Raw genomic sequence first — 57671 nt, 5'->3', positions numbered from 1 at the left:
ACGCCAGGGCCTCGGCATGGTGCCGTCGCTCGTCGGGCTGCGCCATCGCCGCAATGATGCGAGCGTTACTGAATTGCTCCGCCTCGGCGGCAACGGCATGCCCGCGTTTCCGCTGCTGGAGCCGGCCGAACGCGCCGCGCTGCTGGATTTCCTGATGCGCCGCAATCAGCCGCCCCCAGCCCCCACCGCGCGGCGGACCACGCGGTATTTTGCGGTCGGCTACAAGTTTGTCACCGATCACGAGGGGTACCCCGGCTCCAAGCCACCCTGGGGTCAGCTACAGTGTCTCGACCTCAACACCGGCCGCATCCTCTGGCGCAAGCCTCTCGGCGTTTATCCCGAACTGCTCGCGCAAGGCCTGCCCCCGACCGGCACGCAGAACTTCGGCGGTCCTACCGTGACGGCCGGCGGGCTCGTTTTCGTGGCCGGAACACGCGACGAAATGATCCGAGCGTTCGATGCCGACACCGGCGAAGAGCTCTGGTCGGCGCAACTGCCCTTCGGGGGCTACGCCCCGCCCACCGTATACGAGGCGGGCGGACGGCAGTTCGTTGTGATCGCCGCGACCGGCGGCGGCAAAATGAACACCAAAGAGGGCGACTCCTACGCAGCCTTTGCCTTGCCCGTGGATGCTATAGGCAACCAATAAAACACTCGTCGATTATTCTCGATTTTCAGCCTGCTTGAAGTTGGTTGCCGATAGCCCACGCCAGTGTCACCGCTGATTAGGAAACGGCAGTGTCGCGAACCGGAGAAAATACTACCCCGGTCGGCGGCAAACTTGAACTGAAGCAACAGTGGTTTAGGAAGCTGGCCGGGCCGCGCGCAGCCACAGGCCGAGTAGGTTGAAGAGCACGATCACGGCCCGAATCGCCTCCTCAGTAGCGTAAAACTCCCGGCGGAAAAAGTAGTCGGCCCGAGTTCCGCTTTGAGTTCGTCGATGCGTTGTTCGAGGGTGGCACGCTGGTTGTAGTCTCGCCAGATCACATCCGGGGCGGCGGCTGAACTGGTCACGAAGACCCGGTAGGTGTAACCGGGCAGGATAGGTTTACTCAGCGAGTCTGCGGGGCATCGGCATGACGCGGATGATCCGTCCTATCACGGCTACGAACCTGTGCTTTCTGAGGTTCAAGGTTTCCGTTTCACCCTTCGGGTCAGAGGTGCAGCGCGCCCTGTGCCCCCATTGCGTGTTGGTGACATAGGCGCATCGCGGTTTCGTTTCGGAATCCAGAAGACACCAGGATGCCTTCGGAACGTCGGCCGGTCGCACCAAATGGACAACTGCGATGTCCAAAGGCCCTAGATTCAATTCAGAGCGATGCTGCTCGAGTTCGTGACTAGCAAACCTGACTGCCCAAACCTGAGCGTCGGGTCGTCCGATTAACGGCATCGGATCGCTCTTCGTCCGCTTGCCTTGATAGTGACGCAGGCTGAACAGTGCCCGGTCGAGCCAAACCCCGACGCCGACCTGCTGCTTAAATACGAGGGGCATCGTCCAAGCGCATGTGACTTCGTGGGCCCATGCCAGTCCGCGATCAACGTTCCGGTCCAAAACGACTTGGCAGCTTACCAGCTGCTTTCCGCGGGAGGTTTCATTGTAAACCGGCTGCGCAAGGCCGAGCCCAACGGCCTTCTTAATCAATCTTCGTGCATGGGTATGACTTACTTGCGCGGCGCGCGCCAAAGCCCGGAGACTTGGCCACTGCATCCCATGTGATGCTTGATAGAGACGCATCTGCGTCAGTACTCGGGTGAGAGGGGCGGGTTTTGGCAGTGGAACCAGCATCCCGGTATGGAACCTAATGGAACCTATTTTATCAATGTTTACTTTAGGTCAGTATATCTCACCGCACAACGCCGAATACCCCGCTCGCATCTTTTCCTCTGTGATCCGTCGCTAAAAAGAAGAAAGTCTTCGCCGGCTTTCGGCGATGTGTGGTGATAAGACTGCAACCTATGCGCTTTGTAGTCATATCGGACACGCACGGTCTCCACGCTCACGTCAACGTTCCTCCCGGCGATGTGCTTGTTCATGCCGGAGACTTTACAGGGCACAGCACCCTTTCCGAAGTCCAAGACTTCCTATCGTGGTTTGGGTCACGGAGCGGCTTCGCAGCTAAAATACTGGTCCCCGGAAATCATGATCGGCTATTTGAGACTCATTGGGATCTAGTCAGTGCGCTTATTCCGAAGGAAATCACCTGTTTGAATGATCAAGGCTGCCAAGTGGGTGACCTTCACATCTGGGGATCGCCGGTATCTCCTCGATTCTTCAATTGGGCCTTCAATCGCGACAGAGGAACCGCGATCGCGAGACATTGGGAAATGATTCCCGATGCGACAGATGTGTTGATCACGCACTGTCCCGCGCACGGCATCCTCGATCGAACCTTTGACGGAGTCGCAGTAGGCTGTGTCGACCTGCGTAGGCGGATCGAGTCCTTGCGCCTAAAGGCCCATTTCTGTGGTCACATCCATGCCGGATATGGGCGCACGACTTTGCAGAACACAATTATGGTCAATGCGGCCATTTGTGATGACAGCTATCGCCCGGTGAGGGCACCTATGGTTGTCGATCTATGAGCTCGGATAATCAAATACTCTCGCGATCTCGGCCCCTGGAGGTCACATGGCCCTTGAAATTTGTAGTGGTCTACAAAGTTGCGGACGTCGCAGCCCCCCTTTCTCCTGCAGTCGCGGCACGCGATTATTACTACGGTCGCCCGGGCAATGCGGGCTCGATGCCAGTGGAATACACGCTCATGGGCTGGCTGGTGCTACCGCCGGCCATCGGGGAGCAGGTGCGTCTATTGCGGGTTTGCCGAAATGGGGTGATGACGCCTGGCGTTTTCACCTCGACCGAGGTGATCAAGATTCCTGGCGAGGGAGAATTCCACACGCGGAATTCGATCTATCGCTACGAAGAAATCGCAGTCGAACCAACGTAATACGGCTAATGGCTCCTTCCGGTCGTCATAAAACGCAATGAGCGGATCACGGACAAGGCGAAGGCCCTGGGCACAATTGCGGCGGCGAAAGACGTCCCGCGTCGTCGGATCAGCTCCTAAACGGACTGCTCGTGCGATGATCACGCGCGCCCTGTCGTTAATACACGACTTCCGAGCGATGGAAGATGCCATGGCCGCTGGGGTTTGTTGCCCCGTGGAGCGCATGATAGTCGAGCTATCGCTAGCTCCCCCCAACTTGCGTAGCCTAGCGAGTTCGGCCGGGATATCTTTCGCGTGGGCCTCAAAAAGCTACGCAATCATGAAACGACACGATCTGCTCCCCGTAAGCAAGTCGTGGTCGGCATGGCTACAGCGATACATTGCCGCAAAGCATGCTGCGCTGCTGGAACTCAGCTAATGCTCATATTTTCAGCATCGAGCTCTTTGTGGTTTGGTCAAGCCTACTACGGCGTTCTTGGTGACTGCGTGAGTCAGGCGATCGCGCACGGCGACCACACCGCTGATGGACGCGATGTTGACGCACTGCTTTGCTACTCTCGAGTATGGCGGGCACGTCAGCGGCGCCCCCTTCGCCGCCGTTCCAATTACTATTGGGCAATATCCAGCTGCACTTTCAGAGCCGTGTCCTTCCCCGAGGCCAGGCGCATTGCCTGGTCCACCTCGGACAGGGGAAAGACGCCGCTAAGGAGCCCGCGCAGGTCGATCCGCCGCGACATCACGAGGCGGATCGCCTCGTCGAAGACGTTCCCGTAGCACATGGAGCCGATGAGGTTGATCTCGCGCACCATGAGTTGATTGGCCGGAAGAGGGATGTCCTCGGTGCCCAGCGTGCCGATCTGGACAATCGTCCCGCCGGGGCGGCCCAGGTCGAACGCGTGGCGCAGCGCGAAGCGCGCACAATGCCCAGACGTTGCTCACTGGGTCGTCGATTCCGAAAGCATTGGCCGGATAGCTGGCGACCGGCGCAGTCGCGTCAAAGCCATCGGCCGCGGTATTGTGATGAGGAAACTCCCCTTGGAAAAGATTGGCCATCCAGCGCCTGGCCGGAGCTCGGAGCCCCAAGGGAAGGGATCGCCCTCGCGTCCGCTACGCGCGGCGAATTCCCATTCCGCTTCCGTGGGAAGCCGCTTGCCGGCCCACTTCGCGTAAGCCATCGCATCCTCATAGGCAATGTGCACGACCGGGTGGCGCTCACGACCCCGGAGCGTGCTGCCGGGCCCCTCCGGATGGCGCCAACACGCCCCCGGCACATAGCGCCACCATTGACCGGCATCATCGAGCGGCACCGGCCCGGACGGAGGGGTGAAAACCAGCGAGCCCGGCACCAGCAACCGCGGGTCCACCCCGGGAAAATCCTCCGGCCGGAGCGGGCGCTCGGCTAGCGTAAGATAACCGCTCGCGGCGACAAATCGCGCGAACTCCTCGTTGGTCACCTCCGTTGAGTCCATCCAGAACCCCTTCACCTGCACACGGCGCATAGGGCCGCCGTCTGCCGCCGCGTCCGTCGTCCCGCAGAGTTCCAGCGCCCCCCGTCCATGCCCATATTGAATTCGCCTCCGGGCTCCCACCGCATCGCTCCGTCGCCCGCGGCCGTCAGCCATGCCGCCGCCAGTCCAATCACCGTCGCGAAGCGGCCCGCGGCCCGCGGAATTATCGGCGACCTCGGGAATGGCATGCTGTCCAGCAGCGCGGCCCACCCTGGCGCTGCGCAAGCCGAGTTATGCTCCCCGCCGCGTCAGAAAATTTGCTTTTATCAATCAGGGTCTGGACGGAGATGCCGCCCTCCGCCCCGCGCAGGCCCCGCTCGCAAGCGGGGATCCGGCCAGGGCCGGTCGCCCTCTCGCGGGCGGGCCGGCGGCCCGGACAGGGCAAATATGGGGTTGAAGCCCGCCGGGCCTGGCCCTGTTTCAGACGTCTCCCCACCCCTCCTGCCATGCCGACTCTTCATTGGATCGATTACGCGATCATCGCCAGTTACCTGATCGCCTCGCTGGCCATCGGTCTCGCGATGACCCGGCGTGCCGGGCGCAGCACCGAAAACTACTTCCTCGGCGGACGCTCGATGCCGTGGTGGGTCGGGGGCATCTCGCTCGCGGCCACCAGCTTCGCCTCGGACACGCCCCTCGTCGTCACCGAGATGGTGCGCGACCGCGGCCTGCAGCGCCTCTGGTGGATGTTCGCGGGCGTCTTCGCGCTCGTCGTCGCCGTTTATCTCTTCGCCAGGCTCTGGCGGCGGCTGGAGATCGTGACCGACGCCGAGTTCTGTGAATTGCGCTACGACGGCCGCGCCGCGGCCGTGTTGCGCGTGGTGCGCGCTTTCATGAGCGGGGTGGTGGCCAACCTGATCACGATCGCTTGGGTCACGCTCGGCATGGCCAGCATCATCACCGTGACGATGCCGGTGGACAAGTGGACCGCCGTCGGCCTCGCGATGGGCATCACGCTGGTTTATACCATGTGCGGCGGCTTCTTCAGCGCGGTGCTCACCGACGTCCTGCAGTTCGGTGTAGCGGTGGTGGCCATGCTGGTCCTCGCGATCCTCGGTGTCGCCCAGGTCGGCGGGATGCAAGCGGTGCTCGACGCCGTGCGCAACGCGCCGGGTTACGGCGAGCGCACGATCTCCCTGCTGCCGCAGTTCGACCACGCGAACCTCGACCTCGCCTGCTTCGTCATCCTGATCGCGCTGTGGTGGACCGATTCCGGCGGCTACGTGACGCAGCGCATGAGCGCCTGCCGCAATGAGCGCGACGCCGCCAAGGCCATGCTGTTCTTCGCCCTCTGGCAAGCCATCCGCCCCTGGCTGTGGGCCGTGGTGGCGCTGGTCTCGATCGCGTTGTTTCCCGTCCTCACCGCACCCCACACGAGCACCCACGCCTACCCGCTGGTGATGAACCAGGTTCTCGGCATCGGTTTCCGGGGCCTGCTGATCACGGCGTTTGCCGCGGCCTTCATGTCAACGATCACCACGCAGCTCAACTGGGGCGCCTCCTACCTCGTGCGCGACGGCTACTGCCGGTTCCTGCGGCCGCGCGCGCCCGAGAGTGAGATCGTGCTGGTGTCCCGCATCGCCACCGTGGGGCTCGCCGTCACGGGCATCGCGCTGACCCCGCTGCTGACCACCATCACCCAAGCGTGGGAATTCCTCGCGCTGCTCACTGCCGGCAGCGGCGTGATCGGCGTCATCCGCTGGTTCTGGTGGCGCATCAATGCGTGGACCGAACTCTCCGCGCTCGCCACCGGCCTAGTCTGCGCCGTTGGCAACGTCCTGCTCGCCTGGCTCGCGCCCACCGTCGCGATCTTCGGCCTGGCGTGGGGCGAGTGGCGCTTCGAGCTGAAGCTCGCGCTCTTCACCGCCGTCGTGCTCGGTGTGAGTGCCCTCGTGACGGCGCTCACGCGCCCGGTCGCGCGCGAGCGCCTCGCTGCGTTCCACACCCTCGCCCGCCCGGGCGGCTGGTGGGGCCCGGTCGCCGGCGAGGCCGCGCCGGCGAACCGGCCCGACATCCTCACGTGGCGGACGGTCCTCGACATCACCGGCGGCGTGGCCCTCTGCCTGGGCACGACCGTCGGCATCGGCTACAGCGTTCTGCTCAAGCCGGTTCCGGCGGCGCTCGCCTTCTCGGCCGCCTTCGTCGGGGCGCTGAGCGTCCGCGCTTGGTTCCGCCGCCAGCCGGGCTGAGCCGCCATGATGCTGCCGTATCGGAATCCCGACCTGCCGCTCGGGGAACGAGTCGACGACCTCGTCGCGCGGCTCGATCCCGCGGAGAAGATCGGCCAGTTGCTGCATGACAGCCCGGCGATCCCCCGCCTGGGCGTGCCCGCCTACAATTGGTGGAACGAGGGCTGCCACGGGGTCGGGCGCAGCGGGCGCGCCACGGTGTTTCCGCAGAACATCGGGCTCGGCGCGACCTTCGACCGAGACCTCGTGCAGGCAGTCGGTGAGGCCATCGCGACGGAGGCGCGCGCCAAGCACCATGCCGCTGTCCGGGCGCGGGGCGACGGCAACTCCGGCTGGTACCAAGGCCTCACGTTCTGGACACCGAACATCAATCTCTACCGCGATCCGCGCTGGGGCCGCGGGCAGGAAACGTTCGGTGAGGATCCCTGCCTGACCGGCGAGCTCGGGGCCGCGCTGGTGCGCGGTCTCCAGGGCGACGATCCGCAGCATCTCAAGGTGGCCGCCTGCGCCAAGCATTTCGCCGTGCACAGCGGGCCGGAAGCACAGCGCCACGGCTTCGACGCGCGTGTCAGCATCCGCGACTTGCGAGAGAGCTACCTGCCGCATTTCGAACGTGTCGTGCGCGCCGGCGTCGAGGCCGTGATGGGCGCCTACAACCGCACCAACGGCGAACCGTGCTGCGCAAGCCCGGCGCTCCAGCGCATCCTGCGCGAGGAATGGGGCTTCGCCGGCCATTTTGTGTCCGACTGCGGCGCGGTCGACGACTTTCACCGCGGCCACGCCGTCACGCCCGGCTCCATCGAGTCCGCCGCGCTCGCGCTCCGGCACGGCACGGATCTCAACTGCGGCTGCACCTACAACGACCTGACCCTCGCCCTGCGCGCCGGTCTGGTCACCGAGCCGGATATCGACCGGGCGTTGCGCCGGGTGCTGCGCACGCGCTTCCGGCTCGGCCTGTTCGATCCGCTGGAACGGCAGCGGTTTGCGGACATCCCGGCGGAGGTCGTGGCGGGCGAGTCGCACCGCGCGCTCGCCTTCGAGGCCGCCGTACGCTCGCTCGTACTACTGAAGAACAACGGTGTCCTGCCGCTCGCGCCGTCGTTGGGCAGCGCCATGGTCGTCGGCCCCGGCGCGGCGAGCGTCGACGCCCTGCTCGGCAATTACTTCGGGCTCGGCCCGCGCCTCGTCACCCTCGTCGAGGGACTTGCCGAGCGCGCGCCGGCGGACCTGCGCCTCGGTTACAGCCTCGGCTGCTTCGCCGACGACGATCGGGTCCCACCCGGCCCGGGCGCCGTGTGGGAGTGCAGCCAGGCCGACGTTACCATCGCGGTCCTCGGTACGCTGCCGGCGCACGAGGGCGAGGAAGGCGACGCCTTCGGCTCCCCCCTGGCCGGCGACCGGGCTCGCATCGAGCTGCCGGCCAGCCAGCGCGCGTTCCTCGAGAAGCTTCGCACCAACGGCAAACCCACGATTCTCATCCTGATGGGCGGGGGCCCTATCGCCTGCCCGGAGGAGGCCGAATGGTGCGACGCTATCCTGCAGGCCTGGTACCCTGGCGCGGAGGGCGGCCGGGCGGTGGCGGCGGTATTGTTCGGCGACGCCGAGCCGGGCGGCCGGCTCCCGATCACGGTGCCGCGCGCGACGACGGACCTGCCGCCGTTTGAGGATTATGCAATGGCCGGACGCACGTACCGCTTCGCGACACAGGCGCCGCTGTTCCCCTTCGGCTACGGCATCGGCTACACGACCTGGGCGCTGGCCGGTGCGCACCTCGAGCGCGATGTGCGCGGTGAACCGCAAGCGCTGCACGTGGCCGCCCGCAACACCGGAGCGCGCCCGGGCCGCACGGTGGTGCAACTCTACTGCCGCCCGCCGGCTGGAGCGGGAGGACCCCTTGCCAGCCTCGTCGATTTCGCGACCGTCGAGTGCGCCCCGGGAGAGGCGCGGACCCTCGCCTTCTCGCTGCCGCCCGCGACTTGGACGCTGCATGACGACGACGGCCGGCTCCGTCGCGTGCCAGGAACGTGGGAACTGCTTGCGACCTTCGCGGCCCCTGTCACCCGCGCACTCGAGCTGGGCGTGCCCAAACCAGAGCAAATCCCATGTTCCATCTCCTAGCCTTTCTCCCGCCTCCGCCCGGGGCCGCGCTGGCCGTGCTGCTGGCTCTCGCCGGAGCCATGCGCCTTGCGGCGCAATCCTGGCCGGCCGTTCCCCCGGTGGATTACTCAACGCTTTCGCTCGCGCAGTTCGCCGATCACGAGCTCGAGGTGCCGTATCATCTGCGGCATTTTGCCCAGGTCGTCAATGCCGTCGTCGAATCGGGTCCGAACCGCGGGTTCCTGAACCTGCAGGTCTACCGCGAGCCGGTGGACAACCAGCCGCACAACGCGCGCATCATGGAGAACCAGCTCGCGCTGGCGTATTTTTACGCCGCCGACCGTCCCTGGAACCCCTACTGTGGTCATGCGGCCGTGCGCGTACGGCTCGAGGCGATGCTCGACCGTTGGGCGCGCATTCAGAACCAGCCGGGGTCCGCCGATGGCGACTTCGACGGCCTTTTCTCCGAATACAGCCCCACGAATTGGAGCCTGGCCCCGACATCTTTCGGCGTGATGCACGCTGCCGAGGCGCTTCATTTGCTGCGCACCTCCGGGCTGCCGTTCGATCCCATCGTCGCCGAATCCGCACGCGTCGCCTTGCGCCGCGGGCTCATGGCTATCTTCAAGTGCCCCGAGATGCGGCTGCATGCACGCGAATGAAGCAACCAGTTCAGCGGCTCCTTCCACGCCGCGCTGGTCTACCTCGAGCACTGGCCCGACGCCGAGTTTGAGACCGCATTTGATCGCGCACTGGAGGACTCCGCCGCCCAAGACCAGTCGCCTGCCGGCTTTTTCTACGAACAGGGCGGACCTGATTTCGGCTACAGCGCCGTGCACGAAAACAACCTGCGCATCGCGCTGCCGCGGCTGCGCCAGCGCATATCCCGCCTCGGCCTTGTCGCCGAGGAAGACCTCACGTGGAACGAATGGCTCGCTGCGACGATGGTGCTGCAACCCGAGACGACCCCGCGCGTGTTCCTCACGGCCGCCGGACTGAACACGCGCACTTCGCACGCCTTTCAGGCGTCGCGCTCACGCCCACTGGCCGAGTGGGTCGAGCCCTCGCGCAGCTTCGCGCTCACCGACACCGAGCACACGGCTGCGCTTGCCGCCCGCCGCACCGCCGTGCAAACGGAATTCGGCCGCTGGGGCGCGCTCTCGGTACCGAACGGTTACAGTTACATCCCCAGTTTCGTGTTCGACGCCGTTAAACCCTTGAATGTCTGGCACCCGACCGAAGCCCAACGCACGACGGCCGACGCCACGCTGCCGAGTCTCATCGCGGGCACGCGCACACGCCAGTTCCACGACGCGCTGCCGCTCACCGTCACGGCGCTGCAACGCCCCGGCTACTACGCCGTGGCCGCCACCGGACGCATCCGCGTGCCACGCCAGGCATACGGACTCGGGCTGCTCTCGCATCCGCGCTTCGGCGTGGCGGTGCAATCGGTCGCAGATCCGCTTGCCTCCGCGGCTTGGATTGGGGGGACCCGGCGCGCGGGCGTGACGTCCGGCGCCACTTACGAAACCTCAAACCTCACCGCGACCACCACCGTCGCCGGCCTCGTCCAGACGCCGGCCGTGGGCGCGCGCACGCTTCCGGAGGGCGACTGCACCATAACCTACCCACTGGAAAGCGCTGGCACGCGTCTCGGACAAAAGACGCTGACCTTCGGCGCCGACCGCATTGACGTCTCTGTTGAGCACAGTGGCGGTTTCCAGGAACTGCTGCCCCTAGCGCATGCAAGTGATGCTTCTGTCATTACGACCGCCAACCGCCTCGAGTTGCGCCGCCCCAACGGCAGCGGCTTCTTCCTCGAGGTTACCTCTTCAGGCGCGACGTTCACCGCTGGGGGCACGAGCGTGCTCACGACCGGACTCGTGCGACGCCTCGTCACCATCAACGCGACCGGTCAGCTCACCTATCGCCTGACGTTCAACGCCAGTTCCACCGGCGGCGGCACCCCTCCGCCGGTTCCCTCGCCGACACCGACACCAGCGCCCCCGGGGCCAGCGGTGGTGGTGGCGGAGCCCCGTCCTGGCCTTTCGTGATCGCCGTTGCCGCCTTGCTCGGGCTTCGCATTCGGGCGGCACAAAAATGAGGTGCGGCACAGGCCGCACCACCGCGTTCAGGTTATGCGGTGGACTTCGAGCGCAGCGCATCCCCCCACGGCCCGACCGGCGCCACTCCGGGCGCTCTTCACAGTTCAGGCAACGCAGCCCAGCGTCCGGGGCTCAGGGTTTCGGCTCGCGCGCGACGCTCAAGATAGCGTGGAAGGCCGGCTTCGGCTGGAGGCTGCGATCGAACAGGAGCGGGTGATTCGTGCGGCCCTTCACCGGCCAGTTGTTCAGCCAAGACTTGCCGTCGTGGAGGTGCCAGACGGTGACGCGATCCACGGCCGCGTGCTGCCGCCGGAAGATCCGGAACAACTCGGCGTACTGCTCGGCCTGGCGCTGGAGCATCTCCGGCGGCGCGACCGCCCAGCCGAGGTTGCTGTCGGTCGGGTTTTCGTGCTGGGTTGTGTCCGCGCCCCAGACCTTGCGCTCAACCAGGTCGACGTCGAGTTCGGTGATCATCACTTTCGCGCCGAGCGCATGGAAGGCGGCGATGGACTTCTCGATGTCGGCGAAGGCCATGCGATCGAGCTGGAGGTGCAACTGGATGCCGATGCCGTCCACGCGGACTCCCTGCGCCTGCAGTTCGCGGATGAGCCGGATGGTTTTCTCCCGCTTGAGAGAGTGCTCGCCGCCGTAGTCGTTGAAATACAACTCCGCGCCAGGATCGGCCTCGTGGGCGTACCCGAATGCCTTGGCGATGTAATCGTCGCCGATCATCTGCTGCCACTTGTTCGGGCGCAGGTATTCCTCCGGTTTGTCGGAAATGCCCTCGTTGACCACGTCCCAGCCCTTGACACGGCCGCGAAAGTGTCCGACGACCGCGTGAATGTGGTCTCGCAGGCGCCGGAGGAGCAGTTCGCGGGAGGCGGGCTGGTCGCCGTCGCGGAAAAACCAGTCCGGCGTCGCGTCGTGCCAGACCAGGGTGTGGCCTATCACCGCGAGCCCATTGGCCTGCGCAAAACCCACCAGAGTGTCGGCCTGCTCGAAGGTGAAGCGGCCCTCCTGCGGCTGGAGGTGTACCGGTTTGAAGTGGGTGCCCGGCGTAATCACGCCGAAATGCCGCACGATCAGCTCCCGTTCGGCCGCAGTCAGGCTGGACAGGCCGGCGACGGCCACGCCGACGACAAAGTCATCCGCAAAGGCCTGCTTCAAAGTCGAGGGCTCCAGCCGGCCGAAGCCGGTCGTCACGGCGAGCCAGCCGGCGAACAGCGGTATGAGCGGACGCATGGCTGTCAGGGTTGCGGTTCGCGCGCAAGCGACATAACGGCCTGGAAGGCCGGCTTGGGCTGGAGCGCTCGGTCGAAGAGCAGTGGATGGTTGATCCGGCCCTTCACCGGCCAGTTGTTTAGCCACGACTTCCCGTCGTGGAGGTTCCAGAAGGTCACCCGGTCGACGATGTCGCGGTGCTTGCGCAGGAGGGCGAACAGGCGCGCGTACTGGTCAGCCTGGCGCTGGAGCAGGTCCGGCGGGGCCACGGCCCAGCCGAGGTTCGATTCGGTGGGCTCCTCTCGCTGCGCAGTGTCAGCGCCCCAGACTTTGCGCTCGATCAGGTCGAGGTCGAGTTCGGTGATCATCACCTTGACCCCGAGTTCACGGAAGGCGGTGAGGGAGCGGTCGATCTCGTCGAAGGGAATGCGATCGAGCTGGAGATGCAGCTGCATGCCGATACCGTCCACCCGCAGGCCGCGCGCCTGGAGGTCGCGGATCAGGCGTATGGTGCGCTCGCGCTTGTGGGGGTATTCGTTGCCGTAGTCGTTGAAGTAGAGTTCCGCGCCGGGATCGGCCTCGTGTGCATACTCGAACGCCTTAGCGATGTAGTCGTCGCCGACGACCTGCTGCCACTTGTTGCGCCGCAGGTACTCGCGCTCGTCGCGCTCGTCCGCAATGCCCTCGTTGACGACGTCCCAGCCCTTGATCCGGCCCTTGAAGTGCCCGACAACGGCGTGGATGTGGGCACGCAGCCGCTGCAACGCCAGTTCGCGGGACGCGGGCTTGTCCCCGTCGAGAAAGAACCAGTCGGGGGTCACCTGATGCCAGGCCAGCGTATGGCCGATCATCGGCAGGCCGTGCTGCTCCGCGAACGAGACCAGCGCCTCGCCATCGCCAAAGGTGAACACACCCTCCTGTGGCTGCACGCGACCGGGTTTGAGCTGGTTTTCCGACGTGACGACATTGAATTCGCGCACGAGGAGCGCGCGCTCGGCCGCGTCGAAGCTTTCCATGCGACCGAGGGCGACGCCGACGAGGAAATCGTCCTCAAAGGCTTGCTTGAGGGTGGCCGGCGGTGCGGACCAGACGGGCGTGGCCAGCGCGCACGCGAGCGCGGTGAGGGCGGACAATCGGGCGGCGGTAATCATGGGGGATGGAGTTGAAGGAAGGGCGAAGCGGCAATCAGGGCAGCACGGCCGCGAGCCAAGCCTGGGCCATCAGCCGGTGGCCCAGCGGAGACGGGTGCACGCCATCGGCGGCAAGCTCGGCCGCGGTGTATTGCTGCTGCGCGGCGTCAAACATCGCCTGGTAGGGCACGAAGGCCGCGCCGAACTCCTGCGCAATCTGCCGCACCGCGGCGCCCCGCGCGCGCAACTCGGGCATCCAGCCGGCCTGGAAGTCGCCGCCGGGCAGCGCGAAGGGCTCGCCCAGCACCAGGCGGCAGTGCGGCCGCGCCGCCCGCGTGTCCGTCAACAGCATCCGGTAGAGCTCCGCGTAGCGCTCGACGCCCACGCCGTTGCCGAAGAGGTGCTCGTGCCAGGTGTCGTTGACGCCGACGAGGATGCTCACGAGGTCGGGTAGTAACGCGAGCGCGTCGCGCCGCCAGCGGCCCCGCAGGTCCACAATGCGGTCGCCGCTGATGCCCCGGTTGTAGAACTTCCAGCCCCCCGCCGCGGGATGGGCGAGCAGGTCGCCCGCCACGCGCCCGGCGTAGCCGGCGCCGAGCGCGGCGGGGTCGTTCGGACCCGGGCGCATGCGGTCGCGCAGGCAGTCGGTGATCGAATCGCCCTGAAAGAGGACGACGGCTGCGATCGGGAGCTGGGAGGAGGTCATGACGGAGGAAAGGATCCGGTTTGCCACAGGGCGCTGAACACCCGGCCCGTTTCACTGAGCGAACCGTCGGGGCGCAGCAGCCAGAACCCTTGCAGGCGCGCAGGGTCGGTCACCGAGGGCTTGGGCTGGGGCTGGTGGCGGTTGTCGGACTCGTTGCAATAGAGCGCCCACTGCACGACCCAGTGCACCTGCGCGGCGCGGGCCGCCGCCAGCAGTTCCCGCCAGCGGGCCGGGATGCGCTCCGGGCGCGCCATCTCGGGGATGCCGATCTCGCCGAGGCACACCGCCCCGGCGCCGAGCGGGCCCGCCGTGCGGGCGAAGCGGCGGATGGTGTCGATGGCACGGGTGAGCGTCGCGCCGTCATCCATGGCATCGTAACAACTGTACGAAACGAGGTCCAACTCGACGTGCGGGAGCACGTGCTCGGTGAGCGTGGGGATGCCGCGCCACTGGTCGGCCACGCGATTCACCTCGGCGGCGTGGAGCACGCGGAGGCGCGCCCCCGGATGCGCCGCGCGCATCGCGGTGACGGCGGCCTGCCGGGCCGCGAGCCGGCGGGCGTAACGCGCACACCGCTCGCGCCAGTCGGCCGGCGGATCATCCCACAGGACGCCGAGGCCGCGAAGCTGCCAGTCGCCCTCCCAGTTCTGCAGCACGAGCGTGAGCGGCAGGTCGCCGTGCTCGGCATACAGGAACGCCAGCAGTTCCTCCCATTCCGCGCGGATCCGCGCCTCCCGCGCGGGGCCGGGATCGGAGTTCCAGCCGCCTTCGGCCGGACTGTGCGTTTCGAGAAACATTGTTCGAAACGGCAGCGCAAAGACCTCACGCCAGTAGGGGGATGCGGCGAGGTCGCGGAGCGTCCGCATTTCCGGCCAGGCACTGTTCCACGGGTAGTCGCGGGCCGCGCGGTGCGGCTCGAACCAGAACTTCCCGACGCGCGTGCCGAGCGCGAGCATCCGCTCGGCGCCCTCGAGCAGGTTGGGCCGGTCGGTGAGGTGGTACTGCCCCTCGACGAGCGTGGTGCCGAGCCAGTCGCGATAGAACTCCGTCTCCGTCGCGAACGCGGCGGCGAGGGCTGGGACCAAGGGCAGGACGACGGCGGCGGCGCTCATGGTGAAAAACTCGCGTCGGGTGAGCAGGGGCGGGCGGGCCCGGCCGGCGACGGAACCGTGATGCGACGGGCGGAGCGCCCGCGCCGCGAGCAAGCGGTCACTGCTACCGATAAGCTGGGATTCAGTGGGCATCCCGGAATTGCAGCGCATGGAGGTGCGCGTAAAGCCCGCCGTGCGCCAGCAGGTCGGCGTGCGTGCCCGATTCCACAATGCGGCCGGCATCGAGCACGAGGATGCGGTCGGCGTTCTGCACCGTCGAAAGCCGGTGTGCGATGCTGAACACGGTGCGCCCGGCGCTGATGCGGGTCATGGCGTCCTGGATCGCCCGCTCCGAAACCGTGTCGAGCGCACTGGTCGCCTCGTCGAAGATCAAGATGCGCGGATCGACGAGCAGCGCGCGGGCGATGGCGATGCGCTGGCGCTGGCCGCCGGAGAGCTGCGCGCCGCGTTCGCCCACGAGGGTGCTGTAGCCGTCGGGCAGTTGGAGGATGAAGTCATGGGCGCTCGCCGCCTGCGCCGCCGCCACGATCGTGTCGCGCGGGGCAGCGGGCCGGCCGTAACGGAGGTTGTCCTCGATCGTGCCGGAAAAGAGCACGTTTTCCTGCGGCACGATGGCGATCAGGCGGCGGAGCGACGCGAGGGACAGTTCCCGCAGGTCCACACCGTCGATGAGAATCCGGCCGTGCGTCGGGTCGTAGAAACGCGCCAGCAGCGCCACCAGCGTTGACTTGCCGGAGCCGCTGGGTCCGACCAGCGCGATCGATTCGCCGGGCCGCGCGACCAGGCTCACGTCGGTCAGCGCCGCGCGCACCTCGCGGGACCCGCCGCCACGATAGTCGAAGCCGACGCGCTCGAAACGCACCTCGCCGCGCACCGGATCGAGCCCGCGCGCGCCGGGCGCGTCCTTCACCTCCGGCTGGAGATCCAGCAGGGCAAAGACATTTTCCAGGCCGGTGAAGGCCCGGTGGAAGATCGCCGCCAGATCGACGAACCGCACGAGCGGCGGAAACACGAGCGCCAGGTAGGCGTTGAAGGCGACGAGGGTGCCCGGTGCCATCGCTTCGTCCATCACGAGCCAGCCGCCGTAGCCGAGCACCACGGCCCCGCCGACCGCCGCGAGCGTGTCGGCCACGACCGAGAGCTTCGTGTTGCGCATCACGACGGCCGAGTAGTTGAAATAGTCGGCGTTGATCCCGCTCGCGAACTCCGCGACCTCGCCCGCCTCGCGGCCGAACGCCTTGATCACGCGCGGATTCGCGATCCGTTCATTCAGGAAGCCCACTACCTTGTCCCAGTGCTGCCGGTGCGTGCGGCTTTCCGCCTGCATGCGCTCGCGGTGGTGCAGGTAGTTGAGCACGAACAGCGGCAGCACCACGCAGGCGGCGAGCGCGAGGCGCCATTCCACCCAGAAGAGAAACACCAGCACGGCCAGCACGGTGACGGTGTCGGCCACCAGGTTGATGAGCAGGCCGTTCGTCAGGTTGTAGAGTTCGCCGGTGTCCTGGCAGATCTTCGCCACCGTCTCCCCCGTGCGCGCGCGATCGAAGTAGCGCAGCGAAACCGTCTGCAGGTGAGCGAAGACGCGGATGCGCAGGTCGCATACGAGGCGCATGGCCACGGTTTGCAGCAGGCGGTTGCGCACGAGCGTCAGGAGGGCGCGCGCCACGAGCAGCAGCACTGCGGCCACCAGCAGGACGAGCAGCAGCCGGCTGTCGCGGCGCGGCAGCGCCTCGTCGAGGAGCAGCTTGAACAGCCACGGTGCCGGCAGGGTGAAGGCCGTGCCGAGCACGATCAACCCGGCGCCGAGCGCGAGCCGGCCGGCAAACGGGCGGCATAGCGCCAGCGCGCGTGCCATGACCGGGTCGGACTGCGCCGCAGCACTCATGACGGTCAACGGGGGGGGCTCAACCCGAGGCACTGATGCCCTGCAGGTCCGCGCGGGCGGACTCGTAGCTGGTGGCGTAGGCCATGACCGCCGGATCGGGCGTGCGGCCGTGCCGGCGGCACCAGGCGGCATACAGCGCCGGCCACCAGTTCTCGTGCTGCGTCAGGCCGCGCTCGCGGTAGCTGCGCCAGTCGATCAACACGCGCGACCAACAGGCGTCGCCGTACTCGACCGCCTGTTTCGCGTCGCCGATCGCCTTCACATACCAGTCGCGGCCGATGCGCGCATGCAGGACCTCGTCCGCCCAGTCGTAGTCCTGGATCAGGGTCGCGAACGCATCTCCGGCCGCCTGGCCCACCTCCCACTCGAAGCGCTTGCCGGTCCGCGGCATCAGGCCCTGCTCGATGAAATACAGCACGGCATGCCGCTCCAGCGGCGGGAGCTGCGTGTTCAGGGCGAGCGACCACGTGAAGTTGATGCGCACCAGCTGCCGCCAGTCGATGCCCGCCTGCAGAAAGCCGATCTCGCCCATCATCGCATGGCGCGCCTCGTCCCAGAGCTGGCGCGTCATGTCCACGGTGTAGTCCCACGGCTTGCCCGTGGTTTCGCCGATGATGGACGCCATCATTTCCGGCACGTCGATTTCCCGCAGGCGCTTGTAGTAGAGCATGAGCGGCTTCGCGTGCACCGGCAGGGCCTCGTCGTAGAGGAACACCTCGGCGTGTACGCCCATGTTGTAGGGGTCGGGAAAGCGCTCGTCGCGCCGCGGCACGAAGCGATCGGGCGCGACCGGGCCGCCGGCGAACTGGCGGTGCAGCTCGCCCGGCGCCTCCGGCTGGCTGCCGTCCAACCCGCCGGCCTGGGCCAGCAACGCCTGCAGCAGGTCGACCCAGGGCTGGAGCGCGGCGCGGCCCGCCGCATCCAGCATGGCGGGCACCGCCCGGGCCCCGTAGGCGAGCATCTCGTCCACCTCGATCAGCGCGAAGCGGCAGAGGCGGAACGAGGGATGGTCGACGAGGCGGTTGGTTTCCTCGATATGGCGCGCGAGGGCCGCGCGCAGGGCGGGCAGCGCCTGCTCGTAGAGGCCGAGGAGCAGCGCCCCGGTGTCCGGGGCGGCGAGGATCTCGTCGAAGAACGCCTCCAGCGCGGGATGCGGCACCACATCGAGCCCCAGCGGCGGCTCGCGCATCTCGCCCACACGGTGGCGCCAGGCGGCGGCGTGCTCCGCGCAGTAGTGGGCGTGCAGGCTGAAGCCCATCTTGAGTTCATAGACCGGCTCCGCGGTGAGCCGGCCGATGAAGATGCCGTGGAGGCGCCGCCAGGCCCAGTGATGCCGCTTCAGGCGGGCCACGCACTCATCGATGGAGAAGCCGGGACGGGCCGCCTCGGCAAAGGAGGCGATGCCGGCCACCGGCGGCAAGTTGCGATAGGATTGGTAGGCGGGGTCGATCATGGGAAGGAGCCTCACTCCGGGGCGACGTAGCCCGTGCGCCCGCCGAGGGCGGTCCAGCGCACGTGCAGCCAGAGCCCGAGGCCGGTGCCGACGGCCGCCAGGCCGCTCCCGGCGAGGAACGTGTAGCGGTACTGGTTGCCCAGGCCGTCGAGCCAGGCGCCGAGGACGGGACCGAGCGACATGTTGAAGAGCGCGGCCAGCAAGCCCGCCGCGGCGGCGAACTGCGCGAACTTGGCGCGCGGGAACAGCATCTGCGGCAGCGCAGCCGCCCCGGTGAAATACGTGCCCGACAGCACCCCGTGCGCGAGGAAGGCCCACCCGAAGGTGGTGGCGTCCCGCATGATCCAGAATCCGGCGGCCATCGCGACGGCGTACAGGGCGGCCGCCCCGATGGCGACGCGCAGCGGATGCAGCTTGTCCGCCAGCCAGCCGAGCGGGAAGGCCAGCACGAACGAGCACAGGAAGGTGACCACCAGGTAGCGCCCGTAGGTCTCCATCGACATCGCGTAACTTTTCGCCGCGTAGATGCTGAACAGGTTGACCGGCACGAACGCGAGGTTGGCGAAGCCGAGGAACAGGAACACCAGCAGGTAGTACGGCCGCAGGAAGCAGTCGCGCCAGTAGTCGCGCAGGGCGCCGAACACCGGGTTGCGCCGCGGCTCGTCGGGCGGCGGCGGCGGATAGTCGCCCTCCTTCACCCGCAGGCACATCAGCGTCATGCCCGCGCCGTAGACGAGGCCGATGCTCGCCAGGATGATCGTGTAGTGCTCCTCCGCGTGGCCGATGATCTTGTAGTTGAACAGCACGCCGACCCCGAGGCTGACCGCGCGGAACAGCCCGTAGAAGCGCCCGAGCAGCTCGCGGGGCACGACGTCGTTGATCAGGCCGTTGAAGACCGAGTTGGAGACCACCACGCCGATCTCGAAAACCGTCCAACATAGGCCCATCATCAACAGGATGGTCAGGTTGACGTTCGCCGGGTCGCCACCGACGAACGCGTGCAGCCAGCGGCCGATCGGCGGGCTGTACGCCAACCCGATCATGGACAGGGTCACGAAGGGAGTCGGCACGAGCAGGAACGGGATGCGCCGCCCCCAGCGGCTGCGGCTGCGGTCGCTCCAATAGCTCACCGCCGGGCCGACGACGAGGATGATGGCCCACGGGATCGTGAGCAGGAAGACGCCGGTGATGAAGTCCGTCGCCTGATACTTCTTCAGCATCAGCTGCGTGACCGGCGCGGCGGAGCGCTCGCGCATCATGTAGCTGAAGTCGCCCAGCAGCAGCCAGGTGAACAGCAACACGATGCCCGCAAGAGAATACGTAAGGGTGCCGACCCTCCAGGTCTTCGGCGCGGCGGCGGGGTTGGGGTTGGGGTTGGGGTTCATCGGGGCGAAAGCGTCAGGCCTGCAGCGCGGCGGCGGCTTCGGTCAGAGCGAACTGTAGCGGCTCGCCGCGCAGGTGGCGCTCGAGCTCGTCGAGGGCGCTGCGCATCAGCAGCTCGAGGTCGCGGTGGCGGGCACCGGCGAGGTGGGGTGTCAGCACGACGTTCGGCAGGGCGCGGAGCGGCGAATCTGCCGGCGCCGGCTCGGGCTCGGTGACATCGAGCACGGCCGTGAGATCCGGGCGGGCGCGCAGCACCGCGACCAGCTCCGCCTCGCGCACGATTGCGCCCCGGGCGGTGTTGACGAACGTCGTGTGCGGTCCCATCCGGCGCAGCAGCTCGCCCGTGACCAAGCCCGTCGTCGCGGGCAGCTGTGGAGCGTGCACCGAGACCACGTGGCTGGCGGCGAACAACTCGGGCAGCGCCGCCAGCTCCACACCCACCCGGCACGCTTCGGCGGCGTCGATGGTCGGATCATAGACCAGGAGACGGAGCTCGTGGCGCTGCAAGCCGCGCACGACCTCGCGCCCGACCCGGCTGAGGCCGATGATGCCGACGGTGGCGCGGTGCACGCCAGAGGACGCGGTGTCGCCCAGCTGGGCCCACTCGGCGCGGGGTTCCCGCAGGTGGAACCACACCTGCTTGAGCGAGAGAATGATCATCGCCTCCGCGCATGTGGCAGTGGCGCGGGCGTTGGCCGCGACGGCCGTGGTAAGCTGGATGCCCCGCTGCCAGAACTCCGGCGTGACAAAGCCGCGCACAGAGCCGGCCGCGTAGCAGACGATCCGCAGCGCCGGCATCGTCGCGAGGAGCTCGGGTGTGAAGCGCGGCACGCCCCAGTTGCCGATCACCACCTCCACGTCGCCAAGCCGCGTCGCGTGCGGCCGCCAGTCCTCACCCTCCCGGAGCGTCACCACCACCTCGACCAGCGACTCCAGGCGGGCGCGGGTCCCCGGCGTGAGCAGCCACGGCTCCGTCTCGGGCCGGAACGTGAGCAGGGCGCGCGGGCGGCGGAGGACGGCGCTCATGGTTTCGGTGCGGCCGGGGCCGGGAACCGCGCCTGCGCGGCGCGCAGGCGCGCCTCCAGGTCCGCGCGCAGGATCGCGGCGGCGGGTGCGCTGGCCAGATTCGTCAGCTCGTGGGGATCGGCGCGCAGGTCGAATACCTGCGTCCAATCCGGGTGCCCGGGGTAGACGACCAGCTTCGCGCCCTCGGTGCGGATGGCCTGGAGGTCGAAGGTGACGTCCGGATACTCCGGATCCTGATAATTCTCGTAGAAGAAGTCCGTGCGCCAGTCGGCCGGGCGCGCGCCCTGGAGCAGCGGATCAAGGCTGCGCCCGTGCTGCGACCAGGTGACCGGCACGCCGGCGAGCTCGAGGATCGTCGCCGGCAGGTCGATGTTGAGCGCGGGCGCATCCACGATCGTGCCGGCGGCCACGGCGCGGGGATAACGCACGAGCAGCGGGATGCGGATGCTCTCCTCGTAGGCAGTGCGTTTGTCACCGAGGCCGTGCTCCCCGAGATAGTAGCCGTTGTCGCCCGCATAGATGATCAGCGTGTCCTCGGCCAGACCCTGCTGCTGGAGCGCGTCGAGGAGGCGGCCGATGTTGTCGTCCACGCCCTGCAGGCAGCGGAAGTAGTTCAGGCGGTCCTCGACGACCGGGTTCCACGGCCGGCTGCGATCGCCCCACGGGAACGGCGGGTAGGCCCGAAAACTGACCGGCTCCGCGATGCGGGCGTCGGCGTAGCGCGTGGCATGGCGGGGCGCCGGTGTGCGGTTGTCGTGCGGCGACTTGTAGCCGATGAACAGTGCGAACGGTTCGGCGCGGTGCCGTGCGATGTAGTCGAGGGCGCGCGTGGTCGTGACGTCGTCGACCCAGCCCTCGGTCTCGACCCAGCGGCCGTTGTCGAGAAAACGGCAGTTCGGGTAGATACCTTGGTCGATGAACGTGAAGACATCGTCGAAACCCGGGCGGTCCTCCTGCCGGCCCATGTGCCACTTCCCGAAATAGCCGGTGCGGTAGCCGGCGGCGCGGAGCGCGTGCGCCCAGGTGTCGGTCGACATGAACGGTGTCTTGTTGTCGCGGATCCCGTGGGCATACGTCTGCCGGCCCGTGAGCATTGAAGCCCGGCTCGGGGAGCAGAGCGAGTGGGTCACGAACGCGTTCCGGAATCGCGCGCCCTCGCCGGCGAGCCGGTCGAGGTGCGGGGTCTGGAAGAACGGGAACCGCGCCGCGGCGCCCTGCTCACGCTGCACGACGCCGAGCGCGTCGTGGCGCTGGTCGTCGGTAACGATCACGATGACGTTGGGCCGGCGCGCGACGGACGCAGCCGCCAAGATCGAGGTAGTCGCGGCGAGCGTTGCGAACAGGAGGACGGGGAGGTTCATGGCGCGGAAGGCGGCGGAGACTTGAAGACCTCGGCGACGGCGAGCGCAGCGGGCTTCAGGACATGGTCGAATTCAACGATCGAGGTGTTCGCAAGGCAGGGGAAAGCGTCGTGTCCCATCCAGATCAGGAAGCCCCCGCAGCGCGGGAACCGCGCCTTCTTCGCGCGGATGGCGAACGCGAGCCTCTCCGCCTGCTCCCGTCGCGTGTAGTCGGTGAATTCCTGCAAGGCAGCTGGCGGCCTGGCGTGGGCGAATTTGCCTTTCAGGCGGTCCCATTGCGTCCACCAGCCGGAGGCGTGACGCCAGTAGGCCGAGTCTGGCGGCCACGTGGCTTCGCCACCGGTGTATTTCCAGATCAATTCGGCCCGGCTGGCACCGCCAACGCCGGTCTCGCCGCGGAAAAGCGAGTCGTCGTCGGTCCAGTAGCGTTCCCAGTCCCCCTCCCCCGGGAATGCGTCCAGCCCCCAAGGGCCATGCACCTCGTGGTGCAGCCCCTGGCCGAACTCCTCCCGTGCGGAGTGAAAGCGCGGACCGTAGGGCGACGTGGGCAGGAAGCGGTGCGCGGGATCCTCTTGCCGGACGAGCTCGTCGAGCGCCGCGAGCAGGCGGTGCTGCAGGGTGAGTGGATTGCGACGCTGGCCGCCCTGCCAGGGCACCTCGATCTGCAGTTCGTTGCCGCCGCACCACTGCAGGAGGCTGGCGTGATGCTGCCGCTCGCGCAGGTAGTGCCGGGCCACCGCGGTGACCTGCGCCACGAAGGCGTCGTCCTCGGGCGGGTTGCTGTCCAGGCCCGACGACGACAGCGGAAACTCCTGCCACACGAGCAGGCCCGCGCGGTCGCACGCGGCGTAGAATTCGGGCGACTCGAGGTAGCCGCCGCCCCAGACCCGCAGCAGGTTGCAGCCGAGCTCGCGATAGATTCCCACCAGCCGCTCCACCTCCGCCACGGTCACGTCTTGGTAACACATCCGCACCGGCGTCCAGTTCACACCCTGCAGGAAGATGGGCCGACCGTTGACCAGGCAGAGCCACGGCAGGGCGGCCGCGGGGGCGCCGGCACAGGGCCGCCACTCGACGTGCTTGAAACCAACGTCGAGGTCCCACGCCTCCCCCACCACCCCACCCCGCCGCGCCTCGATCCGCAACGCATAGAGGGGCTGTGCGCCCTCGCCATTCGGCCACCAGAGTTTGGGCCGGGGTAAGTTGAGGACCAGGGTCCCGTCCGCCGGGCCCGTCGCCGTCGCGACCACCGTGGCGCCATCGCGCAGCGTCGCGACCAGTTCCCCGTCGCCTTCGCCGCGGATGACGACCTCGCCTTGCGCGAGGTCCGCGGTGGTCCGCGTCGAGACCCGCGGCCGCTCCACCCGGCCGTCCGGATGGCTTTCCAAGCGCAGGACACCGGCGGCCCCGATCGCGACGACGCGCACGCACCAGTCCCAGCCGTAGCTGTAGCGCGGCTTCATCTCGCGGGCGCGCGAGGTGTAGCCGAGCTGCCCCTGCCCTTCCGGCGGCAGGTCGAAGACCAGCGACAGTTCGTGTCCGCCCGGCGCCAGCCGGTCGCCCAGCGGCAGCCGCACCGGCAGTTGCGCGCCGCGAAACTCGCCGACGACCGCGCCGTCGAGCAACACCCAGCCCGCGTAGTCGAGGCACTCGGCGACCAGTTCGACGGGGGCGGCCGCGGTCGCGAACGTGAAACGTGTGGTGAACATCCACTGGCGGTGCTCGACCCACTCGATCGCCAGCGAGTTATGTCCGACATGCCAGTCGGGTATCACCCCGTCGCGGCGGAGATTCTCCTGCACACTGCCCGGCAGGCGCGCAGGATACGGCCCGTGGTCGGGCAGGAGAAACCCGCCGGTCTCGGCGGACTTCCGCAGTTTCCATGCGAACGGACGCCAGCCGGTCAGCGACCATTCATGGGCGGTGAGATCAAGAAGTGTGGTCATCGGTTAAAAGCGTTGCAGCAGGGTCAGCAGCGCGCGGTCGAGGGGCACGCCGTGCCAGTCTTCGTAGGCGACATCGGTCCGGGTCGAATCCAACACGCCGAACGAGCCACGAAAGTTCCACAGCGCCCAGCCGCATCCGAACTCACGCAGGACGTCGAGCTGGTCCTCTAGCCAGCGCAGGAAGACTGCGTGCGGCGTGCGGTGCCAGGCGCCGAGCTCCCCACAAAGCACCGGCACGCCTTGCGCCGAGAGCTCTCGCCAGGGGGCAAAACGCGCTCGCAGCGACTCGCGTGTCGCCTCGGCGCCGTCGGCGAGGCGCATCGGCCACGCCGGCGTGAGGCTGGGCTCGCTGGCCCACCAAGCCATGTGATGCGTAACCTCCGCCGGCCAGTAGCCGCGGCAGCACTGGATCGAGTCCGGCACGTCAGCCAGTTCGGAACAGGGGGTGGTGCCCGCGGCGCGCCCATCGAGCAGGATCGCCCGCGCCGGGGAGATGGCGCGGATCGCCCTTATGGCCGCCCGCATGACGGGCTCGTGCTCGGCCGGCGTGCAGTGAGCCGGCTCGTTCAGCAGGTTGAACTCGAGCCGTTCGGGCGCGATCCCCCGGTAGCGCCGGGCGAGCGTCTGCCAGTGTTGCTCGAAGCATCCGCGCGCCTCGGCGTCGCGCCAGAGATCGAAACGGTCCGGCCGGGGCGGTGGGTTGATGCAGAAGCCGGGGGCGTGATGCAGGGCGAGCGCCAGACGCAGGCCGCATCGTTCCGCCCATGTCACCGCCTCGTCGACGGGGGCCAGCGCCGCCTCGTTGATGCGGTCCGGATCGTCGGCCCCGGCCCACCACCGATAGCTGAGTGGGAGGCGGACGAAGTTGAATCCCCACTCCGCGATCCACGCGAAGTCCGTTTCCCGGAAGCGCCCGCGCGGCCCGCGGATCATGTCGGCCCAACGCAGGTCATCCGGCCCGAGGAACATCTCCGGCAGGTTGAAGCCACGGCGGCGAATGGGGGCGGTCGACATCGGTCAGTTCGGGCGGATGGTGACGGTGAGTGTCGCGCGGGTGACGGGTTCCTTCAGCGCCAGCCCGAGGCGCGTGGGCTTCCGACCGCCCGGGAGATCCTCGGTGAGCGTCTCCGCCCTCAACTGCCACGGCGCGGTCGACTCGACGAGCACGCGCAATGCGGCGTCGCCACTGCCCACCTGCAGGCGCCCCGGCCCGCGTTCGCGGTGCTGCTCGAACGTGATCAGGGCACCCTCGAAGGTCGAGGGTGTGGCGAACTCCACCGCGTCGAAGATCACGATCTCCGGCTTGGCGCCCCGCCGGAGCGTGAAGGTGCGCACGAGGGACTTGAGCGCCGGCACGGCGTAGGCGCCGGTCAGGTCGAGCACCACGACGTCTTCCGTCTCGGAGAAGGTCGCCGCAAGGACCTTGGAGGCGAACTCCCGCCCGGTCCGCTGCAACTCGCCTGCGACGACCGGCACGCTGTGGCCGTAGGAATTGAGCACCCGGGAATCGTAGCGCCGGTCGCTGAAGGTGCGCTGCGTGTATATCTCCAGGCCCGGGTCGACGAGCACGGCGCGCTCGCCGCGCGCAACGACGAACGAGCCGACGTCGTTGTGGTTGTGGTGTTCCTGATTGTGCCCGCCCTTGATGGCCGCCCCGAAATCCGGCGCGGCCCGGCCGGTGTAGACCTGCGCATCGGGGAACCAGTAGTGCGCCCGCCGCACCTGCGGCGCGGGCGCGGCCGGGAGACCCTCGGTCAACAGCGGGAGGAAGACCTTCATCGCCGACTCGTAGATCATCTGCGTCCGGAGATCGTTCACCGAAAGGTTCCACTGCTTCATGCCCAGCGGCTGGGGGTGGCCCTGCATCACGGCGAGCGCCCCGAACCACGTGGAGGGCCGCTCGGCCGGGTTCATGTCAGCGAAGGCCGGAAACACCCCAGGCAGGATCTGCAGGCCCCACGGGTAGGCCGCGACGCGGAGGGCGTGGTCGGAGGCCAGCGGACGCACCACGTTGCCGGTCGCCCGGCGCAGCGTCTCAGACAGCATCGTGAAGTGCCCGAAGCCGTAGTTCCAGTAGCCGATGCCCTCGCTGCAATAGCCATCGGGGGTGAAGCCCCCGAGATAGTACGGCAGGTTGAGCTCGGCCGCAGCGACCACGGCGGCGCGCTCAGCCCGCGACTCGAGCCGCGCAAGCGCGGTGCCAACGACGCCGGCGTGGCAGACGGAGTTCCAGTTGTTGTCGGTGCGGTCCCACCACATGCCGTCGGTGTCGGCGCTAGCCTCGCCGCGCGTGCGCGCCATAAAAGGCGCGATGACGCGGCGCCGCAGCTCGGCGTCGATCCGTGCCACGAGTTCGGGTCCGAGGGCCTCCGCGTGCCAGCCGACCACGGTGGCCAGGGACCAGCCCTTCATCGCCACCATCAGGTCGACCTCGGTCCAGCGCTCCTCGAAATTGTTGAGCTTCGGGTCGTGCGCCGGGAGCACCCACGTGCGTTCGTTGAGGATGGCCGTGATCTCCTCGCGGAGCGCGGCAACGAAGCGCCCGCGGGCCTCGAGCGCCTCGGCCCACGCGAAGAGGCTCATGCGGTGCAGCCGTCGCAGGTTGGCCTGCTGGAACTCGACCCGGTTGCCGTCGCGCGAATACCGCAGGTAAAGCTCGTCCAGGATCACCGGGCTGGGTTCGCGCAGCGCGTCGGCCGCGGCCTGGACGAGTTCGCGGGCCGGGATCGTGGTCGCGGCACGCTTCCAAGTCGCGCGGTCGGCCGCCGGGGCGCCCCAGCCCTGCGGGTGCGCGGGCAGCGCCGCCTCGATCTCGCGCAGGCGGGCGGGTGACGGAGCGGAGCGGGCGGCCGGCTCGGCGGGCATGGTCGCGAGGGGGACCAGAAGCAGTGTCAGCAGGGCGAAGAGGTGCATAGGTCAGTGAATGATGCCGAGCAAGGCGAGCGCCGTGACGGTGCCACGGCCGCCCTCGAGCGGGACGTCCAGGGTTTCGAGTTCGAATTCGTGCCGGCCGGGCGGCAGGTCGTCGGCCACGCACGTGGGGCGGTACCAGCCGTGGTCACCGCACCAAGCGGGACGTTCGCGCGCCGTGACCTGCCAGGCACCGCCATCCACGCGATAGCGCACCTCCGAGGACAGTCGCCCGAAGGAGAAGCCCAGGACCAGGCCGCGGCCCTCGAACGCGAGGCGGAGGCGCGCGCCCGGCACCGTGCTCAGGAGCACGCGGTCCACGCCGGCGCAGGCCGTCCAGCGCCGCAGCATCCAAGGGCCCGCCAGCTCCGGCCGGTCGAGCCCGGCCAGGGAAACCTTTTCCCAGCAACCCGCGTCGAGGGCCGGCGGCAGCGCGGCCGGGCGCGGGGTCGCGGGCGCCGCGCCGAGCGCGGCGGTGCAATGGGCGATGACGGCCTCGGCGTACAGCAGGCTGCCCCGCAGCTCCGGGTGAAGACCGTCCGGGAGCCAGTCGGACCAAGCGAGCCGGCCGCGCCGCACTTCCCGGAGCGCGTGCAAGCCGACCCAGATGGAATCGAGACCGTAGTGGTCGGCGAGCACCTCGAATTCCGCCACGCTGGCAGGCACACGACCGGCATCAAGGTCGGTCAGCATTTCCGGACAGAAAGTGTGGACGAGCACCACGTCGATCCCGGCCGCGAGGAGCTGGCGCAGCGTGCCCTCGCGCGTGCGGCGGCGGCGGGCCGGCGCGGTGCCGTGGTCGTTCACCGCATATTCAACGAACACGAGATCGCACCCGCGGGTGACGATCTCCGGTCCGACGCGGAAGGCCCCGAGATCGCTGCCCGTCGCGCCAATAGCGGCATTTTCCACGACGAGACGGACGCCCGGATGGCGGTCCGCCAGCCAGGCAGTAAAGGGCTCGGGCCAGCGCGTGCCGGTATGGGGCGCGGTGATCGAGCCGCCGAGGAAGCCCACCGTGAGGCGGCCCGCCTCGAGGACCGCTCGAGTGCGGGACCAGGGGCCGCGGTGGCGGCTGACTGGTCCAAGGTCGGGCTGCGTGCTCATCGGGTCACCGGCCGCCGCAGCGTGCGGCCGTCGTTCCAGGTAAATGACTGCACGAGGGTGGTCGTGGGGACACGGGCCTCACCGCGCTCGTTGGTCTCGATCATGCGGATCAGAATCCGCGCCGCGGTGGCCCCTACCTCCACCGAGTTGATCTGCAGCCCGCTCAACGTGTGAGTCGGGTGTTCCTTGTAAAAGAAGGCGATCCCTAATTCTTGCGGTACGCGGAGGCCGATCGAGCGGGCGAACGCGGGCAAGCGATCCTCCTCGGTCAACACAACGTCCGGGCGCTCGCGGCGTACCCACTCGGCGAAAAGCTCCTCATTCCAGCGATCCTCCGGCAGAATCAGCGGGGGAATCTCCTCCCAATCCGGACGCAGCCTCCGTTGTACGAGAAAAACGCCAAGCCGACTGTGGTGCGTGCGGACGTCCTGCGACGCGCGCAACACGAGGCCCGGCCGCCGGTATCCCCGACGTGATACCTCGTCCAACACGCGCTCGATGCCGAAGGCATGGTCGTCGACCACGCGGCTGAGAACCGGGCGGGGGAGCGAATAGTCCAGACTTAACGCGCTAAACTTCGCCCACTCTATGTCGAGGGGTGGAAAATCAACTGGCAGCGGGGCGATGAGCAGGCCCTGAACGTTTTGCGTCCACAGGATGCCGCTGAGTCGTGCCGCAGATATGCCGGGCTCACGCAACCAGACCGGCTCACACACATAGCCGCGCTCCGCGGCGGCCTGTCGCGCACCGGCGAAGCAGCCGGCCGAATAGTCGCTTTCCTTCCATTCATCGCGCCGGGGAAATGCGGTGAGAAAAGCAATCTTCGCCCGGAACGAGTCCTTGTGGCGCCGGTGGCGTTGCGCCATCAGCGCCGAGATCAGCGGATCAGGTCGGTAACCGAGGCGGCGGGCCGCAAGTCGGACCACTCGAATCGTCTCTGCCGACACTTCAGGACTGTTGCGTAACGCCAGCGACACGGCGGTCTGTGAAAGACCCGTCTGCCGCGCGACATCTTTTTGGGTGACCATGACCACGATTGGATGCGGTGGTCGTTGGGGGGCAAGCCGGGAGGCCGGGGTATTCAGACCGGCTGCGTGCGCACGTGATCGAGCAATTCGGCCAAGGGCGCCGTCGCCACGCCACAAACCACGTCACCGCCGCCGTAGTAAAGGTGATAGGTGCCGTTCAGCACCGCGTGGCCGCAGGGAAAGCAGACGCCGTTGTAGAGGCCCTTGGTCTCCCACTCCGCGGTCGGCTCGTATATCGCTCGCCGCGTGCGGTGGGTAACGCGGAAGGGGTCTTCGAGATCGAGCAGCAGCGCGCCGAGGCGGTAGTGCTTGTCGGGCCCGACGGCGTGATAGATCTGCAGCCAGCCGTGAGGGGTCTTGAGCGGGGGGTTGTTCGCGCCGACTTTGAGTTCCCAATCATATTCGGCCTTGGCCAGCAACCTGAGCTGCTTCCAGCCGAGCAGATCGACGTTTGCCGCGATCCAAATCGCGGGCTGAGCATTTGGAAAGCCCTGGCCGTGCCACTGCATCGGACGATGCAAGGTGACCCACTTGCCGCCCACCTGTTCTGGAAAGATGACGACATCGCGCTCGTCGAGCGACGGGTCGGTCAGGCGGCCGGCACGGATCCACTCCTTGAAATCGCGTGTGAGGAATAGGTGCGTCGACGTGAGATTTTGCCTCAATGCGGCGGGGAAATGCGGCGGAAACGCCAGGTGCGGTCGGCGCGCCAGCGCGGCGGGATCCCAGTAGCGCCCGGGCGGGAACGGGCGCGAGGCCACGGTGACGTAATACCAGTCGCCGATCTTAATGATGCGCGGATCCTCGAGGCAGCCGCCGTCCGGCGTGTTGGGCAGCGGGGAGGCGACCGGGTTGCCGGGGTCGCGCTGGAAATGGATGCCATCGCGGCTGCGGGCAAGGGCCAGATGCACGCGGTGGTCGGCGTCATCACCCGCGGCGCGGTAGAGGAGCAAGACCTCGCCCGCGACGTCGTCATACCAAGCGGCGGGGTTGGTGGCCACCAGGGACTCCCAAGCGAGCGTCGGATCGGGGCGAAGGATCGGGTTGGCCGGGTGACGGGAGAGCTGAAAATCGGCTAGATAGGACATGGCAGGGGGCGGAGTGGGAGAAAATGAGGGCGGAACACGACCCCGAAACGTGTTCCGCCCCTATTGAACCAACCTTGCTACCCTTAGAACTTGTAGTCGGTGCTGAGGCGGAACGTGCGGTACTCGCCGAATGTGAAACCTTCGGACACGTAGTTTTTGTCAAAGAGGTTTCCGACGTTGAGTCGCACGACGATGGTCCGCTTGTCGGCCAGCTTGAAATCCTTGGCGAGAGTCATCCAGTGCACCAGGTAGGGATCGCTGCGGCGCGTCAGGGAATTGAGGCCGTTGTTGAGATCCAGGATGGTGTCGTTCTTGTAGGTGAACCCGTAGCCGAGGCGCAGGCCGGCGACCTTGCTGTGCTGAAACGTGTAGTTCAGCGAGAAGGTGCCGGACTTTTCCGGAGCGCGGGGCAGCTCGCGACCGATCTTGAACTGCTCGTTGGCGGCCGCGCCGGTGATCTTGCCGTTGTAGTAGGCGTAACCCAAGCGGACATCGAAGGCCTTGGTCGGCTTGTAGGTGGCCTCGAACTCGAAACCCTTGCTCTCCTCACCCGGCGAGAGGACGCCATAGGTGCGCGGGGGCTGGAACGAGAAGTCGGTGAACTGGCGGCCGACGTTCGTGCGCTTCTGCGAGAAGACCGTCAGCGTCGTGCGCAGCTTGTCGCTCCACACCGACTTCACGCCGCCCTCAAGGCCCTTGGCCTCCTGCGGGGGCAGGAACTGGTTGTTTATGTCGAGCAGGAACTGCGGCGCGTAGCTGGTGCTGTAGTTGGCGAACAGCAGGTGCTTTTTCTCGCGGTCCACCATGAAGCCGAGGCCGAACTGGTAGATCGGGGTCGAGCCGAGCTCGATCTTCACCTTGCTCTGCTGGTTGTAGTTCTGGATCAGCTTGCCTCGGGCGTATCCGAGGAGCATCTGCACGCGGTCATCGTAAGCCGAGAGAACCTCGCTGATGCGGGTGTTGCTCCAGGTGCTGGTGAAGCGCTGCGGGCCGCGGAAGAGCCGCCACGGGTTATTGGGATCGGTCACAGTCGGGATCTCGTACGCATTGCCGCCGAGCGTGTTGGAGGGCTCGATGGAGTTAGTGACGTAGTTGTTCCTCGGGAACGGCGCGTAGTCCGAGGCCACCGTGTCGCGCGTGGCCAAGCCCGTGACCGGGTCATAGCCAATATTCAGCGTGAAGAGGTTGAGCGTCGCGCCATTTTGGTACGTGCGCCACTGCTTGAAGTAGTAGTCGTTGGTGTTCCACTCATAGCCGAGCACGGTGCGGGACTTGATCGGGCCGAATTCGTACTCGAAGAGCAGGTCGCCCTTGTAGCCGCTGATCTGGTTGCCGTCCTGGTCCTCCACGCCGAACCATGGCGTCGGGGTCACGCGAAATGGATCGCCCCCGCCCGGAGTCACCTGGTCGCGGTCGCGGCCGTTCTGCGAATAGACGCCGCGGAAGGTGATGTTTTCCGTGATGCGGGACGTGAGATCCGCGGTCCAGTTCGTCATCTTGTTGTTCGCATTTGCGTAGGGGCCGAAGGTGTAGTTGGTCGCCCGACCCAGGCCGCGCTTGTTCTTGTCGACCACTTCCTTGGTCTGGCCCGGCGGGACCCAGACGATCGGCTGTAGCGCACCGAAGTTGGTCTCGATATCGAGATACTCGTACTCGATGGTGAGTTCCGTGTTCGGGAAGACGCGCCAGAGCATCGAGGGGTTGATCGAGACGACGGTGTTGGAAAACCACTTCGTGTCGCGCTCGTTGTACGTGTAAGACATCGGGAGACGGAAGCCCAGCTTGCCGGGGATCAGAGTGTAATCGACGTCCGTCATGGCCCGCTGGAAGGCGTAGTTGCCCAAGACGGCCGTGACCGTGCCATGCGCGCCGGTGGAATTGCGCAGGCGCGGCCGCTTCGAGATGTAGTTGATGACGCCACCCGGGTCATTCTGCCCGTACAGGATTGAGTTCGGGCCGCGGATGATTTCCACGCGGTCGACGCCGGTCATGTCGTAGAGCCGGCCGCCGGGGGCGAAACCGTTGCGGCGGGGGAGCACAGTGAAGCCGCGCGAGGCGTACTGCTGGTTGCCGCCGGCGCCCTCGGAGGTCTGGTTGTTCTGCGCCGCCAGCCCGGGCACGATCTTGGTCAGATGGTCGCCGTTGAGGACCATCAGGTCCTTCATCAATTCGGCGCTGAAGACCGAAATGGCCATCGGGGTCTGCTCGAGCGGCCTGGATACCAAGGTGCCCGAAGTCGATTCCGTGATATCGCCGCCTTCCGTGGCGGTGACCACGAAGGGGGAGAGCGTGACCACCTCGTCTTCTGCGGCTTCGCTCGGACTGGGCGCGGTCTGCGCCAGTAAGGTTCCGGCGGAAAAAGCGGACAACAGGCCCGCGACAACATACCTGGCTAATGATTTCATGTGGGTTAGGGGGTAAGGGGTAAGGGACCAGCCGCGCGTGGCGCGGCACTTCAGACTTCGCCCCCTAGGTAGCCGTGAAGCCCCGGCCAGCAATCCCTGCATGGCTAATATCGATTAGACCCAGAGGGACACACGCTCTGGCCCTTCACCGCCCGGCACTGGGCGCACCGGCCACCCTTGAGCCGCGACCGGGCAAGCCGCAAAATCCGCACCAGCGCTCCGCGCTGCCAGACCTCACCTACGGTGACACCGATGAGTTCCGAAACTCTCAGCCGGTTTCCAAGCCAAGCACGAGATGCCCGCGATTGCGGGAACTCTCGGCCGCCAGCACTGGCTCCAGCCGCATCTGATCGAGTTCGCTCGGGCAATCGCATCTGTTCATGCCCCAGAGGTGCAAAACCGCCCGGGCTCCCGTCCGCATCCCGTCCTCCTTCCCCTCCCCCCGCCAGCTCGCACGCCCGATCTGGTGGGACACTGCAAAAGCAGGATAGAGCCAGCCGATTGCGCTGCACACCTCAACTCAATTGAACGCCCCTTTGGGCAACACGCCCTCAAGACACAATCTCTTTAGATTTCCCCTATTTCACACGCCCGTGCCATTCCCCGCCCGGCAGCACTGTTTTCCAATGGAGACTTAATTGATCTCTCCATTCGAGGAGATGCGCAAGCGACGCGGTGTCGTTTCTTGGCTTTTATGCAGATGAAATAAGGGCCTTCAGGACTACATTCAACACGGGCAGACTGCGAGGGCGCGAGGCGCCCGGCAGACTTCGCGACCGTATCTGAGCGCAAAGGTCTTTCAGCCTAGATATCTCGCCCGAGGCATCAGGCATACTGCTTAAATATCTGGATTAAAGGTTTGTCTCTCTGACCCCATGGACACGTCTGCAATTTACATTACTTAAATCGTCCAAGTCCCGACTCGCCGCTTATCCCCCGATTTTTAATGGTCGGTCAGAACCCTGATTTAAGCCGGGCATTTTCAGCTCTCGCAAAGTGCTCACCCCAGTGAGATAGCGAAAGCGCTTAAATTAACAAGGCTGGGTTCTTTTTGAATTAAATTGGCGGCGCGGAGGGGGATCGAACCCCGCGGGCTATCATCCGCCGGCACCTTGCGCGGCCGCGCCGTAACCAGAGACCGTCAGCCTATCTGGCCTCTTCAACCACTCAATCCTGCATCGCACCCGCCAACACGTCTGAAGCGCCCGTGGAGGACGCGATGAGCAGAACTTACGGATAACCCACCTTGTCCCGATCATCGATCAGCAGCACGCGTTGGCGGATCAGCTGCTCCAGCACCACCTTCACCTGCTCCTTGGTGAGATCGTTGCCGTCGAAGGTTGCGATGACATGCTCCAGCGTCGAACGCTTCCGCGGCCGCACGGTTCCCTGCCGGATCTGCTCGATCAGTTTTTCCAACCGCACGACCGGCGCATCGCGCCGCACGGGAATCGGCAGATAGAGCGAGGGGAAAACGACATGCCGCGTGACGTCCATGCCGCGCGAAGCCAGATGACGGAGCAGTGGCTCGAAATCCTCGGCCTGGGAAACGATGTGGAACTGCGCCTGGGGGTGCTCCTTCACAGCCAGACCGAGCTGGTAGGCCAGGGCCAGGTCGAAGGCACTCCGCCCGGCCACGCCCACCTCGACGAGCTCGATCTGCCCGTTCAAGCGGTGAATCTGCCGCACCAGCGCCAAGTCGAGACGCTGCTGCCGTGTGCCGATCAGCAGCACCACCCGCACGGGCTTGCCCTCTATGCCGGCAAAATCCACGTCCGGCACGTTTTCAAAATCCACCAGGACGATATGCTCGAAGGGGATCATGGTTGGCGGCTGGGCTGGCTCCGGGAATCAGCGGCCCGCCTTGGGCTGAACGTCGAGGGTGAGCCAGACCGGGCGGTGATCGCTCGCATCCACGGTGCCGGGGCCGTCGTGGATGGTGGCGCGGTTGCCGACAACATGTGATTTCAAACCGGGGGAAACCATCAGGTAGTCGATGCGGCTGTATTGGTCCTCGCGCCTGAAGAAATGCGTCCAGAGATGTCCGCGCGAATCGGCGGCGCGCACCAGCTCGCCCACGACCAGGTCGCCGCGTTTCTGCAGCGCGCGCACCGGGCGGGTGCTGCGGGTGTCGTTCCAATCGCCGACCACGAGGAACTTCGCCTGGGCCGGATCGGGGAAACGGGTCAGCACCAGATCGCGCACAGCCTCGGCCTCCAGCGACCGTTGGAGGAGGGATTCCGGATCGTCCTTCCGCTCGGTGTATTTGCTCTTCAGGTGGACCACGAAAATCGAAACGTCGCCCTGGTCGGTGGCAATGATCACCTCCAGCGCGCCCCGCCGGACCTTGGCCGGCTGGTCGAAATAGGTGAAGGGCACGTCCGCGTGGGGCTTTACCTCCTTGAAGGGCACCTTCGACAACACCGCCACATGGCGGTTAGCGTCAGGACCGTCGAGCACAACGGTGTGCGGGTAATCCTGTCCGGCCGCTTTCAACTCCCGCTGAAATTCGTCCAGGTAGGACTTGGTTCCCATCTCCTGCACGGCGAGCACGTCGGGGGCGATGGCGCCGATCACCTGGGTGAGCGCGACGCGCTCATTCTCGGGTTTCGGATAGGACTCACGGTAGACGCCGTCCACCATGCGGTTCGCAAGCGTGTAGTTTTCGACGTTGTAGGTGGCGACCTTGAGGGCCGCCTGCGCGACGGCGCAGAGGAGGAGAAACAGGACCGGGAGGCGGAGCGTATTCATAAGATCAGGTGCCGAGGGCCCGCTCGCGTTCCACGAGCGTGGGGTGCGAGTAATAGACGGCGCTGTAGAGCGGGTGCGGCGTGAGGTTGGAAAGATTCCTCTGCGAGAGCTTGCGCAGCGCCCCCGAGAGCGGGGCGGCCCCGCCCATGGCATCGCGAGCAAAGGCGTCGGCCTCGTATTCGTGCTTGCGCGACACCCAGTTGCCGATGGGCGAGAACCAGAAGGTCGCCAGTCCGCCCAGCAGGCCGAAAAGCAGGAATGTCGCCGCCGTCGCGCCGGCTGGCAGGCCGAGAGCGGTGTTGAACCACGGCGCCTGGCTCAGCCACGCGATGACCGCAAAGGCCCCGAGTTGCAGCAACGCCATCGTCACGAGCCGCTGCGGAATATGGCCGCGGCGGTAATGCCCGATCTCGTGCGCCAACACCGCCTCGAGTTCGGTCTGGGAGAGCTGGTTCATCAGCGTGTCGAAAAGCACGATGCGCCGAAAACGACCGAAACCCGTGAAGAAGGCGTTGGAATGGGCCGAGCGCTTCGAACCGTCCATCACCTCGATCGTCTTGGCGCGGAAACCGGTGCGATCCGACAGCGCCAGCAGGCGGGTGCGGGCATCACCCTCGGGGAGCGGCGTGAGTTTGTTGAAGAGTGGCAAAATGAGCTTCGGATAAAGCACGAGCATCAGCAGCTGGAAGCCGAACAGCAGCCCGAAGCCCCAGACCCACCAGAACGGTCCCATCTTGCCGACAAGGGCCAGCAATGCCCACGCGAGCGGAAACCCGATCAGGAGGCCGAGCAGCGTGGATTTGACCTGGTCGCTGATCCACAGCTTGAGCGTGCTCTGGTTGAACCCAAAACGCGCTTCCAGCCGGAACTGCGCCCACCAGGCCAGCGGCAGACCGGGCAGGCCGAGTAAAATCATCGTGGCCACGAGAAACAGCGAGCCGCTCCACGCGGCACCCGGTGCCATCGCGTCGAACTTCGCCCACAGCCAGGGCAACAATCCGCTGAACAGGACCACACCCAGCAAGACCGCGTCAAAGATCAGTTCGATCGAACCGAAACGGCTTTTCGCCAGCGTGTAGTCGGTGGACTTGGCGTAGGTCGTGGCATCCATCACCTCCCCCAGCGCCGGAGGCACCGCCCCGGCGTTGCGCCGCACTTCCGCGCGGTTGAGGGCCTCGAGCCCAAGCTGGGCGAGGAGCCTCGCGACGATCAGACCTATTACCGTCAGGGGCAGCCAATGCATGGCTTTAGTGGACTCCGATTGGGGGCCCGCGCCAGCCTAAACCGCTGGCTGCCAGTCGTCCGGCAAAGATTGATTGAAATGCCCCGCCCCGGGCGCACAGTGACAGCGTGGATTCTGACAAGACCGCCAAACTCAGTTTCGAGGCCGCGCTGGCCAAGCTCGAGACCATCGTTGACTCGATGGAATCGGGCGAAGTGCCGCTGGCCGAGCTCCTCGCCAAATACGAGGAGGGCTCCAAGCTCCTCAAGGTGTGCGAAAGCCGCCTGAAGGACGCCGAGCTGAAGATCGAGAAGCTTAAGAAGGCGAAGGACGGCAGCGCGACCTTCGAGGCCTTTGAATCCACCCGCGCGGAGTAACCGCCTGCGGCCCCCACCACGATGAGCAATTCCGCGTCCGTCCCCACCCTCCTTTCCCGCATCGCCGGCCCCGCCGACGTCAAAGCCCTCGCGCCCGAGCAACTTCCGCAGCTCGCGCAGGAAATCCGCGACGAACTCATCGAGGTCACCTCGCGCAACGGCGGCCATGTCGGTCCCAATCTCGGCGTGGTCGAGCTGACCATCGCGCTGCACCGCGTGTTCAACACACCCGACGACCAGTTTGTGTTCGACGTCGCCCACCAGGGCTACGTGCACAAGCTCCTCACCGGCCGCGGCGGCGACTTCTTCGCCAAGCTCCGCAAGACCGGCGGCGCCTCGGGCTTCCTCTACCGCAGCGAGAGCCCGCACGACGCCTTTGGCGCGGGCCACGCCGGCACCGCCCTCTCCGCCGCCCTCGGCATGGCCACGGCCCGCGACCTCCGCAACTCGCCCGAACACGTCATCGCCGTGTGCGGTGACGCCGCCTTCACCTGCGGCGTGACGCTCGAGGCGCTCAACAACGTCGTCGCTTCGACCAAGCGCCTCATCGTCATCCTCAACGACAACGAGTGGTCCATCGCCAAGAACGTCGGCGCCATCGCGAGCTACCTGAACAAGCTCAGCACCAACCCGACCTACAACAAGATGCACCACGACGTGGAGAGCTTCTTCAAGAGCTTCCCCGCCGGCGTGGAGATGAACCGGGTTTACAACAAGTGGAAGCGCGAGACGAAGGACTTCTTCGTCGAGTCCTCCCTCTTCGAGAAGTTCGGTCTGCGCTACCTCGGCCCCGTGGACGGCCACAACCTCGACGCGTTGGTCAAGAACCTGGAGTTTGCCAAGCACTGTGACGTGCCCGTGCTCATCCACGTGCAGACCAAGAAGGGCAAGGGCCTCGACGCCGCCCTCGCCCACCCCGAGAAATTCCACGGTGCCAGCCCCTTCGACCCCGAGACCGGCGAGAGCGTGAAGGCCATTCCCGGCACGCCGCCCAATTACCAGGACGTCTTCGGCTCGGCCCTCTCCCGCTTCGCCCGGGCCAACCCGAAGGTGCTCGGCATCACCGGCGCCATGCCCAGTGGCACCGGGCTCTCGCAGCTCGCCAGGGAAGTGCCTGCGCAGTTCTTCGACGTCGGCATCGCCGAGGAACATGCTGTGCTCTTCGCCGCCGGCCTCGCGACCAAGGGCTTCCGCCCGGTCTGCGCGATCTACTCGACCTTCCTCCAGCGCGCCTACGACATGGTCATCCACGACGTCGCGCTGCAGAACCTGCCCGTGACCTTCTGCATGGACCGTGCCGGCCTCTCGCCCAACGACGGCCCGACCCACCACGGCCTCTTCGACGTGAGCTACCTCCGCTGCGTGCCCAACGCCACGGTCATGCAGCCCAAGGACGAGGACGAACTCGTGGACATGCTGCACACGAGCCTGCACCTGCCCGGCCCCGGTTTCATCCGCTACCCGCGCGGCGCCGGCACCGGCGCGCCGGTCAAGCACGAGCCCGCCCTCATTCCGGTCGGGCACGCCGAGACGCTCAAGGTTGGCACCAACATCATCATCTGGGCCCTCGGCTCGATGGTGCCCGACGCCCTCAAGCTCGCCCAGCGTCTCGAGCGCGAGGAACACATCTCCGTCGGCGTCGTGAACGCCCGCTTCGTCAAGCCGCTCGACCGCACCCTCCTGCTCAGCCAGGCCGCCGTCGTCCCGCTCATCGTGACGATGGAGGACAACGTCCTTGCCGGCGGTTTCGGCAGCGCCGTCCTCGAGGCCCTGCAGGAAGCGCACTGCCCCACGCCCGTCGAGCGCATCGGCTGGCCCGACAAGTTCGTGGAGCACGGCAGCAGCGTGGAAATTCTCCGCGCCAACTACGGCCTCGCCCCCGACGACATCTTCGCCCGCGTCAGCGCCCGCTGGCGCAGCCTGCAGTCGGACCACCAGCCCACCGCCGACGTGCGCTAAACCGGCGGGCTTCTGTCTCCGCATCGTTTGCCCAAGCCTCTCCGTCCGGAGCGGCAAATTTTTGACACGGTTGGCCGGGAATAGGCTTGTGACAGTTCCGCCCCGAAAGCTAACTGTCAGACCGCCATGATCGTCACGACCGCCCAACTCTTCAAACACGCCTACGGCAAATATGCCGTCGGCGCCTACAACATCAACAACGCCGAGCAGGCCATGGGCCTGTTCCGCGGCGCCATCGAGTCCCAGGCGCCGTTCATCATCCAGATTTCCAAGGGCGCACGGGCTTACACCGACAAGCGCATGCTCGAGGCCATCATCCGCTCGGCCGGCGAGATTTTCCCGGAGGCCATCTTCGCGGTCCACCTCGACCACGGCGACGAGCAGACCTGCTACGAGTGCATCGATTCCGGCTTCTTCAGCTCCGTGATGATCGACGCCTCCCACGACCCCTTCGACAAGAACGTCGAGATCTCGAAGCGCGTTGTGGACCGCGCCCACGCCAAGGGCATCTCCGTCGAGGCCGAACTCGGCATGCTCGGCGGCGTCGAGGAGGACATCAAGGTCGAGGACGGCCACGCCACCCTCACCAACCCGGCCGAGGCCGAGGAATTCGTCAAGCGGACCGGTTGCGACTCCCTCGCCTGCGCCATCGGCACCTCGCACGGCGCCTTCAAGTTCAAGGGCAAGCAGAGCCTCCACTTCGACGTGCTCGAGAAGATCAAGGCCCGCATGCCCGGCTTCCCGCTCGTCATGCACGGTTCCTCCAGCGTTCCGCAGGACGAAGTCGCCCGCATCAACGCCGCCGGCGGCCAGATCAAGGACTCCATGGGCGTGGACGTGAACGAGTATCTCCCCGCCGCCAAGCTCGGCGTCACCAAGATCAACATCGACACCGACGGCCGCCTCGTCTGGACCCGTGTCCACCGCGAGTTCTTCCGCGACAAGCCCGCCGAGTTCGATTTCCGCCCCCCGGGCAAGATCTTCATCGCCGAATACGCGAAGTTCATCGCCTCGCGCAACAAGCTCCTCGGCAGCGCCGGCCAGCTGGCCGACCTCCGCCAGAGCCTCGGCAAGTAAGCCTTCACTGGAATCGCCTTAAGAAAAACGCCGCCCACACCGGGCGGCGTTTTTCTTTGGGCAGCAGGCCGGAAACTTCCGGCCGGTCGTTCTGCTACCAGCGCCCCCGAGCTTTTGGACTGTCATGGCGAAAGGGCGAAGTAAGCCGGTTGTCTGCGGTGGTTTCGGCGAATGACATGCTGGCCACCTTGCCACCACGCCCCGGCGCTGTGCGCCACCCCTCCATGATGGCGAAAATCCCCTCTCGAGAGGGGTGCCCGCAGGGCGGGGTGTGGCTAGGCATCGAATGCTCTCAACGCCCCCCGGTCTTGTCATGAGCAGGCGCGAAGCGACGAAGCCATCCCGCTGGATCGCTACGGCCCGCGATGCGGGCCGCGCGAGGACAATAGTCTAAAAGCGACGGACATTTGTTATTTGTCCGCCCGAACGGCGAAGTCCGGCTCAGGAATCGAAACCCAGGGCGTTGATCACGGCCTCGTAGGTGATCCGGCCGTTGCGGGTGTTGATGCCCTTGGCCAGGCCCTTGTGCTCCGCCAGCGCCCGCTCGACGCCCTTTTGCACCATGAGGGCCACGAAGGGTTCCGTCGCCTGCGTGAGCCCCATCGTCGAGGTGCGGCCGACCAACGCCGGCATATTGGGCACCGCGTAATGGATCACGCCGTTCTGCTTGTAGGTGGGGTTCTCGTGCGAGGTGGCGTGAATGGTCTCGATGCAACCGCCCTGATCAATGGCGATGTCCACGATCACGCTGCCCGGCTGCATCTGCGCGACCATCTTCCGGGACACCACGATCGGGGCCTTGGCCGCGGGAATCAGCACGGCGCCGATGAGCAGGTCGGCCTCAGCCACCTGCTGTTCGATGTTGGCGGGATTGGACACAAGCGTGACGACCTTGCCCCGGTATTCCTGGTCGATGACCTCGAGTTTGCGGGTGTCCAGATCCAGCACCGTCACGCGCGCGCCCATGCCGGCGGCCATGCGGACGGCGTGTGCGCCGGAGTTGCCCGCGCCCACGACGACCACATGGCCCGGCATGGTGCCGGGTATGCCGCCGAGCAGCATGCCCGAGCCGCCCAGCTGCGACTGAAGCAGATACGCCCCGATCTGGATCGAGAGACGGCCGGCCACCTGCGACATGGGCTTCAGCAGCGGAAACTGGCCGTCCGGGCCCTCGACGGTCTCGTAGGCCAGCCCCAGGATGTTTTTCCGGCAAAGCTCCCGCGCCAGCTCCGGGCAGGCGGCAAGATGCAGGTAGGTGAAGACTGTCTGCCCTTCCCGCATCAGCGTGAACTCGCTTTCCTGCGGCTCCTTTACTTTCAGGATGAGGTCAGCGGTCTTCCAGACCTTGGCGGCCGAGGAGACCACGGCGGCGCCAGCGGTCCGATATTGCTCGTCGGTGAAACCCGCGCTGATCCCCGCCCCCTTCTCGAGCACGACCTTGCCGCCGAGTGAAGTCACGCGGCGGCAAAGACTGGGCGTCATGGAGACGCGCGTTTCACCGATTTTGATTTCTTTGGGAACTCCGATAGTCATTTGTCGCTTATGACACAGGCTTCGCGACCGGAGGCAATGCCGGAAGCGGGTTAATCCCCCGCCCCAATCCGCCGCACCCTCCCGAACTCAGACCCGGATGCCGCGCACCCAATCGCGATTCGCCAGATGCCACTCGACGGTGCGGCGAAACCCTTCTTCGGCGGGGACGGTCGGCGACCAGTTGAGCAGGCGCTTCGCCTTGGCGATGTCGGCCCAGGTTTCCTTCATGTCCGCGGTGCTGGGCGGCTGGCCGGCTATCTTCGCCGCCTTTCCGAGCACCTTTTCGATGAAGCCGATGACCGTGAGCAGGGAGAGCGGGTTGCGGCCGCCGCCAAGATTGATCACTTCACAGCCCAGCGGCTTGAGCGCGAGCACGGTGCCTCGGGCGATGTCGTCCACAAAAGTGAAATCGCGCGCCTGCGAGCCGTCGCCGAAGAGCGTGATCGGCGTGCCCTCGTCGATCCACTTGATGAAACGGAACGGCGCCATGTCCGGCCGGCCGGCCGGGCCGAACACCGTGAAGTAGCGGAGCATCGTCACGTCGAGGCCGTGCTGCCGGTGATAGTCACGGGCGAGCAGCTCGGCCTGTTTCTTCGTCTCGGCGTAGGGCGACTGCGGCGCCTCGACCGGGGATTCCTCCGTGAAGGGCATCGGGCAACCGGCATAAAGCGACGAGCTCGAGGCGAGCACATGTTTCCTCACGCCGAACCGGCGCTGACACTCGAGCACGTTGCGTGCGCCCTCGATGTTGGTGCGACGGTAGAGTTCGGGCTCAGCCAGACTGGCCCGCACCCCGGCGCGGGCCGCGAGGTTGATCACCGCCTCAAAGCGGTGCGCGGTAAACACGCGCTCCAAGGCGGGCAGATTTTCGATGTCCCCCGGTTGCCAGACAAAGCCGGGCTGGGTGCGCAGGCGGGCCAGCCGCCACTCTTTCAGGCGGACGTCGTAATAGTCGTTGAGGTTGTCGAGGCCCACGACCGTGTGCCCCTCCGCGAGCAGCAATTCGCTGACTCTGGAGGCAATGAACCCCGCCGCACCGGTGACGAGAAAGGTCGCCATGAATCAGGCCTTCAGCGCAGAGAAATCCGCCCGCACCATCTGCCGGGCGACGTCAGTTCCAACGGTGGCGGGCTGCCAGCCGAGCTTCCGGCGCGCCAGCCGGGCGTCGCCCACGAGCGTCGTGGACTCGATGGGCCGGTAGAACTTCGGATCGACGCGCAGCACGATAGCGCCGGTGTCGGTGCGCCGCGCGATTTCCGCGCGCCCCTTGCCGGAGAATTTCAGCCTGAGGCCCAGCTCCGCGAAGGCGGCGGCGGCAAAGTCCCGCACGGCGGTCGCCCGGCCGGTGGCGAAGATGTAATCGCGGGCGGTCCCCGCCTGCAGCGACCGCCACATCACCTCGACGAATTCCGGGGCCCAGCCCCAGTCGCGCTTGGCGTCGAGGTTGCCGAGCACGATCTCCTTCTGCTGGCCGGCTGCGATGCGCGCGGCCCCGAGGGAAATCTTGCGGGTCACGAAATTCTCCCCGCGTCGCGGCGACTCGTGGTTGTAGGCGATGCCGTTGACGGCAAAGAGCCCGTAAGCCTGCCGGTAAACCCGGCACATCTGCGCGGCAAAAGCCTTGGCGCAGCCGTAGGGGTTCACCGGATTGACCGGGGTGGATTCGTCCTGCGGTGCCCGGTCGGGCGCACCGAACAGCTCGGAACTGGCCGCATGGTAGAACCGCACCGGCTGGGCGAGATCGCGCAGGATCTCCAGCAGCGCGAGCGTGGCCGTGGCGTTCTCCTCGCTGGTGACCTCCGGAATCTCGAAGCTCAGGCCCACGTGGCTCTGCCCGGCCAGGTGGTAAACCTCCCGCGGCGCAACCTTCTGCACGATGCGGCGCAACGACGTGTGGTCGGTGAGGTCGCTGTAGTGCAGCGTCAGCCGGTTCCGCCCGGCGCCGGCGCGCAGGTGCTCGATGCGCGACCGGTTGAACATGCTCGCGCGCCGCACGACCCCGTGGACGTTGTAGCCCTTCCCGAGCAGCAGCTCGGCCAGGTAGGATCCATCCTGGCCGGTGATGCCGAGGATAAGGGCGGTTTTTTGACGCGAAAGACGGGACATCGCCGCCAGCAAGACAAGTCGGCGCGCGAATTCAACCCCGCGTGTGCGGACTCACTTCCGGCGGGCGGCCAGCCACTTTTTCATGTCGGCCAGGGGACGGGTGGTCAGAACCTGCTCCTTCGTCAGCCAGCCCTTCCGGGCCGCGCCGACCCCGGTCTTGTAATAGTCCAGCTGCGCCGTGCGGTGGGCATCGGGATTGATGCTCGTGAGCAGACCCTTCTCCGCCGCCTTGCGCCAGTGCCGCCAGTCCATGTCGAGGCGCATCGGCGAGGCGTTGAGCTCGATGGCCACACCGTTCGCGATGGCCGCGTCCACGATCCGGTCCACCTCCACGTCGTAGCCTTCACGCTCCAGCAGCAGCCGCCCGGTGAGGTGTCCGAGCATCGTGACGTGCGGGTGCTCGATGGCCTTGATGATGCGCTGCGTCATCACCTCGCGCTCCTGCCGGAACGACGAATGCACCGACACGACGACGTAATCCAGTTGCGCGAGCATCGCGTCCGAAAAATCCAGCCGCCCGTCGGGCAGGATGTCGCACTCGGTGCCGCTGAAGACCCAGGTCTTGAACTTCTTCGACTCGTTCAGCCGCTTGATCTCGGCGATCTGCTGCTCCAGCCGCGCCTCGTCGAGGCCGCGCGCCTGAAAACTCGATTTCGAATGATCGGCGATGCCGAGGTATTCCATCCCCAGCGCCTCGGCCGCGGCGGTCATCTCCTCCAGCGTGTTGTGTCCGTCGGACGCCGTCGTGTGGTTGTGAAACACGCCGCGAATGTCGGCCTCGGTGACGAGTTCGGGCAGCTTCCTCTGCTCCGCGGCTTCAACTTCCCCGCGACCCTCGCGCAATTCCGGTGGAATAAACTCCAGCCCCAGGTGACGGAACAGGTCTGCCTCCGTCTTCGCCGCCAAACTCTTCGGGCCGGTGGCGCCCGCTTTCTTTGCCTCGGCCGTCGAGCCATGCTTGTCCTCCGCCGGAAACAGCCCCCACTCGCTCAGGCTAAGGCCGCGCTCCAGCGCGCGCTGCCGCATCTGGACGTTGTGGTCCTTCGAGCCGGTCAGGTGGTGCAGCGTGAAGACAAACTGCTCCGGCGGCACCAGCCGCAAGTCGGCCTGCAGGCCCGACTCCAGCCGCACGCTGGCCTTCAGGTCGCCGCGCGCGGTGACTTCCTTGACATGCGGCTGGCTGACAAACCACTCCACCACGGGCGACGGCTCGGTCGTGGCCACGAGAAAATCCAGGTCTCCCACCGTCTCCATGCGCCGCCGCAGGCTGCCGCAGGATTCCACCTGCTGCACCGCCGCCAACGCCCGCAAACCCGCCAGAATCGGCGCGCCCGCCTCCTGCGCCTCGAGCCAGAGATGCCGCCGTCCGTAGGCTTCGCGGTTGCGGATGCCGGACAAAATTTTCTCCTGCGACTTGTCACCAAATCCCTCCAAAGCGGCCACCTGCCCCGCCTCGCACGCCGCCTTGAGCTTCTCGATCGAATCGGCGCCCAGCTTGTCCTGCAACGCACGGATCTTCTTCGTGCCCAGACCGGGAATGGAAAGCAGGTCCACCAAGCCGGCCGGAACCGAGGCCTTAAGCTTTTCGTGGAACTCCAGCCTCCCCGTGCGATGCAGCTCCGTTATTTTCTGCGCCAACGCCTCACCGATGCCCTTGACCTCCTCCAGCGTGCCGGCCTCGACGCGCCGGGCAATTTCATCCTCGGTCATGCCTTCGAGCAGGCGCGCGCCCGACTGGTAGGCGCGGGTCTTGAACGGATTCTCGCCCTTCAGCTCCAGCAGCGTGGCGATGTCGGTCAGAACGGCGGCAATCTCGGTCTTGTTCATGCGGGAGTGTTAACCACTGAACACACGGAACACACGGAATGCCAATCAGAACAGCCTTACTCTGCTGAATGTGGCCCGTCCTTGCGCTCTTCCAGAAATTTCCGATCCAATGCATCCTTGTCGCGCCACCCCTGTTTGAATCGGAGCATCAGCTCGGCGTTGGCAAAGGGCACCGCAACGCCGTCAACTTCATGCCAGTCAACAAACCTTTCCGCTTCCTCATAGGCGATGCCGGTAGCTTCCGTCATCAAATCCACGGTGATAGTGTCGTTGACGCGCACCACGACCCACTCCGAAAGATCCTCATCCTCGGCCAGCTCCTTCACCGCCTTGTCCGGAAGTATTTCCAAAGCACGCCGCACCAGTCTCTGGTTAGCCATGTCCCGGGCGATAAGCAGGTCCAGGTCATCCGTGGCCCGGATGAAACCGAGACGGTTGATCGCCACCCCTCCAATGACGATATAGCGGGCACCCAGCCGGTTCAGTTCCCGGGCCAAGGCGGTCAGATCCCGGTCATCGGGCGGGCGGGTCAGCCCGGCTGGCGGATTTTCGTCTTCCATGCGTTAGCTTCTTCCCAAGTGCGGAAACGCAGGACGCCTGGCTTCACCGCGCGCAGGGGAGCTACCGCAGCCGCTCGGCGTTGATTTCTGCCGAACCGCTCCATCGGAGTCGCCTTGATGGAGCCGACCACGAGCATTTCGCCCTTCTTTGTCATGCTGGCACTATCGTCCAAACCACGACGCGGTCAAGAACCGGCCATGAATCAGGATAGCAACCGCGCCACCTCCGCCCGGTTGACTTTGCCGACCGCGTTCAGCGGCCAGTTCTCCACGGGCAGGTAACGCTTGGGCCGCTTGTAGGCGGACAGGCTGGATACGATGCTCCGTTGCACCTTCGCCAAATCCGGACAGGTGGATGCCGGATAGGCCGCCACCACCGCCTGCCCCCATTCCGGGTCCGGCACCCCGACCACAACCACGTCGGAAAACTCATCCGTTTCGCGCAAGGCCCTTTCCACCTCCGCCGGGTTCACCTTCTCGCCGCCGGTGATGATGACCGCATCGCTGCGGCCGAGCACGTGCAGGTGCCCTTGCGGATCAACGTGACCCAGGTCGCTGGTCTTGAACTCACCCGGGGTCCGCCACTCGGGATAGTAGCCGCGAAAGAGCGATTCACCGCCAATCGAAACCACCCCGTTCTCCGCGACGGCCACACGCGCATGCGGCAGCGGGGCTCCGCTGCTGCGCGCACCCGACAAAAAATCCTCGGGTCGCAGCGCCGTGACCATCGCCGCAGTCTCGGTCATGCCATAGCCGGGCGACAGGCGCAACCCGAGGGCGGCCGCTCGGTCCAGCAGACCCGGTGTCGCCGCCGCACCGCCCAGGAAAATAATCCTGTATTCCTTCAGCCACGCGACCGCCGCCGGATTGCGCAGCAGGCGTTCCAGCTGGGTCGGCACCAGCGAGATCACCCAACCGTCGGGCTTGGCGGGCAGCGGGAGCAGGTCGCCGCCCTCAAGCTGCTTCCAGTCCAGCGGCACATACTCGCCTCCGGTCAATGCGCAGCGCAGCCACGCCATGAGCCCGCTCACATGATGCAAGGGCAGGACGCCGACGGCATTCACCCGCTCGACTCCAAAGTGGCGGGTGAAACCCCGAACCGCCGCCGTGATTGTCTGCTCGTCGTGCCGCGCAAACTTGAGCTGACCGCCACTGCCGCCCGTCGGGATCATCAGCCAGCCTTCGGGTGTCTTGGTGAAGCGGTTTTCCATCGGCATCTGCCGCAGGGCTTCGATCCGCGCCGCCTCCCCGGCCCCCCCGTTGGGATCGCACAAAAACACCTCCGTAAAGCCCGCCACCCCCCGGGCAAACTCCTGCATGAACTTCCGCGGGTCAGACTCGCTCACGAAGAATCGGACCCGCTGGCGGGCGCGCCGCTCCTGGCCGGTGAACACCTGGATCAGTTCAGCGTGTTCCATAATTCCTCCGAATTCACTCCCGCCAGCCAACCCGCATCAAGCACCGGACCCAGCATGGGGCCGTCCCAGCGCCGGTCGCCGAACACCTCGCCCACCCCGAAACCCAGCGCGCGCTTCGTCAGCTCCGCACGCGTCAGCGCAAACCGCAGCACCGCCGCCCGGCCCAGCGCCGTCTCGATCGCACTCGAAAGCACGACATCGGCCTTGGTCGTCTCCACCCATGCCGCCAACTCATCCAGCGGCCCGGCCAGCGCCGGCTTGATCACAAACACGCCCCGCCAGCCCTCGGCTTGCCAACGCTTCGCCTCCACGAGCCGCGCGACCGACTCGTCCAATGCGAGCGTCACCGGAAAATCCCCGGCCAACCCGCGCAAGCCGTCTTCGTCGGCCGGGGCCAGGGGTTGTTCGACAAACTCCACCGGCCGGTCCGCGCAACGCGCGAGCCATTTCGTCGCCGTGCGCCGGTCCCATGCCCCGTTGGCGTCGAGCCGCAGCTTGGCGTAGCCCGGCAATTGCGCCAACACGTCGTCGAGCAAGGCCAGTTCATCGGCCGGGTCACCCACCCCGACCTTCCATTTGAAGCTCAGGTAGCCGCTCTCCAGCTTGGGCGGCATGGCGTCCAACACCGCCCGCCCCGCCGGCAACAGCGCCGTGACCGGCAGGCGTTTGGCTTGTTGCTGGGCGGGATCACCCAACCACGCCGCGGGGAAGGCACACGCCAAAGCAAACCGCAGGCACCCGAACCGCTCCGGCACAGTCTGTAGCGCCTCCGCAGTCACCTTGTCGCCCAATCCCCGGCAGACCTCCTCCGCCTCCGCGACCGTTTCGGTGCCAAACCACGGTATCGGCGCCACCTCCCCCCAGCCCACGCCCCCGCCCTCCGCCTGCAGCCGCACGATCATTCCCTCCCGCTCGGCCCACAAGCCGTGCGCCGTCCGCAACGGGAAGCGCAGCGGCAGACGGTAAGCGCGGTAACTGAAGCGATAAGACACGCTTCGACCCTTGGGGAAGCCGGCACTCATGGCAAATTTTCGTTGAGCTTTCCCGCAGCAGGAGTATCTCGTTCATGGCAACGATGCCCAAGCCTGTTGCCAAAAAATCCTCGCGCGACTCGGAGTATTACCTGCCCGCCGAGCGCTTCTTCCCCGCCAACCTGCCGAGCGCGCTCACCTTCGACGACGTCTCGCTCGCCACGCTCTACTCCGAGGTCCTGCCCAAGGACACCGACCTCGCCACCAGCCTCTCCGACGGGCTCGCGCTCCAGATCCCGATCATCTCGTCGGACATGGACACGGTCACCGAGTCGCGCATGGCCATCGCCATGGCGCTGAACGGCGGTCTCGGCCTCATCCATTACAACCTGCCCGCCAAGGAGCAGATCAAGGAGGTCGCCCGCGTGAAGCACCACGTCCACGGTCTCATCCAGGACCCGATGACCGTGAAACCCGGCGCCACCATCGCCGAGGTGCTGGAGATGATCGAGCTGCGCCGCTTCGACTTCCGCACCTTCCCCGTCGTGGACGAGGCCGGCAAGCTCGTGGGCCTGCTCCCGGGCAACGTCGTGCGCGAGCGCTACAAGGCCCTGCAGGTCGCCAACGTGATGACGCCGCGCAAGCAGCTCCTCACCGTCGAGGAGAAGAAAATCGCCAACGACCCCATCAAGGTCGCCGACCGTTTCTTCACCGAGAACGTCGGCATCCACAAGATTCTCGTGGTTGACGCCGCGGACCGCCTCCGCGGCCTCATCACCAGCTCCGACGTCGAGCGCATCACCTCCGAGGCCAAGTCCCGCCGCAAGCCCGCCCGCGACGCCAGCTTCCGCCTCGTCGTCGGCGCCGCCATCTCCCCCGTGCGCCGGCCCGACGGTTCGCTCGACCGCGACCGCATCATCGCCCATGTCGGCGAACTCGTGCAGGAATCGGTGGACGCCGTCGCCGTCTCCACCGCCCACGGCCACACCGCGGGCGTCGGCGACATGGTGAAACTCATCCGCGGCGAGTTCAAGGACCTCACCATCATCGCGGGCAACGTCACCAGCGGCGAAGGCGTGGAGTTCCTCGCCGGCTGCGGTGCCAACGCCATCAAGATCGGCCAGGGCCCCGGCTCCATCTGCACCACGCGCATCGTCGCCGGTGTCGGCATTCCGCAGCTCACCGCCCTCTTCGCCGCCGGCCGCGGCGCCGCCCGCAAGGGCGCCCGCCTCATCGCCGACGGCGGCATCACCAAGTCGGGCGACATCGTGAAGGCGCTCACGCTCTCCGACGCCGTCATCCTCGGCGGCCTGCTGGCCGGCTGCCGCGAGGCGCCGGGCGAGATCATGGAAATCTCGGGCAAGATCTACAAACAATACCGCGGCATGGGCTCCCACGCCGCCATGAAGGCCGGCTCGGCCGCCCGCTACGGTCACGACAAGAACGACACCGTCCGCAAGGTCGCCGCCGAGGGTATCGAGGCCCTCAAGGAGGTTTCCGGCTCCGTGGACGACGTGCTTAACGCCCTCATCGGCGGGGTGCAGAGCGGCATGGGCTATCTGGGCGCCAAAAACCTGCCCGAGTTGCGAAAAAAGGCCCGCTACATAAGGGTTTCACCCGCCGGTATGAAAGAGGCCGCTCCCCACGACGTCATCGAAGTCTCCAAGCGCAGCAGCAACTGATTCATTTTTCACGAAACAAAGACAACGGGCCACTTTCCTACCTTTACCCGTATGAAGCGTTGTCCCCCTCCCACCCGCTGGCTGGCGCTCCTGGTGCTGCCCCTCCTATTCACCTGGGCGCAGGCCACCACCGTCATCGCCCCGAGCTTCGACCGCCTGGTTGACGGCTCGGACTACATCGTGCGCGGCACGGTGAAGTCCATTGCGTCCGAGTGGCGCGACAACCCCGCCAAACCCGGTTCCCGCTACATTGGCAGCCGGGTCGAACTCGACGTGAGCGAGGTCATCAAGGGCAGCCCGCCCGCCCCGCTGGTGCTGGAGGTGGTGGGCGGCAAGGTGGGTGACGAGGAGCTGACGGTGGACGGCGCCCCGCGCTTCGTGGTCGGCCAGGAAACCGTGCTCTTCGTGAAGGGCAACGGCCGCCTGATCGTGCCGCTGGTCGGCATGATGCATGGCAAGTATGACGTGCGGAAGAACAAGAAGACCGGACGCGCCGAGATTCTCCGCAGCGACGGCCAGCCGCTGTTCCACGAGCAGGAGGTTGTCCTCCCGACCGCCTCCGCCAAGGCCTCGGCCCTCAACCAGACCAAAGCGCTGCCCTTGTCCCCCGACGAATTCGCCACCCGCATCCGCAAAAACCTCAGCTCCCGCAACCGTGAAACCCTGGAATAAGTTTCTGCCGTGGGTCGGGCTGGTTGCGCTCGGGCTGGCTTCCGCCACCGGACTCTACGCCTATAGTTTCTACACCAACCAGAACACGAAGCTGCCGGTCAAATGGCCGGCGGGCACCATTCCCCTCCGGATCATGCTGGGCGCATCGACGAACCTGAGTGACGGCTCCAGCTTCAACACCAGCGCCCGGACCGCCGCGCAGACTTGGAACAATTTTCTCGGCTCCACCCAGTTCCAGACAACCTTTGCGACCGGCACCGCAGGCGATGACAACGACGTCAACGAACTTGGCTTCGCCGCCAATGTCTTCGGCAAGGATTTCGAGGGCACGACTCTGGCCGTCACCACCGGTTTCAGCCGGGGCAACGAACGGATTGAGGCCGACATCATTTTCAACACGGCCTACACGTGGGACTCTTACCGTGGCAACGCCCGCTTCCAGGGCATCACCCTGACACCCGACATCCAGCGCGTTGCCCTGCACGAGCTCGGTCACGTCCTTGGCCTGGACCACCCGGACCAGGCGGAGCCGGCGCAGACCGTGACTGCGATCATGAACAGCCGCATCGGCAATCTCGACACCCTCGCTACCGACGACACCGAGGGCGCCCAGCAGCTCTACGGCCCGCCCGGCGCGCCCGCGAACGACAACTTCGCCAATGCCACGGTCATCACCCTCACCCAGGGCAACAGCACCACGCTCAAAGGCTACAACACCAACGCCACGCGTGAAACCGGTGACCCGCGCCAGGGCGACAACCCCGGCGGCCGGTCCGTGTGGTGGCGCTGGACGGCCCCGTCGAGCGGCAGTGTCACCCTCGACACCAAGGGCAGCTACTACGACACGACCCTCGGCGTTTACACCGGTTCGTCGCTGTCCGGTTTGACCAAGGTGGCCGACAACGACGACATCAACCCCGGCATCGTGCAGGCCAGCGACCTGACCTTCAACGCCACGGCCGGGACCACCTACCGGTTCTGCGTGGATGGATTCAACAACAGTGAACAAGACCCCACCGACACCGTGGGCGCCGACAACGGCGGCCTCACGCTAAACCTGAACTTCAATTCCGTCGGCGGCACCCTGCCCTCCATCACCACGCAACCGGCCAGTGCCACCGTCAATACCGGCGCCACCGTCTCCTTCTCCGTGGTTGCCACCGGCACGGCACCGCTGAGCTATCAGTGGCAGCTCGGCGGCGTGGCGATCACCGGCGCCACCAGCGACACCTACTCCATTTCCAGCGTCACCGCCAACCAGGCCGGTTCCTACTCCGTCCTCGTCTCCAATGCCGCCGGCTCGGTCACCAGCAATGCCGCCACGCTGACCGTGAACACGCCCGCTCCCCCGGTCACCCCGCCGAGCTCCGGTGGCGGCGGCGGTGGTGGTGGCGGCGCGCCGAGCCTGTGGTTTGTGGGCCTGTTGGCCGCGCTGGGTGCTGCGCGACTGTTCCGTCGCTGAGGAAAGTAGCCGCGCTGGAACGCAGCGACAGCGTGGTCAAACCGGCGGCCACGCTTTCGTTTCGCTGCCGCGAAACTCCGTTGCTACGCAACGCCAATTGTCCACCGCCTCCACTGCGGGAGTGACAATCCGCCCGCACCCGCCATAAAGCCGCCCCGGATGACCCAGCCGACCGCCCCCGCCTTTATCCCGCCGGAGATTGTCCGGCTGCTGCGTCATCCGCCTGCGGCAACCCTGCTCTGCGCCCTGGCGTCGCTCATCATCCAGTTGTTTCCCGAATGGCGGGCGGGATTGCTCTACGACCGCGCCGGCATCGCTGACGGCGAATTCTGGCGCATCTGGACCGGGCACCTCGTCCACTTCGGCTGGCCCCACTTTGTCGTGGATGCCGGTCTGCTGCTGATTGTGGGCTGGTTCTCCGAGAACCGGCACGCGTGGTTCACCCGGATCGCATTGGTGCTGATGCCCGCCTTCATTTCGGCCTGCATGTTCTGGCTCGAACCCGGCATGACCCGCTACGGCGGCCTGAGCGCCTTGAACCTGGGGCTGCTCGTTTACGTCGCCGCCGAAGGCTGGCGCCACGACCGCACCGAGTGGTTCTGGCCCGCGGTGATCGTCATCTACGTGGCCGAGCTCGCCTACGAATACTACCGCGGCGGCCAGGGCGGCGGGGCCATCCGCTTCGACGATCCCGGCATCCGCGTGGCCACCGGCGCCCACTTGGCCGCCGCCGGGTATGTGGTGCTGGCTCTGGGAGCGGGGCTGCTGATCACACGGGCAGGAAGTAACAAGGACCAAGGACCAAGTAACAAGTAACATTAGGGAAAACGCCAAATCCCGAAGCTCCAAACGCCAAAGAGCTCGACGCCAAACCGGTCAGAAACTCTGCGCTGCATCCGTGCCATCCGGCGCCAAAATCAGAGCAGCCAAATTGAAATGTAGCCGCGTTGGAGCGGAGCGACAACGTGGTCTTCGACCGGCCACGCTTTCGCCATCGGCTCAAGCGCAGCTACGCCTTTGTTGAAACCGGTTTCAGTTTTGCTGAGCTTGGGATTTATTCGGCGTTTGTGATCTGGCGTTTGGACTTTTCCTGCCACTCACAGCATCCGCTTGATCAACCGCCGCAGCACCGGCCGGATGTGCCGGGCCAGCGCGGGGTTCGCGTAACCGGCCCAGTCCACCGCGCTCGTCGTATCGAGCGGCGCCCTGATCGCCCCGCCGAGCGGAGCCTCGATCACGCAACCGGCCTCGCGCGCGACCAATGCGGTGCAAAGATCGTAGGGATGGCAGACCAGCGCCGACTTCACGTGCAGCTTCCCGAAAACCCGCGGACGCAGATCCGCCATGAAGCGGTCGTGCCCGGCGATCAATTCGGCCAGCTGCCCGCCGGAGCAGATGTATTGGTCGTCAAAAACCAAGGGTGAGTTGGCCCCGCCGCGGCCGTAGAGCTCCTGCCAGAGTCTTTCCTCCAACTCCCCCAGCAGCGCCTTGCCCTCGGGGAAGAATCGGCTGAGCGCCGCAAATCCGCCGCGACAATCCTTCGCGCGGCTCGGCGTCACCCGCAGTGGCTTGCGCTCACCGGTGAGCACGTTCACCGCCTGCGCCACCACGCCGCGGCCCTTCACCGCGCTCAGTTGGTCCGCCCGCCACTGCTTGCTGGTCGGCAGCTCCGTCATCGCGGCCACCACGATGTCGGCGAGCGTGGTCTTTCCGCCGCGCTGCGGAGCCAGCCCGGCAAGGCTCCACGCGCTGCGCTTGTCATACATCAGCCCGCGCGTGCCGTCGATCGGATCGAGGATGCACTTCCACCGGGTCTGCCCCACCGGCGTGCCCGCCGGGAAAGTCACCGCCTCGGCTTCGTCCAACCCTTCCATCACGAGCTCGACCGGCCATGTCTTGGGCCAGTGCCGCTCAAACCACTCCAGGATCGCCTGCTCGCCGATGCGGTCCACCTGGTAGATCGTGTCGGCGGCGGTCACCGCCACCACCTTCGCGAAACTCCGACCCTGCCGCTGCCACGCCGCGATGACGGATTCACGGATGTGATCCTGCAACCGGCAGAGCAGGTGGCGGGCGTGGTCGAGTTCACGGTTGGTCATGGCCTGAAAGTCCCCACTGAATCGGATTTCCGCCCGCCGTCAGGCTCCAAGTTGCCCGTCCCTTCCTCCCATGTGACTAAGTTTTCCGTTGCCGCTCTGCCCCCCCTGCTCTGACCTCAGTCCTCCGATTTCCGTCCTCAGTCCCTTGTCCCTTGTCCTTGGTCCCTTGTCCTTGGTCCCTCGTCCCTCGTCTTTCGTCCCCTTCTCCCTTCTCCCTCCTCCGTTCTCCCTCCCTCCCGGCCCATGCCTCTCTCCCCTTTCCGCAGCCAGCTCATCGCCGACGTCGGCATCTCCTTCGGTGACGAAGGCAAGGGCCGCCTCATCCCCGAGGTCATCGAGGAACTGCGCCCCACCCCTGCGTCAGTCTCCGTCGTGTTCAAGGTCAACGGCGGCTCCAACTCCGGCCACACTGCCGGCGGCCTGAAGCTCAACCTCCTCCCCGCGGGCGTCGTCGCCAAGTCCGTGCCGCACCTCGCCATCGGCGCCGGCGTCGTCGCCGATCCGCGCAAGTTCCTCTGGGAGGGCCGCCCGCTCGAGCCCAAGGGCTACGCCATCTTCTCCCGCCTCGTGATCGACGAGCGCACGCTCGTCTCCGACCTCAGCCACCGCCTGCTCGACCTCGCGTGGGAGGACTACCGCGTCAACGTCCTGAAGGAGGAACCCCGCGGCTCCACCGGCCGTGGCATCACGCCCGCCTATCAGGACGAGACCGGCCAGTGGCAGATCACCTACGCCGACTTTCTCGGCGGTCCGAATTTCTTCGCTAGAAAACTCGCCGCCCGCGCCGACCGCGCCTGCCGCACCATCCAGCACGTCTGTCAGGTCTCGCCCGCCGCGTGGGACGCCTTTTTCGAGAAACTCACCACCGCCGAGACCAAGGCCAATGCCGAGGCCATCGAGCTGGGCCTGTTCCCGAAGAGCGATTTCGACTTCACCCGCTTCAAGGGCGCCGCGCCGTTCACGCTGAACCTCGACGCCCTCACCGCCGCCTACTGGGAGGCCGGTCAGCAGCTCCGCGCCAACATCGGCGAGGTCCGCGAACTCGTGCTGCGCGAACTCGCCGCCGGCCACAGCATCGTCGGCGAGTTCGGCCAGTCCTACTGGCTCGACAAGCGCCACGGCTACTCGCCCAACGTCACCGCCTCGCACACCTTCACGCCCGAGTTCTTCGAGAGCGCCGGCATCCCCGTGCAGCCGATCCACACCTTCGGCGTCGCCAAGGCCTACGACACCAAGGTCGGCACCCACACCTTCCTCACGCAGATGCCCGACGACCTGCCGCTCTGCCAACGCCTCAAGAAGCTGGAGTTCGGCGTCACCACCGGCCGCCAGCGCATGGTCGGCTGGTATGACGCCGTCGAGAAGGGCGACGCCCTTCGCTATGGCGGCTACCAGGACCTGATGATCAACAAAATCGACGCCCTCTCCGGTGCCGACGAGCTGCTCATCTGCACCGCCTACGAGGACGCCACCGGCCGGCGCTACGGCCACGTCCCGCGCAACGAGGCCCTCCGCAAGACCCTCCGCCCCGTCTATGCCAAGCACGGCGGCTGGAGCGAGGACATCAGCGGCGTCCGCAAGTTTGCCGACCTGCCGCAGAACGCCCAGCGCTACACCGCCGCGATGGTGCGCAGCGTCCTCGACGTCGCCTACCCCGTCCAGTTGCCCGCCGTCCTTCCCAACCTCCGCTACCTCGGCGTCGGCCCCGAGCCCTCGCAGATCATCAAGGACGTCCCCGCCACTGCCGACCTGATCAAGCTGGTCTGAACCGGACTCATGCAGTTCGAATGGTGGGTCGCTGCTTGAGGCGACCTTGTTTGAGAGCGTGGCCGAGTTCGGCGCCAGCGCCAACCCTCCACCCGATTCAGTTCGAGCAGTTTTGCTCTTAACCGACCACGTTACTGCATGATCCAGTATCGGTGCCTGCAACAACTCACCCGCCGGTCGGCGCCGGCGGTGGCGTCCACTGTCCGAGCTGGTCGAACGGGCTCTTCACCCCCAGCCCCGGCTTCCGCATGCAGTGGAGATAAATCTGGGTGGTGCGGATATCGCTATGTCCCATGAGTTCCTGGACCGTGCGAATGTCTGTGCCCTGCTCCAGCAAATGAGTGGCGAAGCTGTGTCGCAGCACATGAGGCGTCACGCGCTTGTTGATTCCCGCCAAGCTGGCCGCCCGGCGTATGTCGTTCTGATAAGTGCTGTCCGTCACATGGTGACGGCGCGTCATGCCGCTCAGCGGATCGAGCGACGGCTGGCGCGCAGGAAACACCCACTGCCAGATCCATTGCACCCCGGCCTGCGGATATTTTCTGGCCAATCCCTCGGGCAACCACACGCCAGGCAACTTGTTCGCCCGATCCTCCTCATGCAGCAGCCGCAGCCGCTCCAGATGACGTTCAATCTGCGGCTTCAGCCTTTCGGGCAGCATGGTGACCCGGTCCTTGTCGCCCTTCCCGGCGAAAATCTGGATGCGTCCCCGGGCGAGATCGAGGTGATGGATGCGCAACCGCAAGAGTTCCATCAGCCTCAACCCGCCGCCATACATCACCTCCGCCATAAGCCGCGGCATGCCGCTCAGACCGGCAAAGAGCTGCCCACACTCCTCCTGGCTCAGCACGGTCGGTATCTTCTGCCCCCGCTTGGCCCGCTGGAACTCAAACTCCCCGAGACTCCGATGCAGGCCCTCCTGCATAAAGAAAACCAAGGCATTCAGCGCCTGTTTCTGTGTTGCCTGGCTGGCCCGCTCCCGGACGGCGAGGGCGGATAAAAACTCCGCCACATCCTTCCCCTCGGCCACGTAGGGGGTGCGCGGAGCCATAAATCCCGCAAAACGCACCGCCCACTCCCGGTAGGTCTCCTCCGTCCGCCATAAAAAGCCGCGCTCCCGGCTGGCCTTGATCAGATCGCGCTCCCACGGGGTTCGCCCCAGGTCGTCAGCTGCGGTCGGCGGATGATCTTTGCGCCAGGATTGCGGCCTGGGTTGCCGCGGCGGCGAAACGGGAGCCGGGCCGACGCCCTCGTCCCGGCCTGGTTCTGACGCTGGTGCGCGAAGGCCTGCCTGCGATTGGCTCGGCGACGGTGGCACCACACCCGCGCCCTCCTCGCCGGGCAGGCCAGCGCGCATGCCCTTGGGTGATTGTTCTCTGGCCTCCGCCATCCGTCCGCCGTCCTCTGTCTTGCGATTGGCGGCCGCCCTTTTCGCCGCCCGGTAAAACCAGCGCAGCGCCTCCCTGGCCTGCCCTGAGCCCGTCGAATGGGCCGGTCCCGGAGACTGCCGCTCCCGCCCTGAGAGATACCGTTTCATGGATTCGGCCGAGGCCGGTGACCGCTGAACTTTGCAGTGATGC

Annotated in this window: 45 protein-coding genes (2 of these 45 only partly in view); 15 read left to right on the top strand and 30 right to left on the bottom strand. The window is 66.4% G+C overall.

Annotation, left to right across the window (positions count from 1 at the left end; all coding sequences use genetic code 11):
- From ESB00_RS08410 to ESB00_RS08400, 3 genes are all read left to right on the top strand, one after another.
- Positions 1 to 649, top strand: partial view of an outer membrane protein assembly factor BamB family protein gene (locus ESB00_RS08410; protein WP_129047255.1) — the 3' end only. 1511 nt of this gene lie to the left of the window's left edge; 649 of the gene's 2160 nt are visible here — the last part of the coding sequence; its start codon lies off the left edge, out of view; it ends in the stop codon at positions 647 to 649.
- A gap of 1307 nt (positions 650 to 1956) precedes the next feature.
- Positions 1957 to 2583, top strand: coding sequence for a metallophosphatase domain-containing protein (locus ESB00_RS20185; RefSeq protein WP_129047254.1), 627 nt, complete (start codon positions 1957 to 1959; stop codon positions 2581 to 2583).
- A 53-nt stretch (positions 2584 to 2636) separates the two neighbouring features.
- Positions 2637 to 2948: a hypothetical protein gene (locus ESB00_RS08400; protein ID WP_129047253.1), complete on the top strand. Its 312-nt coding sequence runs from the start codon at positions 2637 to 2639 to the stop codon at positions 2946 to 2948.
- Positions 2949 to 3556: 608 nt separating this feature from the next.
- Here ESB00_RS08400 and ESB00_RS19855 read toward each other — a convergent pair.
- Both ESB00_RS19855 and ESB00_RS20180 read right to left on the bottom strand, forming a co-directional pair.
- Positions 3557 to 3796: an MDR/zinc-dependent alcohol dehydrogenase-like family protein gene (locus ESB00_RS19855; protein WP_425465754.1), complete on the bottom strand. Its 240-nt coding sequence runs from the start codon at positions 3794 to 3796 to the stop codon at positions 3557 to 3559.
- 87 nt (positions 3797 to 3883) lie between these two features.
- Positions 3884 to 4447, bottom strand: coding sequence for an SUMF1/EgtB/PvdO family nonheme iron enzyme (locus ESB00_RS20180; RefSeq protein ID WP_342791788.1), 564 nt, complete (start codon positions 4445 to 4447; stop codon positions 3884 to 3886).
- Positions 4448 to 4902: 455 nt separating this feature from the next.
- Here ESB00_RS20180 and ESB00_RS08385 point away from each other — a divergent pair, with 455 nt between their 5' ends.
- The 4 genes from ESB00_RS08385 (at position 4903) to ESB00_RS08370 (ending at position 10796) form a co-directional block, all read left to right on the top strand.
- Positions 4903 to 6645, top strand: a complete 1743-nt coding sequence (locus ESB00_RS08385) for a sodium:solute symporter family protein (RefSeq protein ID WP_164976100.1) — start codon at positions 4903 to 4905, stop codon at positions 6643 to 6645.
- Positions 6646 to 6780: 135 nt separating this feature from the next.
- Positions 6781 to 8763, top strand: coding sequence for a glycoside hydrolase family 3 C-terminal domain-containing protein (locus tag ESB00_RS08380; RefSeq protein WP_218938708.1), 1983 nt, complete (start codon positions 6781 to 6783; stop codon positions 8761 to 8763).
- On the top strand, positions 8748 to 9404 hold the full coding sequence (locus ESB00_RS08375; RefSeq protein WP_129047251.1) for a hypothetical protein: 657 nt from the start codon (positions 8748 to 8750) through the stop codon (positions 9402 to 9404). Before ESB00_RS08380 ends, ESB00_RS08375 begins: the two co-directional genes overlap by 16 nt.
- A 171-nt stretch (positions 9405 to 9575) precedes the next feature.
- Entirely contained in the window at positions 9576 to 10796 is a 1221-nt protein-coding gene (locus ESB00_RS08370) for a hypothetical protein (protein ID WP_129047250.1), read from the top strand.
- Positions 10797 to 10979: 183 nt separating this feature from the next.
- On the opposite strand, the gene ESB00_RS08365 is transcribed toward ESB00_RS08370, so the two are convergent.
- The 19 genes from ESB00_RS08365 to ESB00_RS08275 form a co-directional block, all read right to left on the bottom strand.
- On the bottom strand, positions 10980 to 12089 hold the full coding sequence (locus tag ESB00_RS08365) for an endo-1,4-beta-xylanase (protein WP_129047249.1): 1110 nt from the start codon (positions 12087 to 12089) through the stop codon (positions 10980 to 10982).
- A gap of 5 nt (positions 12090 to 12094) precedes the next feature.
- Positions 12095 to 13219 (bottom strand): endo-1,4-beta-xylanase, encoded by a 1125-nt coding sequence (locus ESB00_RS08360; RefSeq protein WP_129047248.1) that lies wholly within the window; start codon positions 13217 to 13219, stop codon positions 12095 to 12097.
- 34 nt (positions 13220 to 13253) lie between these two features.
- Positions 13254 to 13904 (bottom strand): SGNH/GDSL hydrolase family protein, encoded by a 651-nt coding sequence (locus ESB00_RS08355; RefSeq protein WP_129047247.1) that lies wholly within the window; start codon positions 13902 to 13904, stop codon positions 13254 to 13256.
- Positions 13901 to 15148: a hypothetical protein gene (locus tag ESB00_RS08350; RefSeq protein ID WP_129047246.1), complete on the bottom strand. Its 1248-nt coding sequence runs from the start codon at positions 15146 to 15148 to the stop codon at positions 13901 to 13903. Before ESB00_RS08350 ends, ESB00_RS08355 begins: the two co-directional genes overlap by 4 nt.
- Positions 15138 to 16901, bottom strand: coding sequence for an ABC transporter ATP-binding protein (locus ESB00_RS08345; protein ID WP_246026436.1), 1764 nt, complete (start codon positions 16899 to 16901; stop codon positions 15138 to 15140). The genes ESB00_RS08350 and ESB00_RS08345 overlap by 11 nt, the downstream gene beginning before the upstream one ends.
- A 19-nt stretch (positions 16902 to 16920) precedes the next feature.
- Positions 16921 to 18354, bottom strand: a complete 1434-nt coding sequence (locus tag ESB00_RS08340; protein ID WP_129047245.1) for a hypothetical protein — start codon at positions 18352 to 18354, stop codon at positions 16921 to 16923.
- Between the two features lie 11 nt (positions 18355 to 18365).
- Complete coding sequence (locus tag ESB00_RS08335) at positions 18366 to 19739, bottom strand: MFS transporter (protein WP_129047244.1); 1374 nt, start codon at positions 19737 to 19739, stop codon at positions 18366 to 18368.
- A 13-nt stretch (positions 19740 to 19752) separates the two neighbouring features.
- Entirely contained in the window at positions 19753 to 20763 is a 1011-nt protein-coding gene (locus ESB00_RS08330) for a hydroxyacid dehydrogenase (protein ID WP_129047243.1), read from the bottom strand.
- On the bottom strand, positions 20760 to 22124 hold the full coding sequence (locus ESB00_RS08325; RefSeq protein WP_129047242.1) for a sulfatase family protein: 1365 nt from the start codon (positions 22122 to 22124) through the stop codon (positions 20760 to 20762). Before ESB00_RS08325 ends, ESB00_RS08330 begins: the two co-directional genes overlap by 4 nt.
- Positions 22121 to 24070, bottom strand: a complete 1950-nt coding sequence (locus ESB00_RS08320) for a glycoside hydrolase family 2 protein (RefSeq protein WP_129047241.1) — start codon at positions 24068 to 24070, stop codon at positions 22121 to 22123. The genes ESB00_RS08325 and ESB00_RS08320 overlap by 4 nt, the downstream gene beginning before the upstream one ends.
- A 3-nt stretch (positions 24071 to 24073) precedes the next feature.
- A complete protein-coding gene (locus tag ESB00_RS08315; RefSeq protein ID WP_129047240.1) occupies positions 24074 to 25084 on the bottom strand; it encodes a glycoside hydrolase family 5 protein in 1011 nt (336 codons plus the stop codon).
- A gap of 3 nt (positions 25085 to 25087) precedes the next feature.
- On the bottom strand, positions 25088 to 26983 hold the full coding sequence (locus ESB00_RS08310) for a heparinase II/III family protein (protein WP_129047239.1): 1896 nt from the start codon (positions 26981 to 26983) through the stop codon (positions 25088 to 25090).
- Between the two features lie 3 nt (positions 26984 to 26986).
- On the bottom strand, positions 26987 to 28087 hold the full coding sequence (locus ESB00_RS08305) for an SGNH/GDSL hydrolase family protein (protein ID WP_129047238.1): 1101 nt from the start codon (positions 28085 to 28087) through the stop codon (positions 26987 to 26989).
- A complete protein-coding gene (locus ESB00_RS08300) occupies positions 28084 to 29115 on the bottom strand; it encodes a LacI family DNA-binding transcriptional regulator (protein ID WP_129047237.1) in 1032 nt (343 codons plus the stop codon). The genes ESB00_RS08305 and ESB00_RS08300 overlap by 4 nt, the downstream gene beginning before the upstream one ends.
- 53 nt (positions 29116 to 29168) lie before the next feature.
- Entirely contained in the window at positions 29169 to 30203 is a 1035-nt protein-coding gene (locus ESB00_RS08295; RefSeq protein ID WP_129047236.1) for a glycoside hydrolase family 130 protein, read from the bottom strand.
- A gap of 83 nt (positions 30204 to 30286) precedes the next feature.
- Positions 30287 to 32608, bottom strand: coding sequence for a TonB-dependent siderophore receptor (locus ESB00_RS08290; RefSeq protein WP_164976099.1), 2322 nt, complete (start codon positions 32606 to 32608; stop codon positions 30287 to 30289).
- Positions 32609 to 33838: 1230 nt separating this feature from the next.
- Entirely contained in the window at positions 33839 to 34432 is a 594-nt protein-coding gene (locus tag ESB00_RS08285; protein ID WP_129047234.1) for a PIN domain-containing protein, read from the bottom strand.
- A gap of 27 nt (positions 34433 to 34459) precedes the next feature.
- On the bottom strand, positions 34460 to 35359 hold the full coding sequence (locus tag ESB00_RS08280) for an endonuclease/exonuclease/phosphatase family protein (RefSeq protein WP_129047233.1): 900 nt from the start codon (positions 35357 to 35359) through the stop codon (positions 34460 to 34462).
- A gap of 4 nt (positions 35360 to 35363) precedes the next feature.
- Complete coding sequence (locus ESB00_RS08275) at positions 35364 to 36602, bottom strand: M48 family metallopeptidase (RefSeq protein WP_129047232.1); 1239 nt, start codon at positions 36600 to 36602, stop codon at positions 35364 to 35366.
- Positions 36603 to 36709: 107 nt separating this feature from the next.
- On the opposite strand from ESB00_RS08275, the gene xseB reads away from it, so the two are divergent.
- From xseB to ESB00_RS08260, 3 genes are all read left to right on the top strand, one after another.
- Positions 36710 to 36958 carry an exodeoxyribonuclease VII small subunit gene (xseB, locus tag ESB00_RS08270; RefSeq protein ID WP_246026435.1) on the top strand — a complete coding sequence of 83 codons (249 nt, stop codon included), beginning with the start codon at positions 36710 to 36712 and terminating at the stop codon, positions 36956 to 36958.
- A gap of 21 nt (positions 36959 to 36979) precedes the next feature.
- On the top strand, positions 36980 to 38917 hold the full coding sequence (gene dxs / locus ESB00_RS08265; RefSeq protein ID WP_129047231.1) for a 1-deoxy-D-xylulose-5-phosphate synthase: 1938 nt from the start codon (positions 36980 to 36982) through the stop codon (positions 38915 to 38917).
- Between the two features lie 126 nt (positions 38918 to 39043).
- Complete coding sequence (locus ESB00_RS08260) at positions 39044 to 39994, top strand: class II fructose-bisphosphate aldolase (protein ID WP_129047230.1); 951 nt, start codon at positions 39044 to 39046, stop codon at positions 39992 to 39994.
- A gap of 441 nt (positions 39995 to 40435) precedes the next feature.
- Here the strand turns inward: ESB00_RS08260 and ald are convergent, their stop codons facing one another.
- From ald to ESB00_RS08225, 7 genes are all read right to left on the bottom strand, one after another.
- Positions 40436 to 41527: an alanine dehydrogenase gene (gene ald / locus ESB00_RS08255; RefSeq protein ID WP_129047229.1), complete on the bottom strand. Its 1092-nt coding sequence runs from the start codon at positions 41525 to 41527 to the stop codon at positions 40436 to 40438.
- Positions 41528 to 41614: 87 nt separating this feature from the next.
- A complete protein-coding gene (locus tag ESB00_RS08250) occupies positions 41615 to 42586 on the bottom strand; it encodes an NAD-dependent epimerase/dehydratase family protein (protein ID WP_129047228.1) in 972 nt (323 codons plus the stop codon).
- 3 nt (positions 42587 to 42589) lie between these two features.
- Positions 42590 to 43633, bottom strand: coding sequence for a GDP-mannose 4,6-dehydratase (gmd, locus tag ESB00_RS08245; protein ID WP_129047227.1), 1044 nt, complete (start codon positions 43631 to 43633; stop codon positions 42590 to 42592).
- Positions 43634 to 43684: 51 nt separating this feature from the next.
- A complete protein-coding gene (polX, locus tag ESB00_RS08240) occupies positions 43685 to 45460 on the bottom strand; it encodes a DNA polymerase/3'-5' exonuclease PolX (RefSeq protein WP_129047226.1) in 1776 nt (591 codons plus the stop codon).
- 56 nt (positions 45461 to 45516) lie between these two features.
- A complete protein-coding gene (locus ESB00_RS08235; protein ID WP_129047225.1) occupies positions 45517 to 46020 on the bottom strand; it encodes a hypothetical protein in 504 nt (167 codons plus the stop codon).
- A gap of 203 nt (positions 46021 to 46223) precedes the next feature.
- The gene (locus ESB00_RS08230) at positions 46224 to 47414 is read right to left on the bottom strand and encodes an AMP-binding protein (protein ID WP_218938707.1); all 1191 of its coding nucleotides are present in this window, start codon (positions 47412 to 47414) and stop codon (positions 46224 to 46226) included.
- A gap of 5 nt (positions 47415 to 47419) precedes the next feature.
- The gene (locus tag ESB00_RS08225) at positions 47420 to 48460 is read right to left on the bottom strand and encodes an o-succinylbenzoate synthase (RefSeq protein ID WP_129047223.1); all 1041 of its coding nucleotides are present in this window, start codon (positions 48458 to 48460) and stop codon (positions 47420 to 47422) included.
- 53 nt (positions 48461 to 48513) lie between these two features.
- Here ESB00_RS08225 and guaB point away from each other — a divergent pair, with 53 nt between their 5' ends.
- From guaB to rrtA, 4 genes are all read left to right on the top strand, one after another.
- A complete protein-coding gene (gene guaB, locus ESB00_RS08220) occupies positions 48514 to 50091 on the top strand; it encodes an IMP dehydrogenase (RefSeq protein WP_129047222.1) in 1578 nt (525 codons plus the stop codon).
- Positions 50092 to 50142: 51 nt separating this feature from the next.
- Positions 50143 to 50763, top strand: coding sequence for a hypothetical protein (locus ESB00_RS08215; protein ID WP_129047221.1), 621 nt, complete (start codon positions 50143 to 50145; stop codon positions 50761 to 50763).
- The gene (locus ESB00_RS19850) at positions 50747 to 52225 is read left to right on the top strand and encodes a matrixin family metalloprotease (RefSeq protein WP_218938706.1); all 1479 of its coding nucleotides are present in this window, start codon (positions 50747 to 50749) and stop codon (positions 52223 to 52225) included. Before ESB00_RS08215 ends, ESB00_RS19850 begins: the two co-directional genes overlap by 17 nt.
- 159 nt (positions 52226 to 52384) lie before the next feature.
- Positions 52385 to 53041, top strand: coding sequence for a rhombosortase (gene rrtA, locus ESB00_RS08205; RefSeq protein WP_129047220.1), 657 nt, complete (start codon positions 52385 to 52387; stop codon positions 53039 to 53041).
- A gap of 281 nt (positions 53042 to 53322) precedes the next feature.
- Here rrtA and ESB00_RS08200 read toward each other — a convergent pair whose 3' ends face one another.
- The gene (locus ESB00_RS08200) at positions 53323 to 54324 is read right to left on the bottom strand and encodes an inositol monophosphatase (protein ID WP_129047219.1); all 1002 of its coding nucleotides are present in this window, start codon (positions 54322 to 54324) and stop codon (positions 53323 to 53325) included.
- 243 nt (positions 54325 to 54567) lie between these two features.
- Here ESB00_RS08200 and ESB00_RS08195 point away from each other — a divergent pair, with 243 nt between their 5' ends.
- Positions 54568 to 56091 carry an adenylosuccinate synthetase gene (locus ESB00_RS08195; protein WP_129047218.1) on the top strand — a complete coding sequence of 508 codons (1524 nt, stop codon included), beginning with the start codon at positions 54568 to 54570 and terminating at the stop codon, positions 56089 to 56091.
- A gap of 166 nt (positions 56092 to 56257) precedes the next feature.
- Here ESB00_RS08195 and ESB00_RS08190 read toward each other — a convergent pair whose 3' ends face one another.
- A protein-coding gene (locus ESB00_RS08190; protein ID WP_129047217.1) for an integron integrase crosses the window boundary here: on the bottom strand, positions 56258 to 57671 show its 3' portion. It continues 107 nt past the right edge of the window; only the last 1414 of its 1521 coding nucleotides appear in the window; the start codon falls outside the window, past its right edge — the gene reads right to left on this strand; the stop codon is at positions 56258 to 56260.

This window comes from Oleiharenicola lentus (genome assembly GCF_004118375.1).
Taxonomy (GTDB): domain Bacteria; phylum Verrucomicrobiota; class Verrucomicrobiia; order Opitutales; family Opitutaceae; genus Lacunisphaera; species Lacunisphaera lenta.
This window is presented reverse-complemented; position numbering and strand designations above follow the sequence as displayed.

Coding starts and splice junctions, on each gene's coding strand:
- ESB00_RS20185 (WP_129047254.1), top strand. CDS start 1,957: ATGCGCTTTGTAGTCATATCGGACACGCACGGTCTCCACGCTCACGTC.
- ESB00_RS20180 (WP_342791788.1), bottom strand. CDS start 4,447: ATGCGCCGTGTGCAGGTGAAGGGGTTCTGGATGGACTCAACGGAGGTG.
- ESB00_RS08385 (WP_164976100.1), top strand. CDS start 4,903: ATGCCGACTCTTCATTGGATCGATTACGCGATCATCGCCAGTTACCTG.
- ESB00_RS08375 (WP_129047251.1), top strand. CDS start 8,748: ATGTTCCATCTCCTAGCCTTTCTCCCGCCTCCGCCCGGGGCCGCGCTG.
- ESB00_RS08365 (WP_129047249.1), bottom strand. CDS start 12,089: ATGCGTCCGCTCATACCGCTGTTCGCCGGCTGGCTCGCCGTGACGACC.
- ESB00_RS08360 (WP_129047248.1), bottom strand. CDS start 13,219: ATGATTACCGCCGCCCGATTGTCCGCCCTCACCGCGCTCGCGTGCGCG.
- ESB00_RS08355 (WP_129047247.1), bottom strand. CDS start 13,904: ATGACCTCCTCCCAGCTCCCGATCGCAGCCGTCGTCCTCTTTCAGGGC.
- ESB00_RS08350 (WP_129047246.1), bottom strand. CDS start 15,148: ATGCCCACTGAATCCCAGCTTATCGGTAGCAGTGACCGCTTGCTCGCG.
- ESB00_RS08345 (WP_246026436.1), bottom strand. CDS start 16,901: ATGAGTGCTGCGGCGCAGTCCGACCCGGTCATGGCACGCGCGCTGGCG.
- ESB00_RS08340 (WP_129047245.1), bottom strand. CDS start 18,354: ATGATCGACCCCGCCTACCAATCCTATCGCAACTTGCCGCCGGTGGCC.
- ESB00_RS08335 (WP_129047244.1), bottom strand. CDS start 19,739: ATGAACCCCAACCCCAACCCCAACCCCGCCGCCGCGCCGAAGACCTGG.
- ESB00_RS08330 (WP_129047243.1), bottom strand. CDS start 20,763: ATGAGCGCCGTCCTCCGCCGCCCGCGCGCCCTGCTCACGTTCCGGCCC.
- ESB00_RS08325 (WP_129047242.1), bottom strand. CDS start 22,124: ATGAACCTCCCCGTCCTCCTGTTCGCAACGCTCGCCGCGACTACCTCG.
- ESB00_RS08320 (WP_129047241.1), bottom strand. CDS start 24,070: ATGACCACACTTCTTGATCTCACCGCCCATGAATGGTCGCTGACCGGC.
- ESB00_RS08315 (WP_129047240.1), bottom strand. CDS start 25,084: ATGTCGACCGCCCCCATTCGCCGCCGTGGCTTCAACCTGCCGGAGATG.
- ESB00_RS08310 (WP_129047239.1), bottom strand. CDS start 26,983: ATGCACCTCTTCGCCCTGCTGACACTGCTTCTGGTCCCCCTCGCGACC.
- ESB00_RS08305 (WP_129047238.1), bottom strand. CDS start 28,087: ATGAGCACGCAGCCCGACCTTGGACCAGTCAGCCGCCACCGCGGCCCC.
- ESB00_RS08300 (WP_129047237.1), bottom strand. CDS start 29,115: ATGGTCACCCAAAAAGATGTCGCGCGGCAGACGGGTCTTTCACAGACC.
- ESB00_RS08295 (WP_129047236.1), bottom strand. CDS start 30,203: ATGTCCTATCTAGCCGATTTTCAGCTCTCCCGTCACCCGGCCAACCCG.
- ESB00_RS08290 (WP_164976099.1), bottom strand. CDS start 32,608: ATGAAATCATTAGCCAGGTATGTTGTCGCGGGCCTGTTGTCCGCTTTT.
- ESB00_RS08285 (WP_129047234.1), bottom strand. CDS start 34,432: ATGATCCCCTTCGAGCATATCGTCCTGGTGGATTTTGAAAACGTGCCG.
- ESB00_RS08280 (WP_129047233.1), bottom strand. CDS start 35,359: ATGAATACGCTCCGCCTCCCGGTCCTGTTTCTCCTCCTCTGCGCCGTC.
- ESB00_RS08275 (WP_129047232.1), bottom strand. CDS start 36,602: ATGCATTGGCTGCCCCTGACGGTAATAGGTCTGATCGTCGCGAGGCTC.
- dxs (WP_129047231.1), top strand. CDS start 36,980: ATGAGCAATTCCGCGTCCGTCCCCACCCTCCTTTCCCGCATCGCCGGC.
- ESB00_RS08260 (WP_129047230.1), top strand. CDS start 39,044: ATGATCGTCACGACCGCCCAACTCTTCAAACACGCCTACGGCAAATAT.
- ald (WP_129047229.1), bottom strand. CDS start 41,527: ATGACTATCGGAGTTCCCAAAGAAATCAAAATCGGTGAAACGCGCGTC.
- ESB00_RS08250 (WP_129047228.1), bottom strand. CDS start 42,586: ATGGCGACCTTTCTCGTCACCGGTGCGGCGGGGTTCATTGCCTCCAGA.
- gmd (WP_129047227.1), bottom strand. CDS start 43,633: ATGTCCCGTCTTTCGCGTCAAAAAACCGCCCTTATCCTCGGCATCACC.
- polX (WP_129047226.1), bottom strand. CDS start 45,460: ATGAACAAGACCGAGATTGCCGCCGTTCTGACCGACATCGCCACGCTG.
- ESB00_RS08235 (WP_129047225.1), bottom strand. CDS start 46,020: ATGGAAGACGAAAATCCGCCAGCCGGGCTGACCCGCCCGCCCGATGAC.
- ESB00_RS08225 (WP_129047223.1), bottom strand. CDS start 48,460: ATGAGTGCCGGCTTCCCCAAGGGTCGAAGCGTGTCTTATCGCTTCAGT.
- guaB (WP_129047222.1), top strand. CDS start 48,514: ATGCCCAAGCCTGTTGCCAAAAAATCCTCGCGCGACTCGGAGTATTAC.
- ESB00_RS08215 (WP_129047221.1), top strand. CDS start 50,143: ATGAAGCGTTGTCCCCCTCCCACCCGCTGGCTGGCGCTCCTGGTGCTG.
- rrtA (WP_129047220.1), top strand. CDS start 52,385: ATGACCCAGCCGACCGCCCCCGCCTTTATCCCGCCGGAGATTGTCCGG.
- ESB00_RS08200 (WP_129047219.1), bottom strand. CDS start 54,324: ATGACCAACCGTGAACTCGACCACGCCCGCCACCTGCTCTGCCGGTTG.
- ESB00_RS08195 (WP_129047218.1), top strand. CDS start 54,568: ATGCCTCTCTCCCCTTTCCGCAGCCAGCTCATCGCCGACGTCGGCATC.